The organism is Rhizobium grahamii (assembly GCF_009498215.1).
Classification (GTDB): Bacteria; Pseudomonadota; Alphaproteobacteria; order Rhizobiales; family Rhizobiaceae; genus Rhizobium; species Rhizobium grahamii_A.
In genome coordinates this window covers 2,572,501-2,628,826 of sequence record NZ_CP043498.1, presented here as the reverse complement: position 1 = coordinate 2,628,826, position 56,326 = coordinate 2,572,501, and the positions used below count along the sequence as shown (strand labels likewise).

53 protein-coding genes and 1 tRNA gene (1 of these 54 cut by a window edge) are annotated in these 56,326 nt (G+C 61.4%); 24 read left to right on the top strand and 30 right to left on the bottom strand.

Features of this window, described 5'->3' with window-relative positions:
* The 6 genes from glmM to FZ934_RS12700 form a co-directional block, all read left to right on the top strand.
* Window positions 1-752, top strand: the 3' portion of a protein-coding gene (gene glmM, locus FZ934_RS12725) for a phosphoglucosamine mutase (RefSeq protein ID WP_113364966.1). The gene continues 601 nt to the left of window position 1, outside the view; only the last 752 of its 1,353 coding nucleotides appear in the window; its start codon lies beyond the left edge, outside the window; the stop codon is at window positions 750-752.
* A 208-nt stretch (window positions 753-960) separates the two neighbouring features.
* The gene (locus FZ934_RS12720) at window positions 961-1,785 is read left to right on the top strand and encodes an outer membrane protein (protein ID WP_153271360.1); all 825 of its coding nucleotides are present in this window, start codon (window positions 961-963) and stop codon (window positions 1,783-1,785) included.
* A 207-nt stretch (window positions 1,786-1,992) separates the two neighbouring features.
* Entirely contained in the window at window positions 1,993-3,174 is a 1,182-nt protein-coding gene (locus tag FZ934_RS12715) for a phosphoserine transaminase (RefSeq protein ID WP_153271359.1), read from the top strand.
* 86 nt (window positions 3,175-3,260) lie between these two features.
* A complete protein-coding gene (gene serA / locus FZ934_RS12710; RefSeq protein ID WP_153271358.1) occupies window positions 3,261-4,856 on the top strand; it encodes a phosphoglycerate dehydrogenase in 1,596 nt (531 codons plus the stop codon).
* 149 nt (window positions 4,857-5,005) lie between these two features.
* Window positions 5,006-5,158 carry an entericidin gene (locus tag FZ934_RS12705; RefSeq protein WP_153271357.1) on the top strand — a complete coding sequence of 51 codons (153 nt, stop codon included), beginning with the start codon at window positions 5,006-5,008 and terminating at the stop codon, window positions 5,156-5,158.
* Window positions 5,159-5,243: 85 nt separating this feature from the next.
* On the top strand, window positions 5,244-5,414 hold the full coding sequence (locus tag FZ934_RS12700; RefSeq protein ID WP_153271356.1) for a hypothetical protein: 171 nt from the start codon (window positions 5,244-5,246) through the stop codon (window positions 5,412-5,414).
* Between the two features lie 203 nt (window positions 5,415-5,617).
* Here the strand turns inward: FZ934_RS12700 and FZ934_RS12695 are convergent, their stop codons facing one another.
* Window positions 5,618-7,876 (bottom strand): heavy metal translocating P-type ATPase, encoded by a 2,259-nt coding sequence (locus tag FZ934_RS12695; protein ID WP_153271355.1) that lies wholly within the window; start codon window positions 7,874-7,876, stop codon window positions 5,618-5,620.
* 72 nt (window positions 7,877-7,948) lie between these two features.
* On the opposite strand from FZ934_RS12695, the gene FZ934_RS12690 reads away from it, so the two are divergent.
* From FZ934_RS12690 to FZ934_RS12665, 6 genes are all read left to right on the top strand, one after another.
* The gene (locus FZ934_RS12690) at window positions 7,949-8,371 is read left to right on the top strand and encodes a MerR family transcriptional regulator (RefSeq protein WP_153271354.1); all 423 of its coding nucleotides are present in this window, start codon (window positions 7,949-7,951) and stop codon (window positions 8,369-8,371) included.
* Window positions 8,372-8,527: 156 nt separating this feature from the next.
* The gene (locus FZ934_RS12685) at window positions 8,528-10,606 is read left to right on the top strand and encodes a putative bifunctional diguanylate cyclase/phosphodiesterase (protein WP_153271353.1); all 2,079 of its coding nucleotides are present in this window, start codon (window positions 8,528-8,530) and stop codon (window positions 10,604-10,606) included.
* 242 nt (window positions 10,607-10,848) lie between these two features.
* Complete coding sequence (locus FZ934_RS12680; protein WP_153271352.1) at window positions 10,849-11,070, top strand: DUF2798 domain-containing protein; 222 nt, start codon at window positions 10,849-10,851, stop codon at window positions 11,068-11,070.
* A gap of 85 nt (window positions 11,071-11,155) precedes the next feature.
* Window positions 11,156-12,223, top strand: coding sequence for a cyclic nucleotide-gated ion channel (locus tag FZ934_RS12675; RefSeq protein WP_153271351.1), 1,068 nt, complete (start codon window positions 11,156-11,158; stop codon window positions 12,221-12,223).
* A 176-nt stretch (window positions 12,224-12,399) separates the two neighbouring features.
* Window positions 12,400-13,599 (top strand): tRNA 2-thiouridine(34) synthase MnmA, encoded by a 1,200-nt coding sequence (gene mnmA, locus FZ934_RS12670; protein ID WP_153271350.1) that lies wholly within the window; start codon window positions 12,400-12,402, stop codon window positions 13,597-13,599.
* Between the two features lie 108 nt (window positions 13,600-13,707).
* Window positions 13,708-13,784 (top strand) — tRNA-Met (locus tag FZ934_RS12665).
* A gap of 498 nt (window positions 13,785-14,282) precedes the next feature.
* On the opposite strand, the gene FZ934_RS12660 is transcribed toward FZ934_RS12665, so the two are convergent.
* Both FZ934_RS12660 and FZ934_RS28170 read right to left on the bottom strand, forming a co-directional pair.
* The gene (locus FZ934_RS12660; RefSeq protein ID WP_246737801.1) at window positions 14,283-14,657 is read right to left on the bottom strand and encodes a GNAT family N-acetyltransferase; all 375 of its coding nucleotides are present in this window, start codon (window positions 14,655-14,657) and stop codon (window positions 14,283-14,285) included.
* Window positions 14,612-15,433 (bottom strand): GNAT family N-acetyltransferase, encoded by an 822-nt coding sequence (locus tag FZ934_RS28170; RefSeq protein ID WP_246737800.1) that lies wholly within the window; start codon window positions 15,431-15,433, stop codon window positions 14,612-14,614. The genes FZ934_RS12660 and FZ934_RS28170 overlap by 46 nt, the downstream gene beginning before the upstream one ends.
* Window positions 15,434-15,679: 246 nt before the next feature.
* On the opposite strand from FZ934_RS28170, the gene FZ934_RS12655 reads away from it, so the two are divergent.
* Window positions 15,680-16,039, top strand: a complete 360-nt coding sequence (locus FZ934_RS12655; protein ID WP_153271348.1) for a hypothetical protein — start codon at window positions 15,680-15,682, stop codon at window positions 16,037-16,039.
* Window positions 16,040-16,408: 369 nt separating this feature from the next.
* On the opposite strand, the gene FZ934_RS12650 is transcribed toward FZ934_RS12655, so the two are convergent.
* Both FZ934_RS12650 and FZ934_RS12645 read right to left on the bottom strand, forming a co-directional pair.
* Complete coding sequence (locus tag FZ934_RS12650) at window positions 16,409-16,642, bottom strand: hypothetical protein (RefSeq protein ID WP_153271347.1); 234 nt, start codon at window positions 16,640-16,642, stop codon at window positions 16,409-16,411.
* A gap of 357 nt (window positions 16,643-16,999) precedes the next feature.
* Complete coding sequence (locus FZ934_RS12645; protein WP_194273709.1) at window positions 17,000-17,206, bottom strand: hypothetical protein; 207 nt, start codon at window positions 17,204-17,206, stop codon at window positions 17,000-17,002.
* Window positions 17,207-17,586: 380 nt separating this feature from the next.
* Here FZ934_RS12645 and FZ934_RS12640 point away from each other — a divergent pair, with 380 nt between their 5' ends.
* The 7 genes from FZ934_RS12640 to FZ934_RS12615 are packed head-to-tail and all read left to right on the top strand — an operon-like array spanning window position 17,587 to window position 25,749.
* Window positions 17,587-17,676: a K(+)-transporting ATPase subunit F gene (locus FZ934_RS12640; protein ID WP_056820613.1), complete on the top strand. Its 90-nt coding sequence runs from the start codon at window positions 17,587-17,589 to the stop codon at window positions 17,674-17,676.
* Between the two features lie 31 nt (window positions 17,677-17,707).
* Complete coding sequence (kdpA, locus tag FZ934_RS12635) at window positions 17,708-19,411, top strand: potassium-transporting ATPase subunit KdpA (protein WP_153271345.1); 1,704 nt, start codon at window positions 17,708-17,710, stop codon at window positions 19,409-19,411.
* Between the two features lie 9 nt (window positions 19,412-19,420).
* Complete coding sequence (locus tag FZ934_RS27815; RefSeq protein WP_194273708.1) at window positions 19,421-19,576, top strand: hypothetical protein; 156 nt, start codon at window positions 19,421-19,423, stop codon at window positions 19,574-19,576.
* A 49-nt stretch (window positions 19,577-19,625) separates the two neighbouring features.
* Entirely contained in the window at window positions 19,626-21,713 is a 2,088-nt protein-coding gene (gene kdpB, locus FZ934_RS12630) for a potassium-transporting ATPase subunit KdpB (RefSeq protein WP_153271344.1), read from the top strand.
* Window positions 21,714-21,724: 11 nt separating this feature from the next.
* Window positions 21,725-22,294 carry a potassium-transporting ATPase subunit KdpC gene (kdpC, locus tag FZ934_RS12625; protein ID WP_153271343.1) on the top strand — a complete coding sequence of 190 codons (570 nt, stop codon included), beginning with the start codon at window positions 21,725-21,727 and terminating at the stop codon, window positions 22,292-22,294.
* A gap of 48 nt (window positions 22,295-22,342) precedes the next feature.
* Window positions 22,343-25,051 (top strand): sensor histidine kinase, encoded by a 2,709-nt coding sequence (locus FZ934_RS12620; protein WP_153271342.1) that lies wholly within the window; start codon window positions 22,343-22,345, stop codon window positions 25,049-25,051.
* Window positions 25,048-25,749, top strand: a complete 702-nt coding sequence (locus FZ934_RS12615; protein WP_153271341.1) for a response regulator — start codon at window positions 25,048-25,050, stop codon at window positions 25,747-25,749. The genes FZ934_RS12620 and FZ934_RS12615 overlap by 4 nt, the downstream gene beginning before the upstream one ends.
* Window positions 25,750-25,824: 75 nt before the next feature.
* Here the strand turns inward: FZ934_RS12615 and FZ934_RS12610 are convergent, their stop codons facing one another.
* From FZ934_RS12610 to FZ934_RS12585, 6 genes are all read right to left on the bottom strand, one after another.
* Window positions 25,825-26,412, bottom strand: coding sequence for a transglutaminase-like cysteine peptidase (locus tag FZ934_RS12610; protein ID WP_153272449.1), 588 nt, complete (start codon window positions 26,410-26,412; stop codon window positions 25,825-25,827).
* Between the two features lie 226 nt (window positions 26,413-26,638).
* Window positions 26,639-27,895 carry a hypothetical protein gene (locus FZ934_RS28425; RefSeq protein WP_153271340.1) on the bottom strand — a complete coding sequence of 419 codons (1,257 nt, stop codon included), beginning with the start codon at window positions 27,893-27,895 and terminating at the stop codon, window positions 26,639-26,641.
* A gap of 196 nt (window positions 27,896-28,091) precedes the next feature.
* Window positions 28,092-28,679: a transglutaminase-like cysteine peptidase gene (locus tag FZ934_RS12600; protein ID WP_153271339.1), complete on the bottom strand. Its 588-nt coding sequence runs from the start codon at window positions 28,677-28,679 to the stop codon at window positions 28,092-28,094.
* A 281-nt stretch (window positions 28,680-28,960) separates the two neighbouring features.
* Window positions 28,961-29,587, bottom strand: a complete 627-nt coding sequence (locus FZ934_RS12595; RefSeq protein WP_056820573.1) for an outer membrane protein — start codon at window positions 29,585-29,587, stop codon at window positions 28,961-28,963.
* A gap of 174 nt (window positions 29,588-29,761) precedes the next feature.
* A complete protein-coding gene (locus FZ934_RS12590) occupies window positions 29,762-31,324 on the bottom strand; it encodes a putative bifunctional diguanylate cyclase/phosphodiesterase (protein WP_153271338.1) in 1,563 nt (520 codons plus the stop codon).
* Between the two features lie 371 nt (window positions 31,325-31,695).
* A complete protein-coding gene (locus tag FZ934_RS12585) occupies window positions 31,696-32,256 on the bottom strand; it encodes a histidine phosphatase family protein (protein ID WP_194273707.1) in 561 nt (186 codons plus the stop codon).
* 220 nt (window positions 32,257-32,476) lie between these two features.
* Here FZ934_RS12585 and FZ934_RS12580 point away from each other — a divergent pair, with 220 nt between their 5' ends.
* The 3 genes from FZ934_RS12580 to FZ934_RS12570 all read left to right on the top strand — a co-directional run bounded on the left by FZ934_RS12580 (window position 32,477) and on the right by FZ934_RS12570 (window position 34,113).
* Complete coding sequence (locus FZ934_RS12580; protein ID WP_037182520.1) at window positions 32,477-32,686, top strand: CbtB domain-containing protein; 210 nt, start codon at window positions 32,477-32,479, stop codon at window positions 32,684-32,686.
* 13 nt (window positions 32,687-32,699) lie between these two features.
* Entirely contained in the window at window positions 32,700-33,443 is a 744-nt protein-coding gene (locus FZ934_RS12575; RefSeq protein ID WP_153271337.1) for a CbtA family protein, read from the top strand.
* 82 nt (window positions 33,444-33,525) lie between these two features.
* Window positions 33,526-34,113: a hypothetical protein gene (locus FZ934_RS12570; protein ID WP_153272447.1), complete on the top strand. Its 588-nt coding sequence runs from the start codon at window positions 33,526-33,528 to the stop codon at window positions 34,111-34,113.
* On the opposite strand, the gene FZ934_RS12565 is transcribed toward FZ934_RS12570, so the two are convergent.
* Both FZ934_RS12565 and FZ934_RS12560 read right to left on the bottom strand, forming a co-directional pair.
* Window positions 34,104-34,445 carry a hypothetical protein gene (locus tag FZ934_RS12565; RefSeq protein ID WP_153271336.1) on the bottom strand — a complete coding sequence of 114 codons (342 nt, stop codon included), beginning with the start codon at window positions 34,443-34,445 and terminating at the stop codon, window positions 34,104-34,106. The two genes, FZ934_RS12570 and FZ934_RS12565, sit on opposite strands and share 10 nt — an antisense overlap.
* A 100-nt stretch (window positions 34,446-34,545) precedes the next feature.
* Window positions 34,546-35,208, bottom strand: coding sequence for a sulfite oxidase-like oxidoreductase (locus tag FZ934_RS12560; RefSeq protein ID WP_153271335.1), 663 nt, complete (start codon window positions 35,206-35,208; stop codon window positions 34,546-34,548).
* 158 nt (window positions 35,209-35,366) lie between these two features.
* On the opposite strand from FZ934_RS12560, the gene FZ934_RS12555 reads away from it, so the two are divergent.
* On the top strand, window positions 35,367-36,542 hold the full coding sequence (locus FZ934_RS12555; RefSeq protein ID WP_153271334.1) for a M20 aminoacylase family protein: 1,176 nt from the start codon (window positions 35,367-35,369) through the stop codon (window positions 36,540-36,542).
* Window positions 36,543-36,599: 57 nt separating this feature from the next.
* On the opposite strand, the gene FZ934_RS12550 is transcribed toward FZ934_RS12555, so the two are convergent.
* From FZ934_RS12550 to FZ934_RS12470, 17 genes are all read right to left on the bottom strand, one after another.
* Window positions 36,600-38,387 carry an adenine deaminase gene (locus tag FZ934_RS12550; RefSeq protein ID WP_153271333.1) on the bottom strand — a complete coding sequence of 596 codons (1,788 nt, stop codon included), beginning with the start codon at window positions 38,385-38,387 and terminating at the stop codon, window positions 36,600-36,602.
* Window positions 38,384-39,304, bottom strand: coding sequence for a nucleoside hydrolase (locus tag FZ934_RS12545; RefSeq protein WP_153271332.1), 921 nt, complete (start codon window positions 39,302-39,304; stop codon window positions 38,384-38,386). The genes FZ934_RS12550 and FZ934_RS12545 overlap by 4 nt, the downstream gene beginning before the upstream one ends.
* A 4-nt stretch (window positions 39,305-39,308) precedes the next feature.
* Window positions 39,309-40,334 carry an ABC transporter ATP-binding protein gene (locus FZ934_RS12540; protein WP_153271331.1) on the bottom strand — a complete coding sequence of 342 codons (1,026 nt, stop codon included), beginning with the start codon at window positions 40,332-40,334 and terminating at the stop codon, window positions 39,309-39,311.
* Window positions 40,327-41,106, bottom strand: a complete 780-nt coding sequence (locus tag FZ934_RS12535) for an ABC transporter permease (protein WP_016557255.1) — start codon at window positions 41,104-41,106, stop codon at window positions 40,327-40,329. The genes FZ934_RS12540 and FZ934_RS12535 overlap by 8 nt, the downstream gene beginning before the upstream one ends.
* Complete coding sequence (locus tag FZ934_RS12530) at window positions 41,103-41,930, bottom strand: ABC transporter permease (RefSeq protein WP_153271330.1); 828 nt, start codon at window positions 41,928-41,930, stop codon at window positions 41,103-41,105. Before FZ934_RS12530 ends, FZ934_RS12535 begins: the two co-directional genes overlap by 4 nt.
* A 60-nt stretch (window positions 41,931-41,990) precedes the next feature.
* Entirely contained in the window at window positions 41,991-43,013 is a 1,023-nt protein-coding gene (locus FZ934_RS12525; RefSeq protein WP_153271329.1) for an ABC transporter substrate-binding protein, read from the bottom strand.
* A 1-nt stretch (window position 43,014) separates the two neighbouring features.
* Window positions 43,015-44,058 (bottom strand): LacI family DNA-binding transcriptional regulator, encoded by a 1,044-nt coding sequence (locus FZ934_RS12520; protein WP_153271328.1) that lies wholly within the window; start codon window positions 44,056-44,058, stop codon window positions 43,015-43,017.
* A gap of 153 nt (window positions 44,059-44,211) precedes the next feature.
* Window positions 44,212-45,633, bottom strand: coding sequence for an efflux transporter outer membrane subunit (locus FZ934_RS12515; RefSeq protein ID WP_153271327.1), 1,422 nt, complete (start codon window positions 45,631-45,633; stop codon window positions 44,212-44,214).
* A gap of 151 nt (window positions 45,634-45,784) precedes the next feature.
* Window positions 45,785-48,895, bottom strand: a complete 3,111-nt coding sequence (locus tag FZ934_RS12510; RefSeq protein ID WP_153271326.1) for an efflux RND transporter permease subunit — start codon at window positions 48,893-48,895, stop codon at window positions 45,785-45,787.
* A 41-nt stretch (window positions 48,896-48,936) separates the two neighbouring features.
* The gene (locus FZ934_RS12505; protein WP_153271325.1) at window positions 48,937-50,145 is read right to left on the bottom strand and encodes an efflux RND transporter periplasmic adaptor subunit; all 1,209 of its coding nucleotides are present in this window, start codon (window positions 50,143-50,145) and stop codon (window positions 48,937-48,939) included.
* A 119-nt stretch (window positions 50,146-50,264) separates the two neighbouring features.
* The gene (locus FZ934_RS12500) at window positions 50,265-50,867 is read right to left on the bottom strand and encodes a TetR family transcriptional regulator (RefSeq protein ID WP_153271324.1); all 603 of its coding nucleotides are present in this window, start codon (window positions 50,865-50,867) and stop codon (window positions 50,265-50,267) included.
* Window positions 50,868-50,958: 91 nt separating this feature from the next.
* Complete coding sequence (locus FZ934_RS12495; protein WP_153272446.1) at window positions 50,959-51,903, bottom strand: phosphoribosylaminoimidazolesuccinocarboxamide synthase; 945 nt, start codon at window positions 51,901-51,903, stop codon at window positions 50,959-50,961.
* Between the two features lie 77 nt (window positions 51,904-51,980).
* Complete coding sequence (locus FZ934_RS12490; RefSeq protein WP_153271323.1) at window positions 51,981-53,729, bottom strand: SLC13 family permease; 1,749 nt, start codon at window positions 53,727-53,729, stop codon at window positions 51,981-51,983.
* Window positions 53,730-53,793: 64 nt separating this feature from the next.
* Window positions 53,794-54,498: a phosphoribosyltransferase gene (locus FZ934_RS12485; RefSeq protein WP_153271322.1), complete on the bottom strand. Its 705-nt coding sequence runs from the start codon at window positions 54,496-54,498 to the stop codon at window positions 53,794-53,796.
* 4 nt (window positions 54,499-54,502) lie between these two features.
* Window positions 54,503-55,312, bottom strand: a complete 810-nt coding sequence (locus FZ934_RS12480; protein WP_153271321.1) for a pseudouridine synthase — start codon at window positions 55,310-55,312, stop codon at window positions 54,503-54,505.
* Window positions 55,313-55,499: 187 nt separating this feature from the next.
* Window positions 55,500-55,706: a hypothetical protein gene (locus FZ934_RS12475; RefSeq protein WP_153271320.1), complete on the bottom strand. Its 207-nt coding sequence runs from the start codon at window positions 55,704-55,706 to the stop codon at window positions 55,500-55,502.
* A 132-nt stretch (window positions 55,707-55,838) separates the two neighbouring features.
* Complete coding sequence (locus FZ934_RS12470) at window positions 55,839-56,174, bottom strand: hypothetical protein (protein WP_113364527.1); 336 nt, start codon at window positions 56,172-56,174, stop codon at window positions 55,839-55,841.
* Between the last annotated feature and the right edge of the window lie 152 nt (window positions 56,175-56,326).

Sequence of the window (56,326 nt, the reverse complement as noted above, 5' to 3'; positions counted from 1 at the left end):
CCGATGTGGTGACCATCGGCAACGAGCCGAATGGTACCAACATCAACTTGAACTGCGGTTCGACCAATCCGGTCGCCCTGCAGAAGAAGGTCGACGAAGTGCGGGCCGATATCGGCATCGCGCTAGACGGCGACGCTGACCGCGTGATCATCGTCGATGAAAACGGCGCCGTGGTCGATGGCGACCAGCTCATGGCCGTCATCGCCGAGAGCTATGCCGAAAGCCAGCAGCTGCGCGGCGGCGGCATCGTTGCGACCGTGATGTCCAATCTCGGCCTTGAGCGCTTCATGCAGGACAAGGGGCTTGGCCTCGTCCGCACCATGGTCGGCGACCGCTACGTGGTCGAGCATATGCGTCAGCACAACTATAATGTTGGTGGCGAACAGTCTGGCCATATTGTCCTGTCGGACTACGGCACGACTGGCGACGGCCTTGTTGCCGCGCTGCAGATCCTCGCTGCCGTCAAGCGCACCGGCAAGACTGTCAGCGAAGTCTGCCGTCGTTTCGAGCCGGTGCCGCAGCTTCTACGCAACGTCCGCATCTCCGGCGGCAAGCCGCTGGAAGACATCATCGTGCAGAAGGCGATTGCCGACGCTGAAGCCGAGCTTGCAAAGAGCGGCCGTCTGGTCATCCGGCCGTCCGGTACCGAGCCGCTGATCCGCGTCATGGCGGAAGGCGATGATCGCGGCCAGATCGAGCGGATCGTCAACGACTTGATCGGCACCATTTCGAGCGCTCGCTCGGCTGCCTGATATCTTCTGATCCGAAGCAAAGAAGCCGGTACATCTCGTGCCGGCTTTTTCTTGTTGTCCGTAGAATTATGGTTCAGGAACCAACAACAAACACGGTAAATATTTGTAGTTAAGCAGCTTTTAACGTTTCCGTTTCATTATCCATCCCGAAACGTGTCCGACTGGCAGCGAATGGCCCTGCCAAGCCACGAATTTTGGAGTGGGATCCATGATGAGAAGCTTATCCGGCGTCTTTGCCGTGCTGCTGATGACGTCCAATGTTTTTGCCGCGGATCTTGCGCCTGCGGAACCCGTTCCGGAAATGCCGCCGGAAGTGACTGTGACCGAAGCGACCGGCTGGTATCTTCGCGGTGACGTAGGTTACGGCTGGTCCGACCTGCGTGGTGCTCGCTATTTCCAGGGCAGCAACGCCAGCGAAGTCGACTTCGCGAGCGCGGACCTTCGTGATGCCTTCACCGGCGGCGGCGGTGTCGGTTACCAGGTCAACAACTACTTCCGCACCGACCTCACGCTCGATTACTTCGGCTCGGCCGATTTCCATGGTTCGACGGTCGGAAGCTGCGGTGTGGCCGCTGCTTGTACCTCTACCGATCTCTCGTCGCTTACGGCATGGAGCCTGATGGCGAACGCCTACGTGGATCTCGGGACCTATGGCTACGTCACGCCTTACGTCGGCGCCGGCATTGGTGGCACCTACGTCAAGTGGAAGGACCTGCAGAACACCTCGTGCGAAACCGGCAACCCATCGAACTGCGACCCGACATATTTTCATGACGGCAAGAGCGGCTGGCGCTTCAGCTACGCGCTCATGGCCGGCGCGACGATCGATGTCAGCTGCAACGTGAAGGCAGATGTCGGCTACCGCTTCCTGCACGTCGATGGCGGCGATATGTTCGGCTACAACGCCAACGGCGGCCCTGGCCGCGACAAGGGCTTCAACATTCACGAAGCTCGCGTCGGCGCCCGTTATCTCTTCGGCGGCTGCGCCCCGGCTCCTTACGAGCCGCCTCCGGCGCCGATCGTATACAAGTAAGTCTACCTTATACACATCGGAAAGCCGCCCCGACCGGGCGGCTTTTCTCGTTTTTGGCGATCTGTCTTTCGGCGGTTAGGTCGCGCCTGCGTCAAAAAATCCTCCAGCTGCGACACTTCTCCGTTGACTATGTCAGGCTCGATCTATATCCACGGCGGCGGGACACCTCTCCCCAACGAGAGGCTAATTACCTGGAAGGGTATAGATATGGCCACTGCCACCGCAAAGCCGGACGTCCGTCCGAACAACACCCATTTTTCTTCTGGCCCTTGCTCGAAGCGCCCCGGTTGGTCGCTCGAAGCCCTTTCCGACGCGCCGCTTGGCCGCTCGCATCGCGCGAAGATCGGAAAGACGAAGCTCAAGCAGGCCATCGACCTTACCCGTGAAATTCTGGAAGTGCCCGCGGACTACCGCATCGGCATCGTGCCCGCTTCCGATACCGGCGCTGTCGAAATGGCGCTCTGGTCGCTGCTTGGCGAGCGCGGCGTCGACATGGTCGCCTGGGAAAGCTTTGGCGCCGGTTGGGTCACCGACGTCGTCAAGCAGCTGAAGCTGAAGGACGTTCGCAAGATCGAAGCCGGTTACGGCGAACTGCCCGATCTCTCGACCATCGATTTCGATCGCGACGTCGTCTTCACCTGGAACGGTACCACCTCGGGCGTTCGCGTTCCGAACGGCGACTTCATCCCAGCCGACCGCAAGGGTCTGACGATCTGCGATGCGACCTCTGCCGCCTTCGCGCAGAACCTCGACTTCGCCAAGCTCGATGTCGTCACCTTCTCCTGGCAGAAGGTTCTCGGCGGTGAGGGCGCTCATGGCGTCATCATCCTGTCGCCGCGCGCCGTCGAGCGTCTCACCACCTACGCACCGGCCTGGCCGCTGCCGAAGATTTTCCGCATGACCTCCGGCGGCAAGCTGATCGAGGGCATCTTCACCGGCGAAACCATCAATACGCCGTCGATGCTCTGCGTCGAGGACTATATCGATGCGCTGCTGTGGTCGAAGGATGTTGGCGGCCTGAAGGGCCTGATGGCTCGCGCCGACGCCAATGCCAAGGTCATCGCCGACTTCGTCGCCGCCAATGACTGGATCGCCAACCTCGCGGTCAAGTCCGAGACGGCTTCCAACACGTCGGTCTGCCTCAAGATCACCGACAAGGACGTTCTGGCGCTCGACGCCGACGGCCAGGCGAACTTCGCCAAGGGCATCGTCAGCCTGCTCGACAAGGAAGGTGTCGCCTACGACATCGGCCATTACCGTGACGCGCCGTCGGGCCTGCGCATCTGGGCCGGCGCCACGATCGAAACGGCCGACATGCGGAAGCTGATGCCGTGGCTCTCCTGGGCGTTTTCGACCCAGAAGGCGACGCTTTCCCAGGCGGCTGCCTGAGTTGATCGCATCCGGCTCCGCTGAAAAGGCGGAGCCTCGCAATCCCGATTACATTCCATCGTTGAACCTTTTGAAGGAAGCCCCCAATGGCACCTCGCGTTCTCGTATCCGACGAACTGTCGGAAACCGCCGTCCAGATCTTCCGTGATCGCGGCGTCGAAGTCGATTTCCAGCCGCAGCTCGGCAAAGACAAGGACAAGCTCGCCGAAATCATCGGCAACTACGACGGTCTCGCCATCCGTTCCGCCACCAAGGCGACGGAAAAGCTGATCGCCGCCGCAACCAACCTGAAGGTCATCGGCCGCGCCGGCATCGGCGTCGACAACGTCGATATCCCGGCTGCTTCGAAGCGCGGCATCATCGTCATGAACACGCCGTTCGGCAACTCGATCACGACGGCCGAACACGCCATCGCTCTGATGTTTGCCGTTGCCCGCCAACTGCCTGCAGCGGATTCGTCCACGCAGGCCGGCAAGTGGGAAAAGTCGAAGTTCATGGGTGTCGAAATCACCGGCAAGACGCTCGGCGTCATCGGCGCCGGCAATATCGGCGGCATCGTCTGCAAGAAGGCCATTGGCCTCGGCATGCACGTTCTTGCCTACGACCCCTTCCTGTCGGCTGAGCGCGCTCAGGAGATGGGCGTCACCAAGGTCGAGCTCGACGAGCTGCTGGCCAAGGCCGACTTCATCACGCTGCACGTGCCGATGACAGACAAGACCCGCGGCATTCTCGGCAAGGAAAACCTCGCCAAGACCAAGCCCGGGGTTCGCATCATCAATTGCGCCCGTGGCGGCCTGGTTGACGAAGCAGCACTTGCCGAAGCCATCAAGTCGGGCCACGTCGCCGGCGCCGGCTTCGACGTCTTCGAAGTCGAGCCCGCCAAGGAAAGCCCGCTGTTCGGCCTTCCCAACGTCGTCTGCACACCGCATCTCGGCGCGTCGACCACGGAAGCGCAGGAAAACGTTGCGCTGCAGGTTGCCGAGCAGATGTCGGATTACCTCGTCAAAGGTGCCGTTTCCAACGCCATCAACATGCCGTCGATCACCGCTGAAGAAGCGCCGATCCTGAAGCCGTTCATCAAGCTCGCCGACGTTCTCGGCGCCTTCGTCGGTCAGGTGTCGGAAGATCCGATCAAGGAAATCGAGATCCTGTATGATGGCGCGACCGCCACGATGAACACCAAGGCGCTGACGTCTGCGCTGCTGGCCGGCCTGATCCGCAACCAGGTCGCCGACGTCAACATGGTTTCGGCACCGATCATGATCAAGGAAAAGGGCATCGTGCTCTCCGAGGTCAAGCGCGACAAGACCGGCGTCTACGACGGCTACATTAAGCTGACGGTGACAACAGACAAGCAGACCCGTTCCGTTGCCGGCACGGTCTTCTCCGATGGCAAGCCGCGCTTCATCCAGATCAAGGGCATCAACCTTGACGCCGATGTCGGCGCCAACATGGTCTACATTTCCAACACCGACGTTCCCGGCATGATCGGCTTCATCGGTACGACGCTCGGTGCAGCCAACGTCAATATCGCCAACTTCCAGCTCGGTCGCGGCGAGCAGGGCGGCGATGCGATCGCGCTGCTTTACGTCGATGGACCGGTCAGCGATGAGGTGCTCGGAAAACTGACGGCGAACGCGGCAATCCGTCAGGCGAAGCCATTGGTCTTCGCGGTCGACTGATTTTTCCTCCCAAGGAAGCAAGCGAGCCCGGTGCTGTAGCGCCGGGCTTTTTCGTGTCTTCAGCTTGGATTGATCGCGTCGCCTAGGGCGCTATCTTGTCGTTCAGCGCCGGCTTTGCGGCGTTCATTGACGGTTATACGGGGATTTTCATGACACGCGTTTCCATTGCCCTCATTCTCGCATCTCTCCTGTCGCTGACGTCTTGTGCAAACACCGCAAACGGCCTTGCGAAGGACGGCAGAGCCGCCGGCCAGGCGCTCGACGACAGCACGCACCGGGTTCTGAAGGCCGGTGCGCACTGAGAAACGATAAAACAATGAAATAAAGGCCCGCTGTTAGGCGGGCCTTTATTGTTATTGCGGGGTTGCCGGAGCCGGCGTCGCAGGTGTGGCTGGCGCGGCTGGCGCGGCTGGCGCAGCTGGTTCCGCAGGTTTTGCCGGTTCCGCTGCCGGCGGAGTTGCCGGAGCCGTAGCGGCAGGCGGTGTGGTGGTTGCAGGCGGCGTAGCCGGCTCGGTCGCTGGTGCCGTCGTCGGCGCGGTCGAGGTGGTCGCCGTTTGAGACCTTGGCCAGTAGGTTGCGGCCAGCGCGACGATCACCACGACGACTGCCAAAAGTATCCACATTGTCTTCGAAGAACCCCCGCTCTTCGGCGGGGGAGAATTTACAGGACGGTTGAAATCGTTGGTCATGTTAGTCCTCCTCTTAATGGTAACGCGTTCGTGAGCATTAAGTTCCAGCGCGCCCAATTATTTGGTGGACCTCTATGTTGCGCTCGATCCTGTTGGCTTCAGCAGTCGCAAGGCGTTGATGGTGACGAGCACGGTTGCGCCGGTATCGGCCAGGATAGCTGGCCATAGGCCGGTGATGCCGGCGACTGTCGTCACCAGGAAAACGGCTTTCAGGCCAAGGGCAATGGTGATGTTCTGCGCGATGTTGCGCATGGTCCGCTTCGACAGGGCGATCATCGCGCTGACATCGGAAACCCGGCCGTGCAGGATTGCCGCGTCCGCCGTCTCAAGCGCTACATCCGTGCCGCCGCCCATGGCGATGCCGACATCGGCCGCCGCAAGGGCCGGGGCGTCATTGATCCCATCACCCACCTTCGCCACCTTGAAGCCCTGACGCTGCAGTTCCGCAACGATCCGTTGCTTGTCCTCCGGCATCAGTTCGGCGCGGACGTCGATTCCGAGTTGGCCCGCGATGGCGTTCGCGGTGCGGCTATTGTCGCCTGTCAGCATCACGATCTTGGCGCCGTGCGCCTTGAGGGTCGCGAGCGCGGTCCTGGCGTCCTCGCGCGGTTCGTCGCGCATGGCAATTGCGCCGGCCAGTCTCTCGCCGGCGATCAGGACGGAGACAGTCTTGCCCTCGTCGTTCAATGCCGTGATGCGCTGGCTTTGCTCGGGCGACAACGCCACGCGCTCGCCGGCTGCCTTGGGCGAGCCGAGGAAGACCTCAACTCCGGCGACGTTGCCCGCAACACCGCGTCCGCCGAGCGCGCGCGCCTCCGTCACCTGAGGCAGCGATATCGCATCGGCGCTGGCGCGGGCCAGAATGGCCACCGCGAGGGGATGGCTCGAACCGGCTTCGAGAGCCGCGGCATATTTCAGGACCTCGGCCTCATCGTCGCCAAAACTCAGGATGTCCGTCACCTGCGGGCGGCCTTCGGTAAGGGTGCCTGTCTTGTCGAAGGCGACGGCGGTAATCTTGCCCAGCGTCTCAAGCACTGCGCCGCCTTTGAGAAGCAGGCCGCGACGGGCGCCGGCCGAGAGCGAGGCGGCGATTGCCGCAGGTGTGGAGATGACGAGCGCGCACGGGCAGCCGATGAGCAGGATGGCCAGCCCCTTGTAGATCCACTCGCGCCAATCACCACTCCAGAGCAGCGGCGGCATGACGGCGACGAGTGCGGCTACGGCCACGACGCCCGGTGTGTAGTAGCGCGAGAAGCGATCGATGAAGCGCTCGGTCGGCGCCTTCGATTCCTGGGCTTCCTCGACAAGCCTGACGACTCTGGCGATCGTATTGTCGGCTGCGGCCGCCGTTACCTTTACCCTGAGCGCTGCGTCACCGTTGACAGTGCCGGCGAAGACCGTTTCGCCTTCGCCCTTGCGAACGGGCGTGCTTTCGCCTGTCACCGGCGCTTCGTCGATGGTGCTTTCGCCAGACAAGATAACACCATCAGCGGATATACGATCGCCTGGTCGAACGAGGATCGTTGCTCCGACCGCGAGGCTTTCGGCTGGTACTTCCCGAGTGCCGCCGCCTTCCTCGACCAGCGCATTCTTCGGAACAAGCGCCGTCAGGGATTGAATGCTGGCGCGCGCCTTTCCGGCTGCTACGCCTTCCAGCAGTTCGCCGACCAGAAACAGGAAGACGACGGTCGCTGCTTCTTCCGATGCGTTGATGATGACCGCCCCGATCGCTGCGATCGTCATCAGCATTTCAATCGAGAAGGGGGTGCCCGCAAGCGCGGCCATTACGGCGCGGCGCGCGATCGGCAGCAGGCCGACCAGCATGGCAGCCATGAAGGCGTAGCTCTCGATTGCCGGGACAAGATGACCCAGAGCGAAGGCGGCGGCGAGCGCCACGCCGGAAAAGATCGTCAACCTGCCCTTCTTGCTCCGCCACCAAGGACCGGACATCGGCGTGTGATCATGGCCATGCAGGCCTTCGACAGCGTCGTGGTCGTGATCATCCGTATGCGCTTGGTCGTCGTGGTGCCCATGATCATGGTCGTGCCCGCACGAGCCGTGTGCATGCTGGTGATCATGCGAATGAGAGGCGGCATGTCGGTCGGAAGCTGCGCCGAGCTGCGCAACGGAATAGCCAAGACCGGAGATCTTCTTCTCGATGGCGGCGAGATCACTGGTGCCGTCATGGCGCAGGGTCATCGTGCCTGCGGTAACCGAGACGGCGACATCCTCAACGCCGGGCATGCGCCTGACGGCGGTATCGATTTTTGCCGCGCAGCTGGCGCAATCCATGCCCTCGACCCTAAAGCGCTTCTCGACCGTCTCGCCCATTGTCCACTTCCTTGTCATTCGGAAGCATCTTTCCTACATCCTCTAGTGACTAGAGGTGCAAGCGGAAAAATCATGAAAAAGATCACGATTGGAGAAGCGTCGAGGCAGAGTGGCGTCAAAGTGCCGACCATCCGGTACTATGAGAGCATCGGGCTGGTCGCGGCGCCGAGCCGCAGCGACGGCAACCAGCGCTCCTACGAGCTTGCGGACCTGCGCCGTCTGATCTTCATCCGGCATGCGCGTGAGCTCGGCTTCGAAGTCGATGCGATCCGCGCCCTGTTGACCCTGCAGGACGATCCGGACCAATCCTGCGCTTCGGCGGATGCCATCGCCAAGGCCCGCCTTGTCGAGGTCGAGCAGAGGATCCGCAGTCTTCTCGCATTGAAGGCGGAGCTTGAAGCAATGGTGGAGGGCTGCGGCCACGGTCGCGTCGATCAGTGCCGTGTGATCGAGGTACTGGCCGACCACGGTCAGTGCACGCATTCTCACCATTAGCCGCAGAAAATAGCGTTCCATATCGAACAATTGACCTTGCGACTGCACAATACAAAGGCGATCGCCTAAAGTTTGTGCGGCGTATGATTCTGATTTTATTTAGCTTTTTCCTCTATACCGGTTTGATCCGGCAACAATACTTCATATGATTTGACGATGAACGTTAGCCAAAGAGCATTTGATCTGACCGATGCGCGCACCGACGATTTCCAGTCGTTGTTCGATACGCACCCGTCGCCGATGTGGGTCTACGATCCGCACACGCTGCGCTTCCTGATCGTCAATCATGCGGCCGTCGATCTCTACGGCTATTCGCGCGCCGAGTACGCGCGGATGACCGTTCTCGACATTCGCCCCATTCACGAGCGCCAGCGGATGCTGAGCGCCGTGCAGGCGCGCACCGACATGGAAAAGGCGGAACGCTGGACGCATCTGAAGGCCAGCGGTGAGATGCTGGAAGTCCTGACCTACGGCCGGGCCGTGCGTTTCAATGGCCGCGATGCCATTCTCGCTATTGTTCAGGATCGCACCGAGGTCAACGCCGCGCACCGGCAGATCACCGATACCCGCAGCATGCTCGACAGCATCGTTGACAACCTTCCGGTCGGCGTCTTCGTCAAGGATATGGCCGATGACGGCCGCTACATGCTGTTCAACGAAGCCTGCGCGGCGATCGTCGGTCGCAATCCGGCTGATGTCGTCGGCGTCACCGATCGGGTGCTTTTCGATGAGGCGCAGCTGGCGATTTTCCGCCAGCAGGACCAGATTGCCTTCGAGGCCGAGCAGACGATCAGCCTCGAAGAGACGATGCTGCGTACCGATGGCGTTCCGCGCATTCTGCGGACGGTCAAGCGGGCCCTGCCGACGGCGGATGGCAGTGCGCCGCGCTATCTGCTGGGGATTTCGCAGGATGTGACGGAAGAGCGGTCGGTCGAGGCGCGATTGGCCTATATGGCGATGCACGATGCGTTGACCGGCCTGCCGAACCGCGCCTCGTTTTCCGAATATGTCGAGCGCGAGGCCAAGCTTGCGACGGCTGAGGAGCCGATCGCGCTGCTCTATCTCGACGTTGATCACTTCAAGCATATCAATGACAGCAAGGGACATGCCGCCGGCGATGCGCTTCTCTGCCAAGTTGCCGCGCGCCTGACCAAGCTGGTGTCTCCCGACGATCTGGTCGCTCGCCTCGGCGGCGACGAGTTTGCGCTGGTGGTGCGGCAGGTTCGGGACGGCGGCCTGGAGGGTTTTGCCGAGCGTCTGCTTTCGACGCTTCTGCCGCCGTTCGATCTCGATGGTGTCAACGAACACGTCACCTGCAGCATCGGCATTGCCATCGCCCCCGATCATGCAGGGGACGACGACGTTCTGATGCGGCATGCCGACCTTGCGCTTTATGCGGCGAAGGAGAGCGGCCGTTCGACCTATCGCTTCTACGAGCCGGCGATGCGGCTCGAGGCGGAGCGACGGCACATGCTGACGGCTGAGATGCGGGAAGCGCTGCAGAAAGGCCAGTTCGAACTCTTCTATCAGCCGATCGTGCAACTCGATCACGATGGCCTCGGCGGCTTCGAGGCGCTGCTGCGCTGGCGCCACCCGGAGCGCGGCCTAATACCGCCGATGGATTTCATTCCGATCGCCGAGGAGAACGGCCTGATTGTGCCGATCGGCGAATGGGTGCTGCGCGAGGCATGTCGTACGGCTGCCGCGTGGCCGAAGCACCTGAAGATCGCGGTCAATCTTTCCGTCTGCCAGTTCAGGCACAACAGCCTTTTGGCAAGCGTGGTCGCCGCCCTGGACGAGAGCGGGCTGCAACCGGAGCGGCTGGAGATCGAGATAACCGAGTCCGTCTTCCTGGCTGATGTCGAACAGAGCCTGCCGCTGCTGCGGGCGTTGAAGCAACTCGGAATCCGGATTGCGATCGACGATTTCGGCACGGGATATTCCTCGTTCAGCTATTTGCGCGCTTTTGCCTTTGACAAGATCAAGCTCGACCGCAGCTTCATCTCCGGCATCGAGACCGATCCCGGCAATCTTGCCATCGTGCGAGCCGTGGTCGGCATCGGCTCCGGATTCAATGCGACGACGCTTGCCGAGGGCATCGAAACCGAAGAGCAGCTGCAGAAGCTGCGCGCGGAGGGTTTCAGTGAGGTGCAAGGCTTCCTGCTTGGCCGGCCGATGCCCCGGAGCGAGGCTGAAGCCATGATCTATGACGGGATGTCACGTCTGGTGGGCTGAGAGTTCAGCATATCTGGTCCCCCGCTCGCGACCGTGGCGCTGAACATGGCCGATTGACAGTTGCGCTGGGTCGGCTAAGGGGTAATGGCCGAAAAATTGAAGGCCGGTTGGTTACTCCGGTCCTCGCCCAGGCGGGAATTAGTCGTTTCAAGCGAACCCACGGCACCAAACCTCAACGAGGTGGTGCTGGGACTTTGCGGGATTTCGCGGGCGCGCTCCACCTTTCAACGTGTGGAGCATTTATGATCGATACCAAGACCTTGCTGATCGCCCAGCTTTTCATCTCCGGGATGATGGCGTTCATGATGACCGGCTTCTTTGGCTTCCTGCATCTCGGGCCAAGCGCCGAATGGCTGCGGGAGTGGTCGCATTCCTTCGTCATTGCCTGGCCGGTTGCGTTTTGCCTGTCGCTTGGCGTGGGCAAGCTTTCCTTCAAGCTCGCAGCCATGATCACCCGCGCCTAAGCGGCATCCGGCACCGCAAAAGGATGCCCTTTACCCTTGCGTCGATGGCATCCTATTGTAGACGCGACGGCCCGAGAGGTGTTCGATGTCGCTGCAGCATTTGTTGAAATTTTCTCAGCCGCTCAACGGGCTGCTGGCTGCGGCGGGCTTGATCGCAGTCGCAGCCTTGACCACCCCGGATCTGACGCCAGGCGTGAGGACGGGATTGACTATTCTGCTGGTCGCGGTCTGGCTCGCCTATCTGGCACAGCTCGCCGAGACGCTGCTGGTGCGCAAGGCGCGCAGCCTGCGGGATCGGAAAGCGGAAATCATCCTGGATGGATTGGCGGTCGTTGTGCCGCTTGCGGCGCTGTTGCTGGCTGGCTCGCGGGATCGGAGCCTCTATTGCTGCATCTGGCTCCTGAAGCCGCTGAGGGATTCCAATTTCTTCCGGCTGCTCGGCAGGGTCGTCGGCAACGAAGCCCGCAATCTAATCGGCGTGACGTCGATCTTCGGCATCGTTCTCTTTGGCGCAGCTTTGGCCGGCTATCTGATCGAGCGCGACGTTCAGCCAGATCGCTTCGGCAGCATTCCGCAGGCCATGTGGTGGGCTGTCGTCACGCTATCGACGACGGGCTATGGCGACGAGATTCCGCAGAGCTTTGCCGGTCGGGTGCTTGCGGGGCTCGTCATGATGAGCGGCATCGGCATTTTCGCGCTGTGGGCCGGTATCCTTGCGACAGGCTTCTACGAGGAGGTGCGCCGTCAGGATTTCGTGCGCAACTGGCAGCTGGTCGCCGCGGTGCCGCTGTTTCAGAAGCTTGGATCGGGGGTACTCGTCGAGATCGTCCGGGCCCTGCGGCGGCGGGTCGTGCCGGCTGGTACAGTGATCTGCAGGAAGGGGGAGGCGGGAGACCAGATGTTCTTCATCGTCGAAGGACGCGTGAACATTGCCGCACAGACGCCGGTTGAACTCGGCGCCGGAAGCTTCTTCGGGGAGATGGCGCTGATCAGCGGCGCTCCGCGTTCGGCAACGGTGACCGCCACCACCGAAGTCTCGCTTCTGTCGCTCTATGCGGCCGATTTCCAGATGCTTTCCAGCAGCAATCCGGAGATTGCCGAGATCATCCGCAACACGGCGATCGAGCGCAGCGGCGGCACGCTGAAAAACTGAACGGCCGCCGCGCCGATGACAGGCCGAGGGCCGGCCTCTTGCGCGGGGGCGCATTCCTTTCTATATCCTCGGCAACGAAAGGACCGGGCGGACGATCCCGCCGGTCGGCATGATGATCCGCCGATGTGCCGAAGGGCAGGCGGTTCCCAGACCGCTTTAAGAATTGGCAGCTACCCGTGAACACACTGGATTTTGACAAGAAGCCGGAAGATACGCGCGTTGTCGTGGCGATGTCCGGCGGCGTCGACAGCTCTGTCGTGGCAGGCATCCTGAAGCAGCAGGGCTATGACGTCCTCGGCATCACGCTGCAGCTCTACGACCACGGAGCCGCTGTTCATCGCGCCGGTTCGTGCTGCGCGGGTCAGGATATCGACGACGCCCGGAGAGTCTGCGAGACGCTCGGGATCCCGCATTACGTGCTGGATTACGAAAAGCGCTTCCGCGATACCGTGATCAATCCGTTCATGGAAAGCTACGTGGCCGGCGAAACGCCGATCCCCTGTGTGTCCTGCAACCAGACGGTCAAGTTCGCCGATCTGCTTGCGACGGCAAAGGAACTCGGTGCCGATGCGCTGGCAACGGGTCACTACATCCGTTCGCGCCCCAATCCGGCCCCGGGCAATCCCGGCCGCCGCGCGCTCTACCGGCCGGCCGATGCCGATCGCGACCAAAGCTATTTCCTGTTTGCCACGACCCAGGAGCAGATCGACTATCTGCGCTTCCCGCTTGGCGGCCTGCCGAAGGCGGAGACTCGCAAGCTCGCGGAAGAAATGGGCCTCGTGGTCGCCAAGAAGGCGGATAGCCAGGACATCTGTTTCGTGCCGCAAGGCAAGTACACCGATGTCATCAACAAGCTGAAGCCGAACGCGGCATTGTCGGGCGATATCGTGCACCTCGACGGCCGCGTACTCGGTCAGCACGAGGGCATCCTGCACTACACGATCGGCCAGCGCCGCGGCATAGGCATCGCGACCGGCGAGCCGCTCTACGTGGTCTATCTCGACGCGCGGTCGCGGCGGGTGATTGTCGGGCCGAAGGAAGCGTTGGAAACTCACCGCGTTTACCTGCGCGACGTCAACTGGCTGGGCGACGAAGAGCTGCTGCAGGCTGCATCAGGCGAAGGCTTTGCCTGCTTCGCCAAGGTGCGCTCCACGCGTGCCCCGACGCCGGCTGTACTGCATGCGGATGCGAGCGGTATCTACGTCGATCTTTCCGTCGGCGAAGCCGGGATCGCACCGGGACAGGCCTGCGCTCTCTACTCGGCGCCGGGAGACGACGCCCGCGTTTACGGCGGCGGTTTCATCGAGCGCTCGGAACGCGAACCGGCGGCAGAAGCATCTTTGAAGGCGCTGCTGGCGAGTGTTGTCGCGGCCTGAAAACTCCGGGCATTTTCTCATTCATGCGCTTGACATGACCGCAAGGCTCGCCATATAAGCCGCTCATTCGACGAGCCGGACACTTCGAAACGGCATCGTTGGTAGTGTGGCTGGGTAGCTCAGTTGGTGAGAGCGCAGGATTCATAACCCTGAGGTCGGCGGTTCAATTCCGCCCCCCGCTACCATTTTTATCACCCGACAAATCCGATTTGATCAGGCTGAATAGATAGCCTTGAGTCCGACGCTATCACTATGCCCCACATGGCTAGGCTCTGTAATTGCGGCCGCCACCAGCTGCCGGAACAGGCCGACAAGCTCGGCTATGGATCTCCTGCGCGGCGGTGCTCGGCGCAAGCGAACGGCGACCGCAGTACGATGTTCCCGAACTCAATCGTGCTGACGCTCTTGCATCCGTCTCGGTAACGCAGCATTTTCCACAAGTGCGGAGCCATCGCGAGGAAATCCAATGGGCAGAATTCACACGTTCGTCGCTGCGGGAATAGTGATCATCCTGGCCGCATTCACTTCAGCCTGCACGACCGGTCCAAGCCATAATCCGGCCGATAATTATTACAATCCGCGCACGTCTGAAAACCCTGCCTGCGACGGTGGATTCAGGCCTACCAACAACTGGACGTGCAGTTACTGAACTATACCGTGGCTATGCAAGACCACCTTCGGCTTCAGGCCGGCACCGGCGCGGGCTGTCGTTTCCGGCGCTCCGCGAGGTGCGCGGACACCCGGCGTTTCAGCCGCCACAGATGGATCGCTGCGGCGCCGGCGAGCGTATCCGGAATGCGGTAGTTTGCCAGATCGTTCTTGACGTTTCGCGACCAGAACAGCTTGTAGGGCTCGCTGCCGGCGCCAAAGTCGACGTTCAGGCGCTTCTCGAACACGATCTTCATCCAGAACTCGTCGAGCACGAAGCCGGGCGAGTATTTGGCGTATTGCGGATCCGGGTGGAAGGCCGCGATGATGAGGTCCAGGTGAGAGACACCGTAGGCTGCCAGTTTCAGCGCGATCGGCATCTTGTCGATCTCGATGGTGTAGATGCGCATCTGCTGGATGTTGTTCGGGTCGGTGATCCAGCGAAAGAGGAAGTCTCGATATTCCGGGAGCTGATCATGTTCCAGTCTTTTCCAGCCCGTTCAGCCCAGATCTGCTTCTGCGCGAACATCCATTCCAGCAGTTCCGCCGTGCGCTCCGGATTTGCGACGGGGTCGATTTCGACGAAGGCAAATTCTCCGAATTCAGAGAGGCGCTTGCGCTTTCGATTCAGCTGCTGCCTGGAATTCGTGCCGATGATCTTCTGGTACGCCTCCCAGTCCGTCTGGTCCTGCAGATCGGCAAAGGGAGCGATCTCTGCATCGCGTTCGAAGCTGCGCCTGCGCTGAACCAGCTGATCCAATGTCGATCCGACCTTGATGAAAGGCATGTGGATGATGTCGGCCTTTGCTCCTCGCTCGATAGTTCGCCAGGCCCTGGTCACCACGGCCTGCCGGTCGGTGTCGGGATCGACAAGCATATCCGTCGTTTCGGCTGCGTTCGGGCCGAGTGGCCGGATCATCAGGAGCGGCCCCTTGCGATATCGCACCATGGGGAAGACGAGGACCATCGCCCCCTTATCGCGGATCACGATGCAGAAGAGCGATCGGCCGGCAGGTTCGGCAATCTCCTTCCAGCTGTGATAGCAAAGGGAGAAGCTCTGATAGAACGAGCCCTTGGCCTTCAGCCAGAGCGCGTTCCAATCAGGCTCCAACTCCGCCATTTTCGCGGCGTCTGTGATGATGTCGCAAGTATATCGGGCGAATTCGCTGGGGCCGAGCGTATCCATCTTTAGGTCCGATCGCGGATGTGTGTTTTATTTTCTCCTCAATTAGGAAGTTCTTATTTCATTTGTTTGGGCGCCAGCAGTTATATGTTTGAAGTAACCCCAAAGCGGTAAGTGCCCGCCCGCACAGTCGTCTCCGGACAGATCACTGCCTGGGATAAGAATTCTGCCGGGCTAGATTGATCCCACGCAATGCAAAATGCGGCGTGGTGCGCCTAATCTCCATCGGTTTCGATTGGAGGCAGGAATATGCGAAACATCATTGTCTCATTGCTGGTTGCCTTGTCCACCGTGGCAACCGTCATGCCGGTCGATGCGCAGCAGACGCGGCGCGAGTATCGTAGACAGAACTGGGACGAAAACCTTCCGGCGACGATCAAGGCGTATCACGGGAAGCGGATCAGCATCGTCAGCTATCGTACCGCGGACTTCTCGGAGACTGGTGCTCATCCACAGCAGGGCAGCGAAGAGCACGTCAAGGAAATTCGCGCCGCGGCGCAGTCAAACAAATGGCTCGTCGGCCAGCTGAAGCAGAAAAAGCTGACGCCGAAGGACATTGAATGGGCGGTGAAGGCGCGCAACGGAAATCTGGTGATCTACGTCAAATAAATCGCGGCAGTGATCCCCGTTCATACCCCATAGGAGCCGTTTTCGGTCTCTCAACGTGAGCTTGCGGCGTTTCCCTTGCCTTTCAGCGGTCGCCGCGATTTCCAATCGCCTGGCCGCAGGATGCCCTGCAATTTGCAGATGCAGGCATTTAGCCGGGTGCCGAAAAATCGCGGTTGAAAGCTTATTGTCCATGGCAAGGAACCGTTAAGCAGTTCCCGACAATGTCGCTTCGCAGGCAAATTGGCGGATTTGCTTACATGGCTTAACGAGGAGCGGAGGTCTCGACCCGGGCCTCTGCTCGTCGCCATGTGCGTCATTTCTGTTGCGTTACATCCGGCGCCACGTTGGCGAGGCCTGTCTGAGGGGATGTCACCGGCACTCTCGCCCGGCAAGGCCTACTGAGGCGTCCTTGGATGCCATTCCCTGATTGATCGCCGCGCTTCGAGAGAGACCGCGTTCCTGTTCCAGGCGGCCCGCGAGCCGCAGCGCTTCCAAACGAGTGAGGAAGATCGAGGTAGCGCCCGCATCGGCCGGATGGCCGGTCATCAGGTCGATCACAGAAAAAGTGCCGAACTTTCCCACCGCACAAACAAAGCGTTTCATCACGTTGTCCAGCCAGTTGCCCAGGAAACGCCGGATCGTTGCACAGTGCTTCCGAGCGATCAACAGAAAAGACCCGCCGAAGCGGGCCAGGTGGGAGGAAAGAGAACATCGCGAGCTCGATGCTCTCTTTGGCATATTAGCGGTGTGCCAATATCAGCTTTGTGACGGATCGGCCTTCGGTCACTTGTCCGCGAGACGGGCGCGCAGGGCGAAAGCGTGGTTCAGGGACATGGGCGGTCAATCGTTGGAACCTTCCTGCCGTTTCTGCGTTTAGCGGCCGGTGATCAGATCCACCACTTCTGAGATTTAGCCCCGCTGGCAAAGCGGGGCTCTTTTTTTGGTTACCGCATCACGTCATCAGAGGCGCGGGTAGAGCCAGACGTAGTCGAAGAGAACGCTGTCCCGGCCGTCGCCACGGTCGTAGGGGATGGCCATGACCGGTTCATCGCTATAGGCGGGGCCGAGTTGGCTGCCGATCCAGTCCTTCAACGGGGGTCCATTCAGGACCGGTCGTGCCAGCTTCCCAGGCGAGAAGCACGGACCGCTCACCAACGCCCGCCGCATGCGTTGCCCCTCTCTCTCTTCAAGAGGAATTGTCGCAGCGACGCCGGTTTTCAACCTTCTCGTGCACGATAGGTGAAGGCCTTTTGCCCCTTTGACCGACCGCGCGGGCATTTATCAGATTTTTATATCCGCGCCGGGTCGCTCGTCTCGAACCTTTATGGCCTGCGGCCGCATATTAACACGCGGAAGATCCTCCCGATCGTCCCGACAATAGTTTCGGAATACGCAGGGCACATGCGTCGCTGCGGTTCTGCCGTTCAACTCACAAGGAGTGATGATCGATGATCGACATCGTTCTACTCGGTTTCACGATCGTCTTCTTCGCGCTCTGCATCGCTTACACAAAAGCCTGCGACGGGCTCTAAGCCGGAGTAAGACCCATGACCTTCGATTACGTTCTCAGCGGCGCGGTAACGCTGTTCCTAGCGGTTTACCTTACCTACGCCCTCATTCGCCCCGAGCGCTTCTGATCTTCAAGCCCGGGTATTGAAAGCAACCACCATGACCCTCAACGGATGGCTTCAGATCCTGCTTTTCTGCGGGATCGTTCTTGCGCTCGTCAAGCCGCTCGGCAGCTACATGACGCGCGTCTTCAGTGGCGAACGCACCTTCTTGTCTCCGGTTCTCGCACCCGTGGAGCGCCTGCTCTACGCAGCGGCGGGCACCGGCGAGCGCGAGGAGCAGCATTGGACCTCCTATGCCATCGCCATGCTGATGTTCAATCTGCTCGGCGTGTTCGTTCTCTACGCGCTCATGCGCTTCCAGGCCGTGCTTCCCTACAATCCCGCCGGCATGAGCGCGGTGGGGCCCGAGCTTTCCTTCAACACCGCCGTCAGTTTCGTGACCAATACCAACTGGCAGAACTACGGCGGTGAGAGCACGATGTCCGACCTGACCCAGATGGCGGGTCTGACGGTGCAGAACTTCGTTTCCGCAGCGACCGGCATTGCCATTGCGCTGGCGTTCATCCGCGCGTTCTCCCGGGCTTCCGGCAAGGCTGTCGGCAATTTCTGGGTCGATATGGTGCGGGCAACCCTTTATGTGCTGCTCCCGCTCTGCATCGCCCTGACCGTGGTTTACGTCTATCTTGGCGTACCGCAGACGCTCGGCCCCTATGTCGAGGCAACGACGCTCGAAGGCGCCAAGCAGACCATCGCTCTCGGTCCTGTCGCTTCGCAGCTGGCGATCAAGATGCTCGGCACCAATGGTGGCGGCTTCTTCAACGTCAACTCCGCACACCCGTTCGAAAACCCGGATGCAATCTCGAACCTCATACAGATGGTATCGATCTTTGCGATCGGCGCAGCATTGACGAACGTGTTCGGCCGAATGGTCGGAAATCAGCGTCAGGGTTGGGCCATCCTTGCCAGCATGTTCGTGCTTTTCCTCATCGGCGTGGCTGTCACCTACTGGGCTGAAGCTGCTGGCAATCCCCTGATGCATGCCTTCGGTCTTGGTGGCGGCAACATGGAAGGCAAGGAAGTGCGCTTCGGCGTGGCAATGTCGTCGCTCTTTGCCGTCATCACGACTGCGGCATCCTGCGGCGCCGTCAATGCCATGCATGGCAGCTTCACGGCGCTCGGCGGTCTTGTTCCGCTGATCAACATGCAGCTTGGCGAGGTGATCGTCGGCGGCGTCGGTGCGGGCTTCTACGGCATCCTGCTGTTTGTCATCATCGCGATCTTCGTGGCAGGCCTGATGGTCGGCCGTACGCCCGAGTATCTCGGCAAGAAGATCGAGGCGAAGGAAATGAAGATGGCCGTGCTCGCCATTCTCTGCCTGCCGCTTGCGATGCTGGTCTTCACGGCGATTGCCTCTGTTCTTCCTTCTGCTGTTGCGTCAGTCGGAACGGCCGGACCGCACGGCTTCTCGGAGATCCTCTACGCCTACACCTCGGCTGCCGCGAACAACGGTTCGGCTTTCGGCGGACTGACCGGCAACACGCCCTGGTACAACATCACCCTCGGCATCGGCATGCTTGTCGGTCGCTTCCTCGTGATCATTCCCGCGCTTGCAATCGCCGGCTCGCTCGTCGCCAAGAAGACCGTCCCTGCATCGTCGGGCACGTTCCCGACCGATGGCCCGCTCTTCGTCGGCCTGCTCACCGGCACGATCGTGATCGTCGGCGGACTGACCTTCTTCCCGTCGCTGGCGCTTGGTCCTGTCATCGAGCACCTGGTGGCGATTGCCGGCCAGACGTTCTGAGGAGCGACCATGCTGGTACGGCACTTCAAGCGCCACAGACATCCTTCCCGCCCCGGTTCGTCGGGGCGGGGGGAGGGCGGCACGACACGCGCCACCAACATCATTCTCGTGATGTTGGCCGCGCTGCTGGTGGCGGTCGCCGCGTTCAAACTGATTTCGGGCTGACCGCCAATGCGGTCTTCGTATCCTCGTTTTTAAAGGCTGGAGTTCTCTTATGGGCCAGGCAAAATCCGCGAGTATCCTTGATTCTCGCATTCTCGTTCCGGCGATCGCCGCTTCCTTCCGGAAGCTCGACCCCCGGGCACTCGCCAGAAACCCGGTGATGTTCGTCGTCGCCACTGTTTCGGCGCTCACCACCGTTCTCTTCATCCGTGACCTTGTCACCGGTGGCGGCAATCTCGGCTTTTCATTCCAGATCAATCTCTGGCTCTGGTTCACCGTTCTCTTCGCGAACTTTGCCGAGGCCGTGGCAGAAGGGCGTGGCAAGGCACAGGCTGACTCGCTTCGCAAGGCCCGCACGGAAACCCAGGCGAAGCTGCTGGCTGCCGGCAACGGCACGACATTTCGCATGGTGCCGGGCACGAGCCTGAAGGTCGGCGACCTCGTATTGGTGGAAGCAGGGGACATCATCCCCTCCGACGGTGAAGTCGTCGAAGGTGTTGCCTCGGTCAACGAAGCGGCCATCACCGGCGAGTCGGCACCCGTCATCCGCGAATCCGGCGGCGACCGCTCTGCCGTCACCGGCGGAACGCAGGTTCTTTCCGACTGGATCCGCGTCCGGATCACGGCTGCTGCAGGCTCCACCTTCCTCGATCGCATGATCGCGCTCGTCGAGGGTGCTGAACGCCAGAAGACGCCGAACGAAATCGCGCTCAACATCCTGCTCGCCGGCATGACGCTGATCTTCGTGCTCGCCACCGCGACCATTCCGAGCTTTGCCGCCTATGCCGGAGGCTCGATCCCGATCATCGTTCTCGTCGCCTTGTTCGTTACGCTCATCCCGACGACGATCGGCGCGCTGCTGTCGGCCATCGGTATCGCCGGCATGGATCGGCTGGTGCGGTTCAACGTGCTTGCCATGTCCGGACGTGCCGTTGAAGCGGCCGGCGACGTCGATACGCTGCTCCTCGACAAGACCGGCACGATCACCCTCGGCAATCGCCAGGCGACCTCTTTCCGTCCTGTACGCGGCGTCAGCGAGCAGGAGCTTGCCGATGCGGCGCAGCTCGCGTCGCTTGCCGACGAGACGCCGGAAGGCCGTTCGATCGTGGTGCTCGCCAAGGAAAAATACGGCCTGCGTGGTCGTGACATGGGCACCCTGAAGGCGACCTTCGTGCCATTCACCGCGCAGACGCGCATGAGCGGCGTGGACCTTGAGGGTTCGCTGATCCGCAAGGGTGCTGTCGATGCGGTGCTCGCCTATGTCGATGGTGGCGCGACGCTGGCGTCCGGCAACGCGGTCATTGCCCTGCGCTCCAACAGCGAGAGCGTGCGCGAGCTTCAAGCCATTGCCGACGAGATCGCCAAGGCCGGTGGAACGCCCCTGGCCGTCGCTCGTGATGGGCGCCTGCTCGGCGTCATCCAGCTCAAGGATATCGTCAAGGGCGGCATTCGCGAGCGCTTCGCGGAGCTGCGGCGCATGGGCATCCGCACGGTGATGATCACCGGCGATAATCCGATGACGGCAGCGGCGATCGCAGCGGAAGCCGGTGTCGACGATTTCCTCGCCCAGGCGACACCTGAAAACAAGCTGTCGCTGATCCGCGAGGAACAGGCGAAGGGCAAGCTCGTCGCTATGTGCGGCGACGGCACGAATGACGCGCCCGCGCTCGCTCAGGCCGATGTCGGCGTTGCCATGAACACCGGCACGGTCGCCGCCCGCGAGGCCGGCAACATGGTCGACCTCGACAGCGACCCGACGAAACTCATCGAGATCGTCGAGATCGGCAAGCAGCTGTTGATGACGCGCGGTGCCCTGACGACGTTCTCGATCGCCAACGACGTCGCCAAGTACTTCGCGATCATTCCGGCGATGTTCCTGACCTTCTATCCGCAGTTGTCGAAATTGAACGTTATGGGCCTTGCAACGCCGCAAAGCGCGATCCTGTCGGCGATCATCTTCAACGCCCTGATCATCATCGCCCTCATTCCGCTGTCGCTGCGGGGCGTTCGCTACCGGCCGGTTGGCGCAGGCGCGCTGCTATCCCGCAACCTGCTGATCTATGGCCTCGGCGGCATCATCGTTCCGTTCATTGGTATCAAGGCGATCGACATGCTGATCACCGCAATCGGCCTCGCCTAAGGAGAACACTCATGTTGAAACAACTGCGTCCCGCGATCGTCATGATCGTCGCAACAACCGCCATAACAGGTCTCCTCTATCCGTTGGGGATGACCGGGATTGCCCAGGCAATCCTTCCGGCACAGGCGAATGGCAGCCTCATCGAAAAGAACGGAACCGTCGTCGGGTCGACGTTGATCGGCCAAGCCTTCACGAGCGATCGCTATTTCCACGGCAGGCCCTCTGCGGCAGGTGACGGATACAATGCCGCCAGCTCGTCCGGTTCCAACCTAGGACCGACGAGCCAGAAGCTGCTCGACCGCGTCAAGGCGGATTACGATGCGGCCAAGGCCACCAACCCCGATGCAGAGGTTCCGGCCGATCTCGTCACCGCCTCGGGCAGTGGTCTCGATCCACACATCTCGCCTGAAGCTGCTTATTTTCAGGTGCCTCGCGTTGCCAAGGCGCGCGGCATCGATGAAGCCAAGCTGAAGGCGCTGGTCGATGCTGCCGTGGAGCCCCGTGAACTCGGGGTTCTCGGCGAACCCGTTGTAAATGTTCTTGCTCTCAACGAGAAGCTGGACAGCGCAACGGTTAGATAAGATAGATTGCCCGCACGCCCTGCGGGCCACGCGATGAACCGAGAACCGATGCCAGAAGACGTTCGTGACCAGAATTTGAGGCCGTCGCCGGAAGCGTTGCTCGAAAAGGCGCAGGCCGAGGGCAGAGGGCGATTGAAAATCTTTCTCGGGGCTGCTCCGGGCGTCGGCAAGACTTACGAAATGCTGATGTCCGGGCGGGCGAAGGTTGCCGACGGCGTCGATGTCGTCGTCGGCGTCGTCGAGACGCACGGTCGCGTTGAAACCCAGGCGCTCCTCGACGGCTTCGAGATCATTCCGCGCGTGGCGGTGGACTACAAGGGGCGCAAGCTCGAGGAGATGGACCTCGATGCCATCCTCGCGCGTAAGCCGGATCTTGTTCTCGTCGATGAACTTGCGCACACGAATGCCGACGGCAGCCGGCATCCGAAGCGCTATCTCGATGTGAAGGAATTGCTCGACCGCGGCATCGATGTCTATTCGACGCTGAATGTTCAGCACATCGAGAGCCTGAACGACGTCGTCTCGCAGATCACCCGCATCCGGGTTCGCGAGACAGTGCCGGATTCGATCGTGGACATGGCGGATGACGTCGAAATCATCGATCTGACACCCGACGATCTCATCAAGCGGCTTCACGACGGGAAGGTCTACTTTCCGAAGACGGCGGAGAGGGCGCTTACCAACTACTTCACGCCGGGCAATCTGACCGCCCTTCGCGAACTGGCGCTGCGCAAGACGGCGCAGCGCGTGGACGATCAGCTACTCAATCACATGCAGGCGCACGCGATCTCTGGTCCCTGGGCTGCGGGCGAACGCGTTGTCGTTTCGATCGACGACCACACAAGTTCGGCGTCGCTGGTCAGATATGCCGCGCGAATGGCATCGCGGCTGCGGGCGCCCTGGGCGGCCGTCTATGTCGAGACCAACAGGTCCATCAATCTCAGCGAGACACAGCGCGATGCGATCGCGGCCAACCTGCGTCTTGCCGAACAGCTGGGCGGCGAAGCCGTCACCCTTCCGGGGCGCGAGGTTTCGGAAGAGCTGATGCGCTACGCGGCGCCGAACAATGTCACGCACATCGTCATCGGGGCGCCCCGCCAGCCGGCATGGCGCGATTGGCTGCGCCCGTCCACGGCCGGCCTGTTGATCCGCAAGGCGGGACACATCAGCGTCCATGTCATCTCCGGTGACGAGCTGACGGTTTCGCCGCAACGCGGCGTGAAGCCTGCAGCGCCGGTTGCTGCCTTCGATATCCGGGCGTATCTGCTGGCAACGGTCTATGTCGTCGTCGCGCTCGGCGCCGGCGTCGTTCTCGATCAGGTCCTCGATGTTCGGAACCTCGCGCTCGTGTTCCTCATGGCGGTGCTGACGTCGGCGGTGCTTCACGGCTTGCGTCCCGCGCTCTATGCCTGCGTGATCGGAGCGCTGTCGTTCAACTTCTTCTTCCTGCAGCCGCGCTACACGCTGACCATAAGCGATCCGGACAGCGTGCTTGCCCTGTTCTTTTTCCTCGGCGTGGCTGTTATCGCCAGCAACCTGACAGCGACGGTTCAGCGGCAGGCATCCGCGGCGCGGCAACGCGCCCGAACGACGGAAGATCTCTATCTATTTTCCAAGAAGCTTGCGGGCACCGGAACGCTTGACGACGTGCTCTGGGCGACCGCATTCCAGATCGCGTCGATGCTGAAGGTCCGGGTCGTGCTGCTGTTGCCGGAGGACGGGACCATCGCCGTCAGGGCAGGCTATCCGCCTGACGATACGCTCGACGACGCGGATATCGCCGCAGCGCGCTGGGCCTGGGAGCACAACCATGCGGCCGGACGCGGTGCGGACACGCTCCCGGGCGCCAAGCGCCTTTATGTTCCGTTGCGGACCGGGCGCACGGCGGTCGGTGTCATTGGGCTCGACAGTGATCGACGCGATGGTCCGCTGCTGACCCCCGAGCAACAACGCCTCCTTGATGCGCTCGCCGACCAGGCAGCACTTGCGATCGAGCGCGTGCAGCTGGTCGCGGATGTGGATCAGGCAAAACTTGCAGCCGAAGCGGACCGGCTGCGCTCGGCTCTGCTGACGTCGATCTCGCATGATCTGAAGACGCCGCTTGCCGCCGTCCTCGGAGCATCGACCACCTTGCGCGACTACTTCGCGTCTCTTCCGGAAGACGACAGGCGTGATCTCCTGTCCACCGTTGTCGACGAATCCGAACGGCTCAACCGGTTCATCGCCAATCTTCTCGACATGACGCGGATCGAATCCGGCGCCATGGAACCGAACTACGCCCTGCACGATGTTGGCGACATCGTCGGCACCGCACTGCGCCGCGCCGCGAAGATTCTCGTGCATCACTCGATCGAGGTCAGGATCGCCGAGGATCTTCCCGCGGTTCGCGTTGATCCGGTGCTCCTTGAGCAGGTTCTGTTCAATCTGCTCGACAACGCGTCGAAGTATGCCCCCGAGAATACAGTCATCGATATCAAGGGATGGGCGAGCGGCGATCAGGTGTTGGTGCAGGTCGGGGATGCGGGGCCTGGAATTCCCCCGGGTGACCTCGATCGCATCTTCGATACCTTCTATCGCGTTAGGAAGGGCGATCAGGTGCGCGCCGGGACCGGGCTCGGCCTTTCCATCTGCCGCGGTTTCATCGAGGCGATGGGGGGCCGGATTGTCGCCGGAAACCGCACCGACCACCAGGGCGCGATCTTTACGATCCGTCTTCCGAGACCACACGACATTCCCAAGTTGGAAGAATTCAAATGACCGGTTCACCCGTGAAAATTCTCGTCGTCGACGACGAGCCGCCGATCCGCAGGCTGTTGCGCGTCGGTTTGACGGCGCAGGGCTATGACGTGCAGGAGGCGGCCGATGCGTCTGCCGCGCGCCGTTCCGCCGAGGAGACACCGCCCGACCTGATCGTTCTCGATCTCGGCCTGCCGGATACGCCGGGCCACGACCTGTTGCGGGAATGGCGGGAGCAGGGGATCGCAACGCCTGTCGTTATCCTGTCGAGCCGAACGGACGAGGCCGGGATCGTCAAGGCGCTGGAGACGGGGGCGGACGATTATGTGACGAAGCCGTTCGGCATGAACGAGCTCGGCGCGCGGATCCGGGTCGCGCTGCGTCATCGCCTGCAGCAGCAGGGGGAGAAGGCAATTTTCCGCACCGGGGGGCTGTCGATCGATCTGGTCAAGCGCATCGTCAAGGTGGACGAGCGGGAGATCAAGCTGTCACCGAAGGAATACGATATTCTGCGTGTGCTTGCCCAGCACGCAGGCAAGGTGCTGACACACCAGTTCCTGCTGAAACAGATCTGGGGACCTGCCGCGGATGTACAGTATCTGCGCGTCTACGTCCGGCAGCTGCGCCAGAAGATCGAGGAAGCGCCCGATCAGCCCCAGTACATCACGACGGAGACGGGTGTCGGCTATCGTCTGCGGGAAGCAGATCCGACCTCCTAGGTCTGATGTCGCGCTATCCCAAGAAAAAGGGCCGCTGAGGCGGCCCGATTTCATGTTTTCGCAACGCGTAGCGCGTCAGCTCTTGATGAACTGGCTGGCGCGCGGGCCTGCCAGCGTTACTTGCCAGCTACCCTTCCTCTTGAAATTCTGACTGGCGAGGAAGGTGTACCCCGTGCGGTGCCACGGTTTCACGCTGCCGCTGAGATTGTCCAGTACGTAATCGCCCGAGGGCAACCGGGCGAGCAGAACGAGATGGTTTCCACCGTGACGGTCAAGCACGACAGAGAGGGCCAGCTTGTTGGCCGGAAACCCGATATCGATAAGCGTCTTCATCTTCAGGAGCGCGTAATCCTCGCAGTCGCCCCGATTGTTGACGGGAAGGGACCAATACTCGGAGCGTCCCGTTGTGGTACGATCCTCCACGGGCGTGACCCGGGAGTTAACGTATCGATTGACTTGCTGTAATGCACGAAGTGCTTCGCCGTCCCCGACCCTGCCGCCACTATTGTTACGGCAGACCCAGCCGTAACGTGCACATGCGGAACTAAAACCGATCGGAGCTGCAATAGATCTGCTGGCTGGAATTTCTGATCCAGCAAAGCTTTGACTAGAAAGGGCAGGAATAGATACAACAAAACCCACAATTGCCATAATTCGCCGCATATAAATCTCCTTGTTTTGCTTCATAAATGCTCAGATCCTACCATTGGATGACACGGTAGTACTTAATAATGCAATTGCAGCCGAATTGAGTACGCCCCCTATGTTTTATGTCTCCTTTCAAAATTAGTCCACCCTAATATAACACTACCTCGTTGACGTCACGTTAACTATGGGAGTGAGCAATATGAACAGAACTCTAATCAAGCTCTCCGTCGGTGCCGGATTTCTACTGGCGGGAACCAGCCTGGCGGGCGCGCAGTCGCTCAATCTGAACTGCAATAACGTCATACCAGGATCGATTGAGGAGCGCCTTTGCTTCCCGGTCCAAACGATCTTCGACAACCCGTTCCTCGACGATAATCATGACCGCAACGGTGGTCGCAACGGATCGTCGAATGGCAGCGAAACGGCGAGCACCGGCGGTAGCAGCGTTTCCGATCCGGGCGATGATGACGATGATGACAATGGCCGCGGCCATGGTCGCCACCATGGGCGTCATCATGATCGCGATCATGGCAAGGGGCACGGGAAGGGCCACCATAACGGTCATGGTCATGACGGTCACGGACCGAGGGACCCGGGCGATCACCACGGTCATGGACCGAAAGGTCCTGGTCACGGCCATGGCGACCCGGGTGATCACAACGGTCCTGGCCCGAGAGGTCACCACGGTCATGGCCATGGTGATGGTGATGGTGATGGTCCGAGAGATCCGGGCGATCACAATGGTCCCGGACCGAGAGATCATGGCCACAATGGTCATGGACCGAAGGGTCATTGGGGCGGCCCATGGGGCGGCCCATGGGGCGGACCGAAAGATCCACGCGATAACGATGGTCATGGGCCGAAACATCACGGCGGCAAGGATCATGCCGGTGGATGGGGCCAGCAAAGTGGTCACGGTCATGGACCTAAGGGTCCGCGCGGCCCTGGTGATGATGACGGTCCTGGCGGTAACGGCCCTGGTGGTAACGGCCCTGGCGGCAACGGACCTGGCGGCAACGGTCCTGGCGGTAACGGCCCTGGCGGCAACGGACCTGGCGGCAACGGTCCTGGCGGTAACGGCCCTGGTGGTAACGGCCCTGGCGGCAACGGCCCTGGTGGTAACGGCCCTGGCGGCAACGGCCCTGGTGGTAACGGCCCTGGCGGCAACGGACCCGGCGGTAACGGCCCTGGCGGTAACGGACCTGGCGGCAACGGACCCGGCGGTAACGGCCCTGGTGGTAACGGCCCTGGCGGCAACGGACCCGGCGGTAACGGCCCTGGCGGTAACGGACCTGGCGGCAACGGACCCGGCGGTAACGGCCCTGGTGGTAACGGCCCTGGCGGCAACGGACCTGGCGGCAACGGCCCTGGTGGTAACGGCCCTGGCGGCAACGGCCCTGGTGGTAACGGCCCTGGCGGCAACGGACCTGGCGGTAACGGCCCTGGCGGCAACGGACCTGGTGGTAACGGCCCCGGCGGCAACGGACCTGGTGGCCACGGCCCTGGTGGTAATAGCCCCACTTAACGTCGGTCTATGGTCGTTCGAAGTCTACCGCACTTCGAGCGACCCCACGGAGGAAGGCGGCAATAGGAAAAGCCGCCACCTTCTCCTCGATTCATCAACATCAAGCCCGGGCAATCGCCCGGGCTTTCTGAATCAAGGTGCTTGTTGCGGAGCGGCGACTGGCTGGAAATCAGGTTCCCGAGAACTGCCCTGCGCGTGGGCCGGCAAGCGTTACCTGCCATGCTCCCTTGTTGCTGAAGTTCTGGCTGGCGAGAAACGTGTAGCCTGTGCTTTCCCAGGTCCTGACGCTTCCGGAGAGATTGTCCAATACATAGTCACCCGCGTTCAGCCTTGCCAAAAGCACGACGTGGTTGTTGCCGCGGCGGTCAAGCACCACCGACATGGACAGCTTGTTCGATGGAAAGCCCGCGTCGAGGAGCGTTTTCAGCTTAAGAAGGGCGTAGTCCTCGCAATCACCGCGGTTATCGATCGGCAGGGACCAGTACTCCGACTTTCCTGATGTCGAAATGTCCAGCGCAGGTCTTACGCTGGCGTTGACGCTGCGGTTGACGCGCTGCAGGACGGGCATTGCGGCATCGTCGCTGATCTTGCCGCCGCCCTGATTGTGGCACAGCCAAGCATAGCGCGCGCAGGCGGATGGGAAGCCGATCGGGGCGCCTATCGAACGCGAGGCGCGCAGCATCGAACCTGCGGAGCCTTCGCTGGGCAGCATCGTCAATGCTGCGGCCAGCATGGAAAGTATTAGGGAAGTTCGCATCGGCCACCTTTCCGGCAATATCATCCAACGCGACAGATTCGCTCTATCGTATTGAATTTGCTTTGATTCTATCCGTTAGTAATTAACCATACATTAATGTTTGCGCCGCGGTCGCGGCGCACCCATCAAGTCAAACAGGTTTTGAACAGCTTTCTATTGGTGCCCGAAGTACGCGGCTATTCTTGAAGCCGGGCGGTGAAGACTGCGCCGGGATAGAGACATGAAAAAAGGCCCGGATCTTGTCCGGGCCTTCGATATTTGGACGATCTAGTCGCTACGCGTCAGAATTTGACGCCGACACCGACAGTCACGACATTCTGGTTGAAGTCGGTGTCGATGCCGAGCAGGTTCTTGCTGCCATAGTCGTTGTAGCGATACTCGAGCCTGCCGAAGACATTGTCGGTGAAGGCGTAGTCGACACCTGCGCCGACCGTCCAGCCCGAGAAGGTGGCGCTGTCGTCGCCGAGCGGCGTGTCAACGTGACCACGTGCGCCGGTCCAGCCGGCCGCACCGTAGAGCAGGGCGTGATCGAGGGCGTAGCCGACGCGGGCGCGAACCGATCCTGTGGTATCGAACTTGAATTCGTCGCCGCCAATCGTTTCCTTGTTCCAATTGTACGAGGCATCGCCTTCAACGCCGAGAACGATGTTGTTGTCGAGCTGCCAGTTGTAGCCACCGAAGCCGGTGATGAGGCCGCCGTTCATACTGGACGATCCGATGCCCGAAAAGTCGCCGTTGCCCCAGGCGCCGCCGCCCTGAAGACCGACATAGAAGCCGTTCCAGGTAAATACGGGTGCTGCTGCCTGCGCAACCGGTTCCGGTGGCGTCTCAGTGACGACGTCGGCAGCCGATGCCACTCCGGCAAACGCGAGAAATGCTGCGGACGCAGTAATAATGCGGATACTCATGATTTTAGTCCCTCTCCTATGACAGGATGGTCTGCTTATGACGCCGGGCCGAATGCCCCATGCGTGAATCTGCACACAAGAACAGCGTGCATGCGGTCAAAAGACCGCAAGATTCGAGCAGAAACGCGTCCGTCAACGAGAAAGTTCCATTAAATTTCGCTAATGTTGCGGGTATCAGCCGACGGCGGCTGTTTTTTCCCGCTGCTCCAGGAAGATCAGCGCCTCGTTTGCCGGCATCGGCTTGCCGAAGAGATAGCCCTGTCCAATGTCACAGCCGAGTTGGAGAAGGTGACTGAGCTGGCGATGCTCCTCGATGCCTTCGGCCGTCGTCTGAATGTTCAGGCTGTGGCCGAGGCCAAGCATGGCGCGCACGACCTTTTCCTGACGCTCGTCTTCGCGATAGGTCGCGATGAAGCTCTTGTCGATCTTGATCTTGTCAAAACGATAGCGGGCAAGCTGCGCCAGGCTTGAATAGCCGGTGCCGAAGTCGTCCAACGCGATCTGCACGCCAGCGTCGTGGAGTTCCGCCAGGATCGCGGCGGCTGCCGCAGGGTCCTGAATGAGTGCGTTTTCCGTGATCTCGATCTCGAGACGCTGGGCCTTGAGGCCACTCCCGGCAAGCACCCTAAAGATGCGCGTCGTCAGAAGCTTGTCTTCCATCTGCACCGGCGAGACGTTGAAGGACAGGCGGATATGGTCCGGCCAGTTCAGCGCATCACGGCACGCCTGGTCGAGCAGGTCCTCGAACAGCGCGGTAATGAGGCCCGTCTCTTCCGCGATCGCGATGAAGGTCGTGGGCGGAATGCTGGTGCCGTCCTTATCCGTCCAGCGCGCGAGCGCCTCGAAGCCGCAGACCTCGCCGTTTCGGAGGTCGATGAGCGGCTGATAGAAGGGGCGCAGCGCTTTTTCCTGGATGGCGACCCGCAGCTTGGCTTCCAGTGCCGCCCGCACCATCACCTTCTCGTGCATGGTCGCTTCGAAGGCCAGATAGTGGTTCGGTCCACGTGATTTTGCCTCGTACATCGCAAGATCGGCGCGGTGTGCGGCTTCCTCAAGCGGCTCGCGGCCTTCAGCCCAGCGCTCGTAGCCGACGCTGGCACCCACCTCGACCGCAAAGCCTTCGATGTGGACGGGCCGCGTCACGGCCTGGATCAGCAGGCGCGCGAAGCGCTGTTCCTGCTGCTCCGAAAACCCGGCCGCAATGACGATGAATTCGTCGCCGCCGAAGCGGTAAACGGAGTCGGCACTGCCGATGGCGCAGATTCGCTTGGACACTTCGATCAAAAGCGCGTCGCCGCCGTTGTGGCCGATCAGATCGTTGACTTTCTTGAAGCCGTCGAGATCGATGCAGAAAATGGTGACGTTCCTGACGGTCTCAGGATCGTCTTCCGACGACGGCTTGCGGCGCAGGACCTTGCGCTCGAATGCATAGCGGTTCGGCAGGCGGGTCAAATGGTCGTGTGTGGCCGTCCAGTCGGCCTTGGCTTCTGCCCTGGCGCGCTGGTCCATCTCCTTGCGAAGGTCGGCGATCCGCAGCACGGAATAGAGGAAGCTCATTGCGCCGCCGATGGCGAGCGCAAGCACCAGCTTGTCGGCGCCATAAGGCTCGAACTCGCTGACGAAGGTCGCCAGCCAATAGCCAAATTCCAGCATCGCGCCGGCGACCCACAGCGCCATGCCCAGCGCTATGAGTGACAGACATTGCCGTCCGGCTCTACTCCGGAAGAATACCGGCATTCCTCACTCCATCTCCACCCATAGGCGGGTTTAGCATCGAAGTCTGAAATGTTCGTTGAAACCGGAGGGCGATTTCTAGTGATCCGACCACGCGGATTGGTAGACGAGGTGGGGCGAGCGGCGGGCCCGCCCACCTCGATCAGAGATGCATGAACAGCGAAACGCTGACAAACAGCAACACAACACAAAGCGCAGTGGTCAGTCGCATGATGCGGGAACGCCGTGCGCGTGCCCCGCTCCAGTCATAAGGCATGGTCGAACCTCCTTGATGAAGGTCGCGGCCTTTTCAGAGGTCGCGCAATTTAGCTATTGCGCAATTGCCTTGCGTAAAGCTGATCGCCTGCAGGCCCTTCGATAAGGGAGGCGCTGTCTCAGGCCGCGCCAAAGCGAAGCGACCAGCGCGATCCGTTGCTGGTCATCTGCACAAGCGAGAGCGGTTCGACGTCGATCCGCCAGAACGAGGCAAGTGGTGCCCGCAAAGCTGTCAGCACAGCCGTCCGGATCACTGTCGCGTGGGTGATCGCGATCGTGTGCCCGCCGGTACCGGATTGGTCCTCCATCCAGCGTTCCACACGCGCTTGAACCGCTGCAATGCTTTCGCCGCCGTGTGGTACTGCTTCCGGAGCCGAAAGCCATGTCGCCAGGCCATCGGGATCGCTTTCGTGGATTCCGGTCATGGTTTCTCCGGCCCAGCGACCGTAATCGCATTCGGCGAGCGCGGTTGAAGCCATGAAAGGCAGGTTAAGAGCCTCGGCGGTCTGCCGTGCACGCGATGTGGGGCTGACGAAGGTCCGGTCGGTGCGTGCGAGCAAAGGCCCGAGTGCGGCGGTCTCCTGCAACGCGGCTTCTTCCAGCGGCTCATCCAGCGGAAAGCGCGCATTGCGATTGGCCGCGGTTGCGCCGTGACAGATCCAGGTGAGGCGCGTCATCATTCGAGTGGATTCCGCATAACGGGAGTGGTGGCCTGTCGCTGTATGAAGTTTCGTTGACAGGTTCGAGGGCGCAGATATAACGGTGATGTTGTGGGTTTGGAAGCCGGTGAAATTCCGGTGCGGTCGCGCCACTGTGACCAGGATGAGGATACCTCAAACTGGAAGTCAGACCCTACCACGCAACCATTCTCGACTGAACGCGTCATTCCAGGAGGAATACATGTCTGACACCACTTTCACGCCCGTTTCGGTTCCTGCGCCCATTCCCGTTGGCGAGATTTTGCCCTGGGCGATCTTCGGCGGTTTGCTGATGCTGATCGCCATCTATTTCGTCGGCACCGAGGAAGGCGCGATGGCGCTCTTCAACGGTATGTACGTGCATGAATTCGTGCACGACGGCCGGCACCTTCTCGGCTTCCCCTGCCACTAAGGGAGTTGCGAACATGGTTGGAAATCTTTTGCTTCGCGGCATGCTCGCGGGGGTGATTGCTGGCATCCTGGTTTTTGCCTTCGCCCATACCTTCGGCGAGCCGCTGGTCGATCAGGCGATCGCCTTCGAGGAGGCCGCCGCGCAGGCTGCCGGCGAGGCGTCTGAGCCCGAGATCGTCACGCGCGCCACACAGGCTGGTATTGGTCTCTTCACCGGCGTCATGGCCTACAGCATCGCCGTCGGCGGTCTTTTTGCGCTCGTCTTTGCCTTCGTGCAGGGACGCTTCAGCAACCTGAGCGCCCGGGGAACCTCCGCGGTGATCGCCGTTGCGGCATTTGTTGCCGTGGTACTGGTGCCGAATATCAAGTACCCCGCCAATCCGCCCGCGGTTGGCAATCCCGATACGATCGGCGCCAGGACCGAGCTTTTCTTCCTGATGATCGTCGTGTCGATTGCTGCACTGGTTGCCGCAATCGTGGTCGCTCGCCGTCTGGCTCCCCGCTTTGGTCAGTGGAACGGCGCGATCATCGCCGGCCTCTGCTACATGCTATTCATCGGTATCGTTCAGTATCTGCTGCCGCCGATCAATGAAGTGCCGGAGAACTATTCCGCGATGGTCCTCTGGAACTTCCGCACGACCTCGATCGGCATGCATGTGATCCTGTGGGCTGCTATCGGTCTGGTGTTCGGTGCACTTGCCAGCCGCAAGTTGGCGGCGGGTGCCGGGCGGCATGTCCGCGCTCCGGCGTTCAGATAGTCAGAAAGGAAGACCCCGGCCACGTCCGGGGTCTTTTGGTATCCCTTTGCCGAGTTCATATTTGCTCCGCGCGCTTACGCTCATGCTCGTGCTGGTAACGGCCGGCGGCACGGCTGCCCATCAGCGAACCGCTGACGGGCCGCATACCGGGATTGCCGTGCCGGAAATATCGCATGGCGAAATGATCATGATTGCCGAATACCGGTCGCGCATTATCGATCTGGCCGCGCGGGCAGTCGATACGAACGAGCCGTTCCGTCGGGTCCTGAATTTCGCTGAGATCCAATATGCATACTGCCTTTGGGGCCGGGTACTAGGCAGCGTCACGGATGAAGCAAGCCCCTTCAACGAATGTGCGCATGCCTATCTTGCCGCCACCAAGGCGGTGCTGCTGATGATGCGGACGATGAAGGGCGAAGCGGAGACCGCCGAGGCAATCGTCTCGGAAGTCGATGCCGGTATGGTTCAGCGTGGGCTTGCGTTGATCACTTGCGAGTTCAGCGGCGAGGCCTTCAACACGGCCGATATCATTCGGCCGCGCTGGAGCGCTGTTCCCACGCATTTGGCCAGCCTAACAACGCTCGTTGGTCTTGCCGGGATCTCGGGCCTGCTGGTCGTGGGGGTGCTTGCAATGCTTCGCCGCGCAGCCACCCCTCAGCGTCAGACGTAAGCGACGCGCTCGCCGAACTCGCTATCTTCATCGAAGTTCGTCGTGCCGATGCGGTCGCCTTCGCCAGAGAGTTTTGCGGGCTGCGAGCCGCCTGAACTCTGCTCGCCGCTCTTCTCGCTTGACGAATTTTCGAGCTTCGCGAGTTTTGCCTCAAGCGTCGATATATCGCTCTGCAGGGTCTTGGCTTCCGTCGGGTCCTCCGTGCTCGCAAGCTCGGCTTCCTTGCTTGCGATCTGCTGCTTGATGCTGGCACCGTCCGACGAGGACGAGGATGACGACGAGGAATTCGACGTAGAAAGCAACGTCGATGAGCTGGAAACTGCGCTGACCATGCGGTCCTCCTTGGGGTGATCCGCATCTGTCTACCGTGTGTCGCGTTACCGGCGAGTAAATAAGGTACCAATTGGTACCTTATTTTTTACAAGCACGTCACTAGTCGTCCGAATAGCGCTGCTCGCGCCAGGGGTCGCCCAGCATGTGATATCCGTTCTTCTCCCAGAAGCCTGCCGCATCACCGGCGAGAAGTTCGATACGCGACAACCATTTCGCGCTCTTCCAGAAATAGAGATGCGGGACCACGAGCCGCATCGGGCCGCCGTGGTCACGCGTCAAGGGTTGGCCTTCCCAGGTGGTCGCGAGAATAGCTTCCTCGGCTGCAAAATCGGCAAGCGGCAAGTTGGTGGTATAGCCGTCGTAGCTCGTCAGCATGACATGTGTTGCTTCCGGCCTGGGCTGGACGAGATCAAGAAGATCGCGCGTTGCTACACCTTCCCACTTGTTGTCGTAGCGCGACCATGTCGTTACGCAATGGATGTCCGATATCTTGCTGCTCTGCGCGAGAGCCATGAAGGCCGCCCATGTCAGGCTCTGTGAATGCTCGACACCACCCACCACCTGCAGGCGCCAGCTTTCCAGTTCCACGATCGGCTGCTCGCCGAGGTCGAGAACGGGCCAGTTCTTGACGAGGTGTTGTCCCGGCGGCAAGCGGTCGGTTTCCGGACGGCTGATGCGTCCGGTGAGAAATCTGCCTTCGCTTGCCCATCGGCGCTTTGATGTCGTGAGCTTGCTGTCGGTCGAAAGGCTGTCGTCGGTCATGGGGTATCCTCTGCCCGGATTAGGCATTTCGGGGCTCGAGCTGTCAAGGATTGCGGGAGAGGGACCTTGCTTGGTTGAACTCCCCGCGCTTTTGACCGATAAGGTTTTGAAAAGCGGGACCGTTCCGGCGCCTGCTCGCACTACAGGACGTCCGGCACATGCCCATTCCCGCCCGGATCGAGCACGATCTACCTTTCCTCACCGAATTGCGTCGCGATCTGCACGCCCATCCCGAGCTTGGCTTCGAGGAGGAGCGCACGAGCGATATCGTCGCGCGATTGCTCGAAGAGGCTGGTATCAAGGTGCATCGTGGGCTTGGCGGCACGGGTGTCGTCGGTACGCTGCAGGTTGGCAACGGGACACGGACGATCGGGTTGCGCGCCGATATGGATGCACTTGCGATGCCTGAGATCGCGGATCGTCCGTATAAATCCAAGTACGCCGGCAAGATGCACGCCTGCGGACATGACGGGCATACCACGATGCTGCTCGGCGCGGCGCGGCATCTCGCGGCGACGCGTGAGTTCTCAGGAACCGTGCATTTCATCTTCCAGCCGGCCGAAGAGGGCCGGGGCGGCGCACGCCGGATGGTCGAGGAAGGCCTGTTCGCGCTCTTCCCGTGCGATGCCGTCTACGGTCTTCACAACATGCCTGGCCTCGCCGTCGATGAGATGGCCGTGGTCGAAGGGCCGCAACTGGCATCGTCGGACAGCTGGCGCGTGACGTTCCGGGGGACAGGGACACATGGCGCCAAGCCGCACCTTGGCAAGGATCCGATCACGGCCGCTGGGACCTTCCTGATGTCGCTGCAGACGATCGTCGGGCGCGTCGTCGATCCGCTGCAGCCGGCCGTCGTCAGCGCCTGTTCGCTGCAGGCCGGCGACCCCAAGGCGTTGAACGTCATTCCCGATATCGTCGAGATCGGGGGGACGGCTCGGGCCTATTCGCCTGAGGTCCGCGATCAGCTGGAGGAAGAGATTGGCCGGCTCGCGAAGGGCACGGCGGCGATGTTCGGCATTGCGGTCGATTATCAGTTCGAGCGGCGCATTCCGCCTGTCGTCAACGACAGCGATGCGACTGCGCGTGCGCTCGGCGCGGCCGGAGCTGTCTTCGGGGAGAAGGTGCGCACCAATTTCCCACCGTCAACGGCGGGCGATGACTTCGCCTTTTTCGGCCAGAATGCGCCGGGATGTTACGTCTGGCTCGGAAACGGTCCTGCCGTCGATGGCGCCCTGCACCACAACACCGCCTATGATTTCAACGACCATGCGCTTGGTTATGGCGCGGCCTTCTGGACAGCTCTGGTCGAGCGTGAGCTGAAGGCTACGCTGTAGATCTTTTGCGCAGATTGATAGACTGATCAGCCGGGCAACAGCGCCCGGATGCTGAGGTTATTCGCTCTCAAGAATCTCTATCACGGGGCTTTCGGGCACCTTGCCGGTCAGGACGTCGGCGATTCCTCGGTCCGTCTGATGCGGGCCGACGTTGCAGGCAAGCGTTGCGCCGAAGCAGGCCTTGAACACGAGGTAGGGCGGCTTCCAGTCGACGATCTTTTCCATCGCCTTGCGGATCGCCCGGAAGGACGCTGCCGTTTCTGCCAGTGGGGCTTCCGTCACGAGGCCCGACACCGGCAGCGGCAGAAGCGCTTCGATCTGGCCGTCTCTCGCGACGGCCATGCCGCCGCCCGCTGATATCACCGCGTTGGCGGCGACCGCCATGTCGCGCGGGTTGCCGCCGAAGACGGTCAGGTTGTGGCTGTCGTGCGAGACAGTCGTGCAGAAGGCTCCACGCCATTCTCCCCAACCGGTGAGGAAGCCGACGCGTGGCTTGCCATCGACCTTGCCGTGCCGATGCGCGACCGCGATCATGGTGCTTCCGGCGGGCGGAACGACGAAACCGCCGTCGACACTGGCTTCCGCCTCGCCCCACTGCGTGAAACGGGGGCGGTCAATCGTGGCGACGCGAACGCGCTTGCCGGTGGCGGGAACTCTGAAGTCATCCTCCGTCAGGGCCGTCAGCTTGACCGAGTCCTGCAATGCCTGCGTCTCGAACGAGCGCAACTGGGCGTCCATTTCACCCGATGTCGAGACGATCGCGCCATTGGCGATGACGGCCTTCGTAGCGAAGCCAACAAGGTCTTTGAAGAGCACGATGTCGGCGCGCCGACCGGCAGCGACCAGGCCAAGATCCGAGCGCTTCAGCCGCTGCGCAGCGTTGAACGTGGCGGCTCTCAGCGCCCATTCCGGCTTCATGCCATAGCGGACGAGCCGACGGATGACGTCGTCGAGACCGCCGCCGTCCTTGAGTTCGTCGGGGAAGACGTCGTCGGTGCAGAGCGTGACCGTCGATGGCAGATGGCCGATACCGTTGAGTGCGGTGACGAATTCCTGCAGCAGATGGTCATGCGAGCCGCGCAGCTCGATGGTCAGCCCGGCGGCCAGCTTCTGCAGCAGGTCGGCGCTCGAGGTCAGTTCGTGGTCGGAAGTGACGCCGGCGGCCATGAAGGCGTTCAGGTCGGCGCCTTCGAGTCCGCGCGCGTGGCCGCAGACCAGCTTTCCAGAAGCGAGGCCGGCATTCACAATGTCGGTCATGCGCGGATCGCCGTCGATGACACCGCGCATGTTCATCACTTCGGCGACACCGCCGATGCCAGGCCACCGCAGCATTTCGGTGATAACAGATGCGTCGAAATCGGCGCCTGCGACTTCAAGCCCCGGAGCGGAAGGAACGCAGGAAGGCGCCAGGACGATGGTACGCAGCGGCAGGCACCGGGACGCTTCGATCGCCCAGCGCACGCCATCCAGGCCATGCACGTTACCGATCTCGTGCGGATCCCAGACAATAGTCGTCACACCGCGCGGAACAACGGCTGCGGCATACTCGGCCGGCGTCACCATCGAGCTTTCGATATGCATGTGCGTGTCGATGAGGCCGGGCGAGACGATGCTGCCTGTCGCGTCGACGATCTTGGCAGCGTCCGTGCGGCTGCCCGGCGCGTGGACGCTTGCAATCAGCGCTCCGACGATGCCGATGTCGGCGTCGCGGGTCAGACCGGTGACGACATCGAGCAGGCGTCCGCCCGAGATCAGCAAGTCGAAAGGCGTGTCACCGCGTGCTGCGGCGACGGCGCGGGTGCGAAGTGCGGGATCGTTGAGATCCTTCGGTTCCGCGGCGCTCATCGGCTGGCCTCATCGATCAGTGCGCCAAGGATAAGGGTACGCGCCTTTTCCGCGTCGATATCGACGGCATATTTGGCATTGAAGGTCGCATGCGTCGCCCGGGTCTCGACCACGGTGCGGCCACGCGTATGCTGACCCTGCAATTCGGCATCGATGCGCGCCGGACGGAAAGTAACGATGTCGGGTGCGACGAAGGCGACTGCGGCTGAGGGGTCGTAGATCGCCATTCCCGGCCTGCCTCGGCTCGTTCCGATGCCGATGTAGCCGTCGAGCATATCTGCGATAAGTGCCGCATTGGCGCCACCGGCGCCTCGCACCGGGCCGACGTCATCAGGCGTCGCGACGACCTTGCGGCAAAGATCGAGGTCGACCATGCGCAGCGGCAGATTATGGGCGAGAACGATGGCGAGGGCTTCCGGGTCGGCCAGCGCGTTGAACTCGGCGGACGCCGTGTGATTGCCTGCGGTGACGCCGCCGCCCATCCAGGTCAGTTCGGTGATGCGGGCAGCGAGGTCCGGGCGTGCCAATGCGAGGGCGGCGAGATTGGTCAAGGGGCCGAGCGCCAGGATCCGATGCGGGCCATCGGCCTCGAGCCAGCGGCAGAGGGCGGTGAACGCGTCGCTCTCCACCAGCGGCGCGGCGACGGGCAAGCCTTGGCCTGATGTCGGAATGCCTGTCTCGCCGAGGATCGCCTGCGCGGTTTCGAGCGAGCCGAGGACGGGCATGGCGCGGCCGCTGTGGATCGGGAAGGTCCAGCCGAAGGCCTTGGCAGCGCCCGCCGCGTTGACGCGCACCTGCGGCAGCGGCGTGTTGCCGAAGACGAGCGAGACGCCTGAGATATCGAGCTTCGCGTGCGTCACCACGAGGATCGCGGCGATATCGTCAAAGCCCATGTCGGTGTCGATCCAGACGCCCATGATGTTACCTGTAGCGTGAGAGCGGCGCTGCTGCGGCAAGTGGCAGGTCGAAGGCAAGCGTGGAGCCGATCGCATGCGTCGGCAGTTCCGCATCGACCTCGGCCTTGATGGGGCCAAGCGGCGTGTCGAGCAAATACTCTCTGACGTTGCCGGCAAACGAGGTGCCGCGCACGGTGCCCTGGTAAGGACCTGAACCAAGGTTCACCATGCGCGGACGCCAGGCCAGGCCCTTTGCGGCCTGCGGCGCTGGACCGGAAAGCTCGACTGATGTGGTGGATGTCGCGAGCTTGCCGTTTTCCAGCGCAAAGACGTTTTCAAAGCCGACGAAATCGGCGACGAAGGCCGAGACCGGCTTGTTGTAGATTTCCTCCGGCGTGCCGATCTGCTCGATGCCGCCGTTCAGCATCACCACGATCCGGTCGGCGAGCGCGAGCGCCTCGATCTGGTCGTGGGTGACGAAGATCATCGTGACGCCGGTTTCCTTCTGCACGCGCTGCAGCTCGGCGCGCATTTCGAGGCGCAGGCGGGCATCGAGGTTGGAAAGGGGCTCATCGAGCAGCAGAACCTTCGGCTCCATCACCATGGAGCGGGCAAGGGCCACGCGCTGTTGCTGGCCGCCCGAAAGCTCTGCAGGTTTGCGATCGGCAAACTTGGCAAGGCCGACAGACTTGATGCCTGATGTGACCTTGGCATCGAGATCCTTGCCGCCCATGCCCTTTAGGCGCAGGCCGAAGGCGACGTTCTCATAGACCGTCAGATGCGGGAACAGGGCGTAGGACTGGAAGACCAGGCCGACATTGCGTTTGTTGGCGGAGACGCGAGTGATCTCGGTTCCATCGAGCGTGATGCGGCCGGAGGCCGGATTGAGCAGGCCGGCGATCGAGCGCATCGTCGTCGTCTTGCCGCATCCGGAGGGGCCGAGCAAGGCGACAAGCTCGCCCTTGGCGATCGTGAGATCCAGATCCTTCACCGCGACCGTATCGCCGTAGGCAAGCGTCAGCTTGTCGAGTTTGAGATAGACGTCAGACATAACGAGAGAATCCCAGGAAGCGTTCGGCAAGGAAAACGATGCCGATGGAAAGGAAGGCGAGCAGCGAGGAGAGGGCCGCGATCGACGGATCGTAGGTGGTCTCCATGTAGCCCAGCATGTCGATCGGCAGCGTGCGCACGCCCGGACCGGAGAGGAAGAGCGAGACCGGAACCTGATTGAAGCTGGTCACGAAGCCGAGGATGAAGGCAGCCAGGATGCCGCCGCGGATATTCGGCATGACGACACGGAAGAAGGCGCCGACGCGTGAGGAGCCGAGCAGGACGGCTGCTTCTTCCATATCCGAGCGCAGGTTGTTGAGGCTGGCTGAAACGACACGCACGGCATAGGGCAGCACCAGCGCCGTGTGCGCCATGAACAGCGCCAGCGTGATGTTGAAGCCGAATGGCACGACGAGATAGCGCAGCAGCGCCAGGCCGACGATGATGCCGGGGACGATGATCGGCAGGGATACGATCGTGCGGACGGTTTCGCCGAAGGGCAGCTTGTAGCGCGACAGCGCATAGGCGGCGGGGATCCCGAGGATGAGCGCAGTCAGCGTACCGAACACGGCAAGGAACATCGACATCGCGAAGCTTTCGCGGAAGCTGTCGATGGTGAAGACCTTGGCGACCCACTTCAGGGAAAGACCCTGCGGCGGGAAGGCCAGCGTGTCGCCGGCCGAGAGCGATGCGGCGATGATGATCAGGAACGGGCCGATCAGGAAGATCAGCAAAAGGCCGAGAACCAGCGGAGAAAGAATGCGTGCGGTCATCGCTTGTTCCTCGCGGTCGCAAGGCGCTTGAGCAGGATGTTGGCGGCAAAGCTCATGACGATCAACATGAAGGCGATGACGCTTGCCGAGACGAAGTTGTTGGCAACCGACACCTGCTGATAGAGCAGCGTTTCCAGCATCAGCACCTTCGAGCCGCCAAGAACGGCGGGGGTGATGTAGGCGGTCAGCGATCCGGTGAAGACGAGCGTGCCGCCGACGACGAGACCTTCGCGGGTGAGCGGCAGGATCACCTTCCAGAAGACCTGGAACCAGTTGGCGCCGAGCACGCGGGCCGCGGGGATCGCATCCTTCGGCATATTTTCTAGTGCGCTGATCAGCGACAGGATCATCAGCGGCAGGAAGAGCTGCAGCAGGCCGATGAAGACGGCCGTCTCTGTGAAGAGCAGGCGCAACGGGCCGTCGCTGAGGCCGAGGCCCTGGATCGCCTGGTTGACGATGCCGGTACGGCCGAGAATGACGATCCAGGCATAAGTGCGGGCAACCGGCGAGATCATCAGCGGCAGGGTGATGAGGCCGATCATCCGGCCCTTGCCCTTGGGTGGCAGGTTGACGATCGCGAAGGCTGCGGCGTAGCCGATCACGGCCGAGACCGCCGTAACCTCAAGTCCCAAGCGGAAGGTCCGCAGAAAGACGGTGCGGTTCAGCTGCTCGGAAAAGAAGCCGGTATAGGCGCTGAGCGTCCAGCTGCCGTCGATGCGAAAGCCTTCGGAGAGGAGAACGACAACGGGCAGCAGAAAGACCAGCGCGGCAAAGACTGCTGCGGGCAGGGCAAGCGCCAGGGCTTCTGCGCGGTTCTGAAACATGAAACGACTTTCGACGGATGGAAGGGCCGGCTCCGACAGGTTCTGGAGTCGGCCTCGAAATTACTGGCCGACCTTCTCGTTCCATTCCTTCAGCCAGGCGGCGCGGTTGTCGAGCGCGGCTGCTGATGGGATGAGCTTCAGGCTCTTGGCGGTTTCTTCGCCGTAGGTGAGGTTGTTTGCGGCTTCCTCGGAGAGCTTGACCTCCTTATTCGCCGGGCTGTCGACGAGCTTTTCAGCAAGCTTCGTCTGGGTCTCGGTGGAGAGCCAGAAGTCCATGAACTGCAGGGCGAGATCGCGGTTCTTCGAGCCCTTGGTGACGACCATGACGTTCATGCCGCCGGTCTGGCCTTCCTTGGGTGTTGCCCACGCAACGGGAACGTCAAGCTTGGTGAAGCCTGCCCAGGAGAAGCGGCCGATCGGGGCGGCCCATATTTCCTCCTGCTGCATCAGCTGCACGAGCTGCGAGGACTTTTCATAGAAGGTAACGATCTCGTCCTTCTTCTCGCCGACCGCCTCGATCGGAGCCTTCAGATCCGGGTTATCGCTGCCGAGGGCCTGGCCGAGCATGAAAAGCGCCGGAGGGCCCTGGTTGGTGGTGACGTTCGGGAAGGCGACATGGCTGACATATTCAGGCTTTAGCAGGTCGGCCCAGGACTCGATCTTCATCTTGTCGGAGCGATAGGCGATCGAGGTGGCGTAGAAGGTGTAGCCGACGCTCATGCCGTCGCCATTCGGGTCCTTGGCGAGGTCGTATAGCTTGCCGAAATTGGAGAGCTTTGCGGTGTCGACCTTGTCGATCAGATCCTTGCGCGTGGCCGACAGGGCATCGGCCATGGAGACGACGGCCATGTCGATGACGGGGTTCGCCTTGTTGGCCTCCATCTTGGCAAGCCGCTCGACGCTGTTGCCGGTCTCGACAACGAGTTTGCAGCCGCACTTGGCCTCGAAAGGATCGTAGACGATCGACTTGAAGTCATCCTGAGCAAAGGCATAGACGGAAATCGTCAGCGTCTTTTCCTCTGCCTTCGCGGCGAGGGGCGACAGGGCCAATAGCGCGGCCGAAGCGATGAGGGCCTTTTGCATGTCAGGAGTTCTCCGTCTTGTAGGTAAGGTGAGCCGGGGCCGCAGGCCCTGATGATTGCCGAACGATCAGCTGCATCGGCACGCGATCCGTCTCGGCTGTAACGAGCACGCCTTCACGCGGTCCGGTCGCCTGGATCGTCCTGACGAGCGATTCGATCGCGATCTCTGCGATGAGGCGCATATCCATGGCAGCTGTCGTCAACGCTGGTGTAATCACGGGTGACCAGATGAGGTCGTCGAAACCGGTGACGCTTGCCATATCGGGCACGACGATGCCGTCCCGCTGAAGTTCGGTCAGCGCGCGCAGCGCCTGCAGATCGGAAAGGGCGGCAAAAGCGGTGTAGCCCTCACGGACCTTCTCGGCCAGGCCGAGGCTGCAGCCGTTGCCTTGGTCTCGCTCCAGCCGTTCGATCCACAGCGTCGTCGATTGCATATCGCCTGTCAGGCCGGAGCGAATGCCGCCTGCGCGATCGTTCTGGACGTTGGATTCGGGATTGTTGCCGATGATCAGGATACGCTTGTGGCCGAGTTCGGCGAGGTGGGTCGCGATGTCGCGTCCGCCCTGCCAGTGGTCGGCGGCAACGGTATTGCCGGGCGTGGATGCCGTATCGATCACCGCGACCGGACAGCTTGCCGCGGAAATGCGGGTGGCACGGCGAGGAACGATGACCATACCCTCGACGCCGCGCTCGATCAGCCTGTTGATGGCTTCGGTCTGCGCAGCGACATCGCCTCTGGAGTCGGCAATCAGGACGCCGTAGCCGGCGGTCGTCGCGGCGAACTCGATCGCCTGCGCTAGCTTCGGGAAGAGGGGATTTGCAATATCAGGCAGTACCAGGCCCAAGACACCGCTGCGGCCGGTTCGGAGTGCTCGTCCAGCTTGGCTGGGGACGTAGCCGAGTTCGCTGGCGTGCTCGCGGATTTTCTCCGCAAGGCTTTCGGATACGCGGCCCTTGCCTGACAGAGCGTTGGATACAGTCGCCACGGAGACGCCGAGCGACGTCGCTATCCTGCTCAGATTCGGTCCCGGTCTCGCTGAAGGCATGGTTTCCGACGCCCGTAGGTTAATCGTTTAACCACTCCGTATAGTACGGATGTCCCGTTGTCGAATCCAAATTTAGTTGAGGATATAATTATCCGCCCTGTGGGGATAAAAAGAAAGCCCCGGGGAACCGGGGCTTTCCAAACTCTATTTTTCTTAGCTTGCCTTTGGCGGTGCGACGGTTGGTTTTCCGTCTGGGGTGTATCCACCGCCGATGGCGATGTTGAGGGAGACGTAGTCCTTGGCCATCTGCTGGACGGCTGCGGCCAGGCTTGCCTGGGCAAGCGAGACCTGACGCTGGGCGTCGAGGACGTCGAGCAGCGAGGAGGCGCCGTCCTTGTAGCTGGCGGTCGACAGATCCAGCGTCTCCTGGGTCGTCTTGACCTGGGCACGCAGCGACTCGACCGTCTGCGCATCGCGGCGCACCGCCGACAGCGCGTTTTCGACTTCCTCGACCGCTTCCAGAACCGTCTGCTTCCAGGCGAGGTATTGGGTCTTGGCCGTCGACTTGGCGATGTCGACATTGGCGCGCAGGCGACCGCCGTCGAAGATCGGCAGCGTCAGCGTCGGGCCGAAGGACCAGGTCGTCAGGCCGCCATTGGCGCCGACAGGGCGCACGTAGGAGGGCGAGATCGCACCCGACAGGGTGATGGTCGGGTAGAGCTGCGAGATCGCAACGCCGATATCTGCGGTCGCCGCAGCCAGATTGCGCTCGGCAACGCGGATGTCGGGACGGTTGCGGATCAGGTCGGCCGGAACGCCCGACTTGATGCCGCCGCGGAAGATCGGCTGTGTCGAGCCGCGCAGCAACTCGTCGACCATCGAGCCGGCAGGCTTGCCGAGCAGGGTGGCGATATGGTGGGCCGAGACGCGGGCATTGGTTTCGAGGCCGGGGATTTCGGCCTGCGTCGACTGCACCAGACCCTCGGCCTGGACGACGTCGAGGCGCGAGGCGGCGCCGGCATCGAGCTGGAACTTGGTCAGCTCGTAGGTTTCCTGGCGCGACTTCAGGTTCGCCTTCGAGAGCGCGATGCGCTCCTGATAGTAACGCAGGTCGATGTAGGAGTTCACCAGATCCTGGATGTAGGTGAGCTTGGCGACATCGGCGGTCGAGTAGGCGGCATCGAGCGAAGCCTGGGCGCTTTCCTTCGAACGGCGATACTGGCCGAACAGGTCGAGCAGCCAGGAGACGCTGGCGGTGCCTGTCGTGGTGTTGGTGGCGCCAACAGAGGTGCGGCGCTCGCCCATGCTGCCGCTGACCGTGTGGTCGGCTCCGACCACCAGGCTCGGCAGCGAGCCGGCGCCGGCAACCGTCACGTTCGACGCCGCGGCATTGATGCGCTCCAGCGACTGCTGGATCGACAGGTTCTCATTCAGGCCCTGACCGACAAGACTGGTCAGGCGCGCATCGCGATAGGCGGTCCACCAGGTGGCCAGCGCAACGTCGCCGTCGCTCTTCGTGCCGCCTTCCTTGAACTTGGCCGGAAGCGGCATCTCCGGAGGAACGTGATCCGGACCGCTCACGCAGCCCGCGAGGAGAAGCAAAAGTGCCGGCGAGGCAAAGCGAAAAGACACCATTAAAAATCTTCCTGTAACTCGACCAAATTCATTTCATGCCTGAAGCCATCATGCTTCGCCATCGGCCGCGCTTCGCATAACGAGAAACACCATCCCGAAGCAGTCGGCCGCAATGTATCAATGAGTCTCGCTTTCTTACAGTGCATTTTTATCACACTCCCGCCTCATTTTTCTGCCGCCGGGAGAAGACCCTGCGGATGACGACGAAGAAGGATGGCACGAAGAAGATGCCGAGAGCCGTTGCGGAGAGCATCCCGCCGAGGACGCCGATGCCGATTGCGTTCTGAGCGGCAGATCCCGCACCCGTTGCAATCGCCAGCGGGACGACGCCGAGAATGAACGCCAGCGAGGTCATGATGATCGGCCTGAGACGCAGTCGGGCGGCCTCGAGTGTCGCGTCGATAATGCCCTTTCCTGTCTCCATTCGATCCTTTGCGAACTCCACGATCAGGATCGCGTTTTTCGCCGCCAGACCGATCGTGGTCAGCAGACCGACCTTGAAGTAGACGTCGTTCGCCTGCCCGAAGAGGGTCGCCGCCGCCAGCGCGCCAAGGACGCCGACGGGGACCGCCATGATGACGGAGAACGGAATCGACCAGCTTTCATAGAGAGCGGCGAGGCAGAGGAAGACGACCAGAACCGAGATCGCATAGAGCATCGGTGCCTGCGAGCCGGAGAGGCGTTCCTGATAGGAAATGCCTTGCCAAGCAACGGTATAGCCGCCGCCGAGCTGCTCCGTCAGTGCTTCCATTTCGTTCATCGCATCACCGGAACTGACGCCCGGGGGCGAAGCGCCTTCGAGAGGGATGGCACTGACGGCGTTGAAGCGTGCAAGCGTCGGGGCGCCCTTGACCCATTCGGTGCGGGTGAAGGCGGAGAACGGAACCATCTCGCCGCTGGAATTGCGGGCATACCAGTGATCGAGATCGCTCGGCTGCATGCGGAAGGGCGCATCGCCCTGAACATAGACAGGCTTGATCTCGCCGTTCAACGTGAAGTCGTTGACGTCACGTCCGGTGAAGATGACCGACAGCATCGAATTGACCGCAGCAATGTCGACACCCATGGCACCGATCTTTTCCTGATCGATGACGATCTTCATCTGCGGTTCGACTTCCTTGTTGTTGCTGCGCAGCGCAACGACCTTTCCGCTGGCATTGGCGGCCTGGATCAGCCGCTTGGAAGCCGCATCGAGCGCATCCGTGCCATGACCGCCGGTGTCCACAAGATACATCGAAAAGCCGCTCGATACGCCGAGACCCTGAATGGCCGGCGGCAACAGCGCGAAGACTTGGGCCTCGCGGTAGGTGAAGAAAGTCTTAAGCGCGCGGGTGACGACCGCCTGCGCATGCAGGTTCGCATCGGTACGCTTCGAGAAGTCCTTGAGCTTGGTGAAGACGATGGCGCTGTTCTGGCCGGAACCGTTGAAGCCGAAACCCAAGGCGCCGAACACCGACTCGACCGCATCCTTCTCGTTTTCACGATAGTACTTCTCGACCTTTTCCACGACGGCCTGGGTCTGCTCCGTCGTCGAGCCGGGCGGCGTCGTGACGATCGTCAGGAGAACGCCCTGGTCTTCCTGCGGCAGGAACGAGCTCGGCAGGCGCGTGAAGAGATAGGCGCAGCCGACGCCGATGAGCAGGAAAACGAGCATGACGCGGATCGGCCGCTTCAGCAGATAGCCGATCGTGCGCACGTAGCCGTTGGTCGATCGGGTGAAGTTCCGGTTGAACCAGTCGCCGACGCGGTTCTTCTTGTGCTCCGTCACCGGCTTCAGCATCGTTGCGCAAAGTGCCGGGGTCAGAACGATTGCCACGAGCGCTGAAAGCAGCATCGCCGAGACGATCGTGACCGAGAACTGGCGATAGATGATGCCGGTCGAGCCGCCGAAGAACGCCATCGGAATGAAGACGGCCGTGAGGACGAGCGCGATACCGACAATGGCGCCGGTGATTTCACCCATCGATTTTTCTGTCGCCTCGAGCGGAGAAAGCTTCTCCTCGGTCATGATGCGCTCGACGTTCTCGACGACCACGATGGCGTCGTCGACGAGAAGACCGATGGCGAGAACCATCGCGAACATCGTCAGCGTGTTGATCGAGTAGCCCATCATCGCCAGGATGCCGAACGTTCCCAGCAAGACCACGGGTACGGCAATCGTCGGAATGAGCGTCGCCCGGAGGTTCTGCAGGAACACCAGCAGAACGACGAAGACGAGAACGATTGCTTCGATCAGCGTGTGGACGACCTTCTCGATCGAGAGTTCGACGAAGGGCGTCGTATCATAGGGATAGGTGATCTCCACGCCTTCGGGCAGACCGCGGCTGATGGTGTCGAGCGCGGTGCGAACGCGCTCTGCCGTATCGATGGCGTTGGCGCCGATGGCGAGGTTCACGGCGAAGCCGCTCGAGGGCTGGCCGTTGTAGCGGGACGAGCCGCCGTAGCTTTCTTGGCCGATTTCGATGCGGGCAACGTCGCTCAGGCGGACGGTCGAACCGTCCTTCTCGACCTTGAGGATAATGTGCTCGAAGTCCGACACGGTGGTCAGCTGGCTCTGGGCGGTGATCGTCACGTTGAGCTGCTGCCCTTCGACGATCGGCTGCGCGCCGAGCGAACCCACCGAAACCTGCGTGTTCTGCGCCTCGATGGCCGAGGTGACGTCACCTGTGGTCAGCTGATACTTGACGAGCTTGTAGGGATCCAGCCAGACGCGCATGGCGTAGCCGGAGCCGAAGATGTTGATACTTCCGACGCCTTCGAGACGCTGAATCTGGTCTTCGATGGAGGTCGACATGATGTTGCCGAGATCGACCGAGCTGCGCTTGCCGTCCGTCGACACCAGCGAGCCGACGAGCAGGATGCTCGACGTCGAGCGTGTGACGCTGATGCCGGCATCGATGACGTCGCTCGGGAGCTTCGACTGCACCAGCTGCAGCTTGTTCTGCACCTGGACCTGCGCGATATCGGGGTCGGCACTCGTGCCGAATGTCAGCGAGATGCTCGCCGAGCCGGTCGATGACGTCGAGGTCATGTATGTCAGGTCGTCGAGGCCGGTCATGCCGTCCTCGATGATCGTTGTCACCGACTTCTCGACGGTTTCAGCGCTCGCGCCGCGATAGGTCGCGTTGATGCGCACGGTGGTCGGAGCGATGTCCGGATACTGCGAGATCGACAGCGTGAAGATCGCCAGCAGACCCGCGAGCATGATCGTGATCGCTATGACCCACGCAAAAATCGGTCGTCGAATGAAAAACTTGGCCATTGGGTTATCGTTCCTGTACGGCTCGGATCACGGTCGTCGCGTTACTTCGCGGCGGGCTTCTGCGCGTCACCGGACGAGGGTTGTTCCGCGGGTACGACGATACCCTTGTCGCTTATCTTCATCGGCATTGGCGTGACCGGCATGCCCGCCGTGATGGACTGCAGGCCGGAAACGATCAGTTGGTCGCCATCCTTGATCCCGTCGGTCACGAGCCAGGAATTGTTCGAAGGCGATACGTTTTCGAACGCCCGGGTTTCGACCTTGCCGTCCGCGGAAACGAACTGCGCCGTCAGTTCGCCGTTCGCGTTGCGGCTGGTGGCGAGCTGCGGAAGTGCGTAACCGTCCTGGGCACCAAGCTCAACGGTCGCGCGGACATACATGCCCGGCAGAATGATGCGGTCGGGATTGGGGAAGCGAACGCGGATCGTAAAGGTGCCAGTCGTTTCGCTGACGACCGACTTCGACATGTCAAGCACGCCCTTCTGGTCGTACTCCTTGCCGCTTTCGAGAATGAGACGGAAGGTGGCGCTTCCGGCCTGCTTCATTTCGCCCGAAGCGATCGCATTGCGCAGCCGCAGCAGGTTGGTGCTCGACTCCGTGAGGAGGATATAGACCGGATTCAGCTGGCGCACGGTCGTCAACGCCGTCGTCTGGTTTGCCGCGACGACGTTACCAACGTTGTAGGCTGTCTGGTCGATGACGCCGTCGAAGGGCGCGACGATCTTGGTGTGGTCGAGGTCGATTTCGGCGGCGGTCAACGAAGCCTTTGCGGCTTCGACTTCAGCCTGCGCCTGCAGAAGATTGGTCTTGGCGGTTTCGAACTCGATCTGGGTAGCGCCGGAGCCGACGAGGCGCTGGTAGCGATCGAAATTGCTTTGGGCGCTCGGCACGCTGGCTTCGGCCTTGGCGATCGCTGCGCGTGCTTGCGCGACGGCTGCGAGATAGGGCGCATCCTCGATCTGGTAGAGCACGTCGCCCTTCTTGACCTCACCGCCTTCGCGGAAGGGAATCTCGGTGATGATGCCGCTTACCTGGGGACGAATGTCGGCCGTCTGGAATGCCTCGGCACGACCGGGCAGGATGGTGGTAACGGGGAAGTTGCCCTTCTTCAGCGCGATGACACCGACGGGTGCTGCCTGCTGCGCCATGCCGGCAGCGCCTGCGCCCTGCTTGTTGTCGCTATCGCTGCAGGCTGCCAGAACGCCGCCGATCGTAAGCGCGGTGGTGATCAAAAGAAAACGCCGTATCATCCCTGAATTCCTTGCTCGGTGGCGACCGGAACGAAAAACGCTCGTCAGCCCGGAATCAAATGCCACCAACCCCATGTTAAAAAACTCTTGGCGAAGTGACGTATGTTAAGAATCGTCACTTAGCAAGGGCTATTTTGCAGTGCGGTATCGACGAAACTGACAATGTGCTGTGCGCGTCGAACCAGTGTTTCCTTGTCGTCATGGGCGATAAGGACGGGGTGAAGGACGCTGGCGAGAACGTCCGCTACGGTGCTCGCGGCATCTCTCAGGTTCGAACAATGATAGCGTCCGCTTGCAATGCCGTCGCGGATAATGTCCTCGAGTTTCTGGATGATGCGCTCGCGATAGCGGTTGCCTGCGTCAAGCTTGGCGTCGATCGTGGCGAGCACCATTTCGAAGATGTACGGGTTTTCCTTGATGTCCTGAAGGTGGCCGTCGAGCAGCCTCAGGACGAACTGCAACAGTTGATCTTGGGGCGGTAGAGCCTCGTCGAATGCCGCGAAACGGTCTGTTGCCTTGCCGAGGTGACGTTCGGCGATAGCATCGACAAGGGATGCCTTCGAGCGAAAATGCTTGAACACATTCGCTGGAGACATGCCGAGCGACGATGCGATATCGGCGATCGAAACCGCAGCGAAACCGCGCTGGCGAAACAGCAGCTCCGCCATCGAGAGTATGTCTTCCCGTGTTTCCTCAGCCCTTTGCCTTGGCCTGCGCGCCATTCGTTCCCCCGCCGGTTTGCCGGCCATCTTTCAGATGCTAGCGTCAGCAGATGAAGGCCCGCAAGCCATTTGCGGACCTCCTATCTGCGGGTCACGGGAAATAGGGGGCGAGATTGTGCCGGATGCGTTCGAGCGGCGTAGCGCCACTGTCGTCGGGCTGGAATTTCTGCGCCGTGATTGCCTCGAACGCCTTTATATAAACGTCTGAGGTCTGCTGTATCAGATCGACCGGGATTTCCGGTATGGCGTCCTTGTAGGGATCGCAGCGTTCGGCAACCCAGGCACGGACGAAATCCTTGTCGAAGCTCTCCGGCCGACGGCCAGCCTCGAACGCCGCCTGATAGCTTTCGGCCAGCCAATAGCGGCTGCTGTCCGGCGTATGAATCTCGTCGGCCAGGATGATCTCGCCGTTCTCGTCGGTTCCGAACTCGTATTTCGTATCGACGAGAATGAGACCACGCTCGGCGGCCATTTCCTGCCCGCGGGCAAACAGCGCCAGCGCATAGCGCGAGAGGGTCGCCCATTGTTGCTCGGTCAGCAAGCCGCGTTCGACGATTTCGGTCGGGGTCAGCGGCTCGTCATGGCCGCCATCGAATTCCTTGCTCGTCGGCGTGATCACCGGCTGCGGCAGCTTTTCGTTGTCTCGCATCCCGTCGGGCAGCTGCATTCCGTACATCTGGCGCTCGCCCTTCTTATAAAGAGTGAGGATCGATGTACCCGTCGTGCCGGCAAGGTAGCCACGCACCACGATTTCAACGGGCAGAATGTCGAGCCGCTTTCCGACAACCACGTTAGGGTCGGGATATCCGATGACGTGGTTCGGGCAGATGTCCTTCGTGGCTTCGAACCAGTAACGGGCCGTCTGGGTCAGAACCTGCCCCTTATAAGGAATGCAGGTCAGAATGCGGTCGAACGCACTCAGCCGGTCGGTGCTGATGATGATGCGGCTGCCGTCCGGGAGGTCATAGTTCTCGCGAACCTTGCCGCGATAGTAATTCGGCAATTCGGGGAAGTGGGCTTCGGAGAGGATACGCACGGGCTCGACCGTCCTTTTCGGATTCATTCGGGACTTTCCCTGCTGTAATTTCATTGCCTGCATTGTCAAGCAAAGCGCTACAGCCACACAACATATATAAGGATCAAGGCCGAAAAGTAGCTCAGGACGGTCAGCGGGCCGCCGGCACGCAGGAAGTCTGCGAAGCTATAATCCCCGACGCCCATCGCCAGCGTGTTGTTGTGGTGGCCGAAGGGGGTGAGGAAATCCAGCGACGCGCCGGCCGCCACCGCAATCAGATAGGCCTCGGGCCGATGATGGCCGAGAGTGGCGAATTCGATCGCGATCGGGCTGAGGACTATCGCAACCGTCGCATTGTTGACGAACGGGGTCATGATCATGGCGAGGAAGAGAACAACTGCGAGGCCGACCAGCGGGTTTGAAACCGGAAGAATTGTGCTGAGCGCGGTCGCGATCATTTCTCCGGTGCCTGTTGTCGCGACGGCGGAGCCGATCGGGATCATCGCGGCCAGCATGATGATGATCGGCCAGTTGAGGTCGGCTATGGCCTGGCGGATGTTGATATAGTTGCAGAGAGCCAGGGTGAGTACGACGCAGGAGAGGGCTATCACCGGGCTCAACAGGCCAACGGCCATGGCAAGGATGCCGGCGGCGAAGATTGCGAAGGGCTGCCATGAGCCGGTTGCGCCGGCATGCGGCTGGGGCGACGCCAGCGCGAGGCATTCGCACTCGTCGAGCGCGTCGGTAATCGCATCGGGTCGCCCCTCCAGGATCAGAATATCGCCGATCGAAAGCTGCTGATCGTGGAAACGGCCCTCGACGCGTGGAGATCGCTTGGCCAGCCCGACAACCGCGACATTCCGACTCTCGAATACTTCCAACGAGCGGAGCCTAGATCCGACAAGCGTGCTCTCCGGCATGACGACGGCTTCCACCCGCGTCGTATCGGCCTCCGCCCAGCCCGACGACCTGACGGTGCGCAAGGCGTTTGCCGCCGAGAGCTCATTGAACACGACATCGTCGGCTTCTGCGAGCAGCGTATCGCGCTCGGCTATGACGGATGCCTTGCGCGCAGGGAAGACGAACTTGTCATCGCGAATGAGCGCGTGCGGCTCTAGCTGAAACCGATCGGGGAGATCCGACAGGTTTGCGCCGACGAGCGGTGATGTCGATGGAATGTGCCATTCCGCCAGCACGCGACGTCGCGATACTGTCGGCAGATCATCGATCGTCTCCTCGGTGCTGGGGAACAATCGTGGTGCCAGCCAGGCGGCCAGGATGATCCCTGCCACGGCAACCGGCAGGCCGACATAGGCGAAATCGAACAGGCGAAAGCCGCTGCCGGTGTGTTTGGCAAGCGCATCGCTGACGAGGAGATTGGCCGGTGTGCCGATGAGCGACACCGTGCCGCCGAGGAGAGCCGCGAAAGACAACGGCATCACGAACTGCCGCTTCGGAAACCGGGTCAGGTTGCTGACACGCAGTGCAACCGGCAGGGTAATCGAGAAGGCGCCAATGTTATTCATGAAGATTGAAATGAAACCGGTCACGCCTGATAGAAAGGCGACGACGGCCGTATTCGTAAGCCGTGCGCCGGCAAGCCGGCTTGAAAGCTGATCGAGCAGCCGGGTCTTCGCCAGAACCTGCACGACCAGGAGGATCTCGATGACCGTTATGACAACCGGACTCGAGAAACCCGCAAACACCTTGTCGACGGGATAGAGACCCAGGGCATAACCTGCAAGCAGGCCGGAAATGGCGACGATTTCCATGCGAACGCGATCGATCAGGAATACGCCGAGCATGGCGATCAGCAGGACCAGCAATGATGCTTGCGCGAACGTCATGAAGCCTTTCCGCCTATCGGTCGAAGCGAATGTAGCTGTTCGGCAAGCGCTGTATAGGGCCGATCTACATGCCTCGGAGGCTCGGGAGCTGCCACATTCCGTCAGCGGTCCGTTCGAGGATCGGGGTGGAGAAGACGCCGATCGTTCGCTCGGGCCAAAGGCTGCCTGCTTCCGCGAGCTTGTCTCGCCAACGCTGCGATTGCAGCATGGCCGCGCCGATCACAACCGGCTCGAGGCCCGAGGCTGCGAGCAATGCGATCCCGGATACGATGGAGGCGCCGCTTGAAATCACATCGTCTACAAGCGCGATCCGCTTGTTTTCGAGAAGCGGCAGCATGCGCGGGTCTATATAGAGACACTTCTGCTGTGTCGGTGTCGTGATCGAGGAGAGGGCGACCGAGAGATCGTCGCGATACCAGAACTTTCGCGAGGTTCCGAGCGGCACATAGCGCTTGTGCCCGAGCTTCTGCGCGACAGCGGCCGCAAGCGTCAACCCGAGCGTCGGAAGGCCGACGACCATGTCGATATCGAAAGCTGCGAGCTTTGCGGCAAGTCGTGTCGCCAAGGCGTCGAGCACCGCGAAACTGGCCTGGTTGATAATCAGGGACGCCAGCGCGTGCTGGCCGTCCGCCAGCGGGCGTATCGGCAGGCGCAACTGCTCCCCGTCATCCAGTTCTGCCACGTAGAAGTCGGAGAAGCTGCTGTTCCGATCGAATGTGTCGGCCGGATGCATCTCCTGCCAGAAGTCGTGCGCCGCGAGAGTCGTCATATCGTCAATTCCGTCCGGCCGATACGAGGCCCGCTCGCCGCCGCAATGTCTGCAATTCAGCGTCCGTCAGTCTGCGTGTTCCGCCCTTCGGCAAATCGCCGAGCGCGACGTCACCGATCGCAACGCGCACCAGCCGCAGACACTCGATGTCGAGTGCTTCGAGCATGCGGCGGATCTGCCGGTTGCGGCCCTCGTCGAGTTCCACTTCGATCCAGGAGTTGCGGTCTCCCTGTCTGAGCAGCCTTGCCGATGTCGCCTTCAGCACCTCGCCGTCGTGGCGCAGGCCATAGGTCATCTCGGCCAACATTTCAGGTGGGATGATCTTGTCGATCTGGACATGGTAAGTTTTGGTGACGTGGGTGATGGGATCGAGCAGCGCCTGCGCGAACACCGTGTCGTTGGTGAAAAGCAGCAGTCCCTCGCTTGCCTTGTCGAGACGTCCGACCGGGGAGAGATGGGGTATGTCGATATCGATCCCCTTCAGACAGTCATAGACCGTCGGGCGACCCTCAGGATCGTGACGCGTGGTAACAAGCCCGCGTGGCTTGTTGAGCATGAGATAGGTCATCGGCTCGGCGGCAATGCCGATACCATCGACTTCGATCTTTGCGGTGGTGAGATCGACCCATGCGGAAAGGTCGGATACCGCACGACCGTTGACAGAAACGCGCCCCTCGGCGATCAGCCGCTCTGCCTGGGTGCGCGAGCAGTAGCCAAGCTTCGACAGTGCACGGGGCAGGGTCACGCGCTTGCCGGCATCGCCGCCGGATTTCGCGTAGTCCCTCGGCTGCTGTTTTCCGCGCCGCGCCTTCAAAACCTGCCTCTGTCGTCTGATCGTGCCGACGTCTTTGACATGAAGAACGGCAGAACGCCAGCCGGAATGGCCGAAACGCGGGGGATAAGACCGGTCGGAGTTGTACACATCCAAAGTGAAAGGTGGCGTCGTACGCCACCTGCCTTGAATAACGGATTGATTGCGTTTTGAGCCGATACGGCGAGGCCTAATGGCGGGCCATGAAGCCGGCGAGTTCCTTGCGGCTCATGATGACGCCTGCCGCAGCCTTGTCCGGCTCCGGATGGGTATAGGAGAAACTTGGCATTTCCGGCAGCTCGAGAGCTTGCCGCATGTTCATAATGCCAACAGCCAGGCGACCGCCTGCTCCGTCAACACTGACTTCGACGATGTACTGAGAATTCTTGCCATCCATCGACAGCCCTCCCTCTCTTTGTCGGTTGCTTGTCCCTAGCGTCGAAAATGGGTTTTTCTAAGACCTAAGTATTACGAGCCGCATGCCCCCTTGGATCTATGCGGCTCGCAACTAGGGTGTTTTTCGCTGGTGTCAACGCCACCACTGCCGCGGCGGCGCCTGATGTGAGCTGAGCAGGTAGCCGGCAAGGAAGCCGAGCGCGCCGGCAAGCGTCAGCGCAGTGGTGGTTGCTGCGGCATGCTCGCGCGCGGCACCCGCTGCGGCCACACCCTCTGCCTTGATCTGGGCAACGGCGGTCTTCGCGCGCGGGCTTATCTCGTCATAAGCCTTACCGGCGCGGTCGCGGACTTCGTAATAGGCTTCGGCTCCTTGCGCCGAGATCATCTTCTGAAGTCTGGATACTTCCTGCTGAAGCGCTGCGATGTCTTTGCTGACGGAAGCGCGGATATCGTCGGTTGTGGCAGCCATGTCTTTTCTCCTTTCGGCTTACGGGAAGAGGAAACACCGGAAGCAGGTCTTCGGTTCCGATTGGGTGAGCCGAAGCCGGGATGCCCCTTCAGATGACGCCGGACGCGCATGTTTCAAGTGCCTGGGGAGTATCGGGGAGAAAGGGGCGGGCT

What these genes read in the sequence shown, in the direction of transcription:
- FZ934_RS12720 (WP_153271360.1), top strand. Translation starts at nt 961, where the DNA reads ATGATGAGAAGCTTATCCGGCGTCTTTGCCGTGCTGCTGATGACGTCC.
- FZ934_RS12715 (WP_153271359.1), top strand. Translation starts at nt 1,993, where the DNA reads ATGGCCACTGCCACCGCAAAGCCGGACGTCCGTCCGAACAACACCCAT.
- serA (WP_153271358.1), top strand. Translation starts at nt 3,261, where the DNA reads ATGGCACCTCGCGTTCTCGTATCCGACGAACTGTCGGAAACCGCCGTC.
- FZ934_RS12705 (WP_153271357.1), top strand. Translation starts at nt 5,006, where the DNA reads ATGACACGCGTTTCCATTGCCCTCATTCTCGCATCTCTCCTGTCGCTG.
- FZ934_RS12695 (WP_153271355.1), bottom strand. Translation starts at nt 7,876, where the DNA reads ATGGGCGAGACGGTCGAGAAGCGCTTTAGGGTCGAGGGCATGGATTGC.
- FZ934_RS12690 (WP_153271354.1), top strand. Translation starts at nt 7,949, where the DNA reads ATGAAAAAGATCACGATTGGAGAAGCGTCGAGGCAGAGTGGCGTCAAA.
- FZ934_RS12685 (WP_153271353.1), top strand. Translation starts at nt 8,528, where the DNA reads ATGAACGTTAGCCAAAGAGCATTTGATCTGACCGATGCGCGCACCGAC.
- FZ934_RS12680 (WP_153271352.1), top strand. Translation starts at nt 10,849, where the DNA reads ATGATCGATACCAAGACCTTGCTGATCGCCCAGCTTTTCATCTCCGGG.
- FZ934_RS12675 (WP_153271351.1), top strand. Translation starts at nt 11,156, where the DNA reads ATGTCGCTGCAGCATTTGTTGAAATTTTCTCAGCCGCTCAACGGGCTG.
- FZ934_RS12660 (WP_246737801.1), bottom strand. Translation starts at nt 14,657, where the DNA reads ATGCGCATCTACACCATCGAGATCGACAAGATGCCGATCGCGCTGAAA.
- FZ934_RS28170 (WP_246737800.1), bottom strand. Translation starts at nt 15,433, where the DNA reads ATGGATACGCTCGGCCCCAGCGAATTCGCCCGATATACTTGCGACATC.
- FZ934_RS12655 (WP_153271348.1), top strand. Translation starts at nt 15,680, where the DNA reads ATGCGAAACATCATTGTCTCATTGCTGGTTGCCTTGTCCACCGTGGCA.
- FZ934_RS12650 (WP_153271347.1), bottom strand. Translation starts at nt 16,642, where the DNA reads ATGAAACGCTTTGTTTGTGCGGTGGGAAAGTTCGGCACTTTTTCTGTG.
- FZ934_RS12645 (WP_194273709.1), bottom strand. Translation starts at nt 17,206, where the DNA reads ATGCGGCGGGCGTTGGTGAGCGGTCCGTGCTTCTCGCCTGGGAAGCTG.
- FZ934_RS12640 (WP_056820613.1), top strand. Translation starts at nt 17,587, where the DNA reads ATGACCTTCGATTACGTTCTCAGCGGCGCGGTAACGCTGTTCCTAGCG.
- kdpA (WP_153271345.1), top strand. Translation starts at nt 17,708, where the DNA reads ATGACCCTCAACGGATGGCTTCAGATCCTGCTTTTCTGCGGGATCGTT.
- FZ934_RS27815 (WP_194273708.1), top strand. Translation starts at nt 19,421, where the DNA reads ATGCTGGTACGGCACTTCAAGCGCCACAGACATCCTTCCCGCCCCGGT.
- kdpB (WP_153271344.1), top strand. Translation starts at nt 19,626, where the DNA reads ATGGGCCAGGCAAAATCCGCGAGTATCCTTGATTCTCGCATTCTCGTT.
- kdpC (WP_153271343.1), top strand. Translation starts at nt 21,725, where the DNA reads ATGTTGAAACAACTGCGTCCCGCGATCGTCATGATCGTCGCAACAACC.
- FZ934_RS12620 (WP_153271342.1), top strand. Translation starts at nt 22,343, where the DNA reads ATGCCAGAAGACGTTCGTGACCAGAATTTGAGGCCGTCGCCGGAAGCG.
- FZ934_RS12615 (WP_153271341.1), top strand. Translation starts at nt 25,048, where the DNA reads ATGACCGGTTCACCCGTGAAAATTCTCGTCGTCGACGACGAGCCGCCG.
- FZ934_RS12610 (WP_153272449.1), bottom strand. Translation starts at nt 26,412, where the DNA reads ATGCGGCGAATTATGGCAATTGTGGGTTTTGTTGTATCTATTCCTGCC.
- FZ934_RS12600 (WP_153271339.1), bottom strand. Translation starts at nt 28,679, where the DNA reads ATGCGAACTTCCCTAATACTTTCCATGCTGGCCGCAGCATTGACGATG.
- FZ934_RS12595 (WP_056820573.1), bottom strand. Translation starts at nt 29,587, where the DNA reads ATGAGTATCCGCATTATTACTGCGTCCGCAGCATTTCTCGCGTTTGCC.
- FZ934_RS12590 (WP_153271338.1), bottom strand. Translation starts at nt 31,324, where the DNA reads ATGCCGGTATTCTTCCGGAGTAGAGCCGGACGGCAATGTCTGTCACTC.
- FZ934_RS12585 (WP_194273707.1), bottom strand. Translation starts at nt 32,256, where the DNA reads ATGATGACGCGCCTCACCTGGATCTGTCACGGCGCAACCGCGGCCAAT.
- FZ934_RS12580 (WP_037182520.1), top strand. Translation starts at nt 32,477, where the DNA reads ATGTCTGACACCACTTTCACGCCCGTTTCGGTTCCTGCGCCCATTCCC.
- FZ934_RS12575 (WP_153271337.1), top strand. Translation starts at nt 32,700, where the DNA reads ATGGTTGGAAATCTTTTGCTTCGCGGCATGCTCGCGGGGGTGATTGCT.
- FZ934_RS12570 (WP_153272447.1), top strand. Translation starts at nt 33,526, where the DNA reads ATGCTCGTGCTGGTAACGGCCGGCGGCACGGCTGCCCATCAGCGAACC.
- FZ934_RS12565 (WP_153271336.1), bottom strand. Translation starts at nt 34,445, where the DNA reads ATGGTCAGCGCAGTTTCCAGCTCATCGACGTTGCTTTCTACGTCGAAT.
- FZ934_RS12560 (WP_153271335.1), bottom strand. Translation starts at nt 35,208, where the DNA reads ATGACCGACGACAGCCTTTCGACCGACAGCAAGCTCACGACATCAAAG.
- FZ934_RS12555 (WP_153271334.1), top strand. Translation starts at nt 35,367, where the DNA reads ATGCCCATTCCCGCCCGGATCGAGCACGATCTACCTTTCCTCACCGAA.
- FZ934_RS12550 (WP_153271333.1), bottom strand. Translation starts at nt 38,387, where the DNA reads ATGAGCGCCGCGGAACCGAAGGATCTCAACGATCCCGCACTTCGCACC.
- FZ934_RS12545 (WP_153271332.1), bottom strand. Translation starts at nt 39,304, where the DNA reads ATGGGCGTCTGGATCGACACCGACATGGGCTTTGACGATATCGCCGCG.
- FZ934_RS12540 (WP_153271331.1), bottom strand. Translation starts at nt 40,334, where the DNA reads ATGTCTGACGTCTATCTCAAACTCGACAAGCTGACGCTTGCCTACGGC.
- FZ934_RS12535 (WP_016557255.1), bottom strand. Translation starts at nt 41,106, where the DNA reads ATGACCGCACGCATTCTTTCTCCGCTGGTTCTCGGCCTTTTGCTGATC.
- FZ934_RS12530 (WP_153271330.1), bottom strand. Translation starts at nt 41,930, where the DNA reads ATGTTTCAGAACCGCGCAGAAGCCCTGGCGCTTGCCCTGCCCGCAGCA.
- FZ934_RS12525 (WP_153271329.1), bottom strand. Translation starts at nt 43,013, where the DNA reads ATGCAAAAGGCCCTCATCGCTTCGGCCGCGCTATTGGCCCTGTCGCCC.
- FZ934_RS12520 (WP_153271328.1), bottom strand. Translation starts at nt 44,058, where the DNA reads ATGCCTTCAGCGAGACCGGGACCGAATCTGAGCAGGATAGCGACGTCG.
- FZ934_RS12515 (WP_153271327.1), bottom strand. Translation starts at nt 45,633, where the DNA reads ATGGTGTCTTTTCGCTTTGCCTCGCCGGCACTTTTGCTTCTCCTCGCG.
- FZ934_RS12510 (WP_153271326.1), bottom strand. Translation starts at nt 48,895, where the DNA reads ATGGCCAAGTTTTTCATTCGACGACCGATTTTTGCGTGGGTCATAGCG.
- FZ934_RS12505 (WP_153271325.1), bottom strand. Translation starts at nt 50,145, where the DNA reads ATGATACGGCGTTTTCTTTTGATCACCACCGCGCTTACGATCGGCGGC.
- FZ934_RS12500 (WP_153271324.1), bottom strand. Translation starts at nt 50,867, where the DNA reads ATGGCGCGCAGGCCAAGGCAAAGGGCTGAGGAAACACGGGAAGACATA.
- FZ934_RS12490 (WP_153271323.1), bottom strand. Translation starts at nt 53,729, where the DNA reads ATGACGTTCGCGCAAGCATCATTGCTGGTCCTGCTGATCGCCATGCTC.
- FZ934_RS12485 (WP_153271322.1), bottom strand. Translation starts at nt 54,498, where the DNA reads ATGACGACTCTCGCGGCGCACGACTTCTGGCAGGAGATGCATCCGGCC.
- FZ934_RS12475 (WP_153271320.1), bottom strand. Translation starts at nt 55,706, where the DNA reads ATGGATGGCAAGAATTCTCAGTACATCGTCGAAGTCAGTGTTGACGGA.
- FZ934_RS12470 (WP_113364527.1), bottom strand. Translation starts at nt 56,174, where the DNA reads ATGGCTGCCACAACCGACGATATCCGCGCTTCCGTCAGCAAAGACATC.